We start from the raw sequence: 57,671 nt of genomic DNA on the forward strand, positions 1-57,671 counted from the left end.
CGCCGTGCATGTGGTCTATCGGATTCCTGGCGTAGCATCACCCCATGCGCGGTCGCCGCCCGTTGCCGGTTTGCGGCCGCGTTTGTCGCTTATGTCCGCTCGAGCATATCCATTCGCTTCGCGGGCTTACCTTTCCGGAACCCTGGAGCGCTCCCCATCATGACCATGACAGACACCGACGATCGCACGCGGCGCGTGATGCTATGGGTGGTAGCCGTCGGCTTCTTCATGCAGACGCTGGACTCGACGATCGTCAATACCGCGCTGCCCGCGATGGCGGCCAGCCTGGGCGAAAGCCCGCTGCGCATGCAGGCGGTCATCATCGCCTACTCGCTGACCATGGCGGTGGTGATTCCGGCTTCGGGCTGGCTGGCCGACCGCTTCGGCACCCGCCGCATCTTCCAGCTGGCCATCCTGCTGTTCGTGGCCGGTTCGCTGCTGTGCGCCGCGGCGCAGACGCTGCCGCTGCTGGTGGCGGCCCGCGTGCTGCAGGGCGTGGGCGGCGCGATGCTGCTGCCCGTGGGGCGCCTGTCCGTGCTGCGCACCTTTCCGCGCGAGCAATACCTGAAGGCGCTCAGTTTCGTCGCCATTCCCGGCATGGTCGGGCCGCTGGTCGGCCCCACGCTGGGCGGCTGGCTGACGCAGTCGCTGTCCTGGCACTGGATCTTCCTGATCAATGTGCCCGTCGGCCTTGCCGGGGCGCTGGCGACCATGCGCTATATGCCGGACAGCCGTCTGGCCGGGCTGGGACGCTTCGATCTCGGCGGCTATCTGCTGCTGGCCACCGCGATGGTGGCCATTTCCTTTGCGCTCGACGGGCTGGCCGACTTTGGCTTCGAGCACGCTGCCGTGCTGATGCTGCTGATCGGCAGTCTCGCGGCGCTGGCCGCTTACGGCCTGCACGCCGCGCGTTCCCCGCAGCCGTTGTTCGCCCTCGGCCTGTTCCGCATCCACAGCTTCGGCGTCGGGCTGCTGGGCAACCTGTTCGCCCGCATCGGCAATGGCGCCATGCCCTTCCTGATTCCGTTGACGCTGCAGGTGGGGCTGGGCTATTCGCCGCTCCAGGCCGGGCTGATGATGCTGCCGGTGACCGCCGCCGGCATGCTGTCCAAGCGCCTGGCCACCGGACTGATCGAGCGGCATGGTTATCGGCGCGTCCTGGTGACCAATACCTTTGCCGTGGGGCTGGTGATGGCGTCGTTCGCGTTCGTGTCCCCGGCACTGCCCCTGCCCGTGGTGCTGGTCCAGCTGGCCATCTTCGGCATGGTCAATTCGATCCAGTTCACGGCCATGAACACCGTGACGCTGAAGGACCTGGCCGGTGCGTCCGCCAGCAGCGGCAACAGTCTGCTGTCGATGGTGCAGATGCTGTCGATGAGCCTGGCTGTCACCTCCGCCGGCGCGTTGCTGTCGACGTTCAACCGGGTGCTCGACACGGCGAGCCACGCGTCCCCGTTGCCCGCTTTCCATGCCACGTTCGTCTGCGTGGGGCTGATTACGTCCGCGTCGGCCTGGATATTCCTTCAGTTATCCGCCAAGGGGGACCAGCCCGCTGAAACGGAGGTCCATGAGTCGGCCGAGGTATAACGAAAATGACCGGGATAATCCCTCGCAAAGAGGGGCAGCACGCCGTGGACGCGAAAATGGGACCGGCATATGCACTACAATATCCCGCGCTTCGGGTGGTCAATGCGGTGAATGCCCTCTTGCGGAACCGCGCCCGACAGCACGCAGTCGCGGTTCAGAAAATCTCTCCTCTGACAATCAGCAGTCAAACCAAAATCCAACATGCGCCTGGAAAACAAGATAATCAGCTCTCTGCTCAGCGAAAAAGAGGAATACCTCTGCCAGGAATGGATCCGCGAATATCAGAAGTATGCCGGTGGGCGCGCGTCGGGCAGTGAGCTGGCCAAGGACACCCGCGATCTGGCGCGCAGTTTCAACGACGCATTGCGCAGCGATGCCGATACGTCGGATTTCTCCCTGCCCGCGTGGGCGCCATTGCGCGAACGGCTGGCCGAGGTGTCCCGCGCGCGGGCGGCCCAGGGCGAGCCGGCCGCGGTGACCAGCGCGTTCGTGCTGGCTTTCAAGCGCCCCCTGTTCGAGGCGCTGCAGAGCAGCGCGCTCGGCGGCGACGAGAAGATCGCCGCGGTGTGGGCCGCCTCGACCCTCGTCGACGACATGGCGCAACTGACGCTCACCGTCTACCAGCAGACGCGCGAGGACATCATCGTGCGCCAGCAGGAGGAGCTGCTGGAGTTGTCCACGCCCGTCATCAAGCTGTGGGAAGGCGTGCTGGCGGTGCCCATCATCGGCACGCTCGACAGCAGCCGCTCGCAACTGATCATGGAAAACCTGCTGCAACGCCTGGTCGAGACCGGGTCGGCGGTAGCCATCATCGACATCACCGGCGTGCCGACCGTCGACACGCTGGTCGCGCAGCACTTGATCAAGACCATTACCGCCATCCGCCTGATGGGTGCCGAGAGTATCGTCAGCGGCATCCGGCCGCAGATCGCGCAGACCATCGTCCATCTGGGCATCGACCTGCAAGGCATTGCCACCAAGGCCACCCTGGCCGATGCGCTGATCGACGCCATGCGCATGACCGGGCATACCATCACCAGGATCAAGGCCTGAGCGGAACAGCAGCATGGAAAGAATTCCAATTCTTCAGATGGGCCGGCATCTGCTGGTGACCATCCAGATCGACATGCATGACCAGACCGCCCTGCGCCTGCAGGACGATCTGTCGGCCAAGATCGAAGCGACCGGCGCCAACGGCGTGCTGATCGATGTGTCCTCGCTGGAAATGGTGGACTCCTTCATCGGGCGGATGCTGGTCAGCATTTCGGATATCGCGCGCATTCTCGGCGCCACCACGGTGGTGGTGGGCATCCAGCCGGCGGTGGCGATCACGCTGGTCGAACTGGGCCTGTCGCTGGGCGGCGTCAAGACGGCGCTCAATGTCGAGCGCGGCATGGCCATGCTCAATGCGGTGAACGGCGGAGCGCACAATTGACCGCCGATCTGGCGGGTTCATCGGGCACGCTGCCGCTGGCCGACGAGCGCGACATCGTCCAGTGCCGCGCCGCGGTACGCAAGCTGGCCATCGACTTGAAGTTCTCGCTGGTGGAGCAGACCAAGATGATCACGGCGGCGAGCGAGCTGGCGCGCAACACGGTGGTGTACGGCGGCGGCGGCGAGATGCGCTGGGAGATCGTGGCGCAGGGCCTGCGCAAGGGCCTGCGCCTGCATTTCGTGGACCAGGGTCCCGGCATTCCGGACGTCGAACTGGCGTTGACGGATGGCTGGACTTCCGGTGGCGGACTGGGCATGGGGCTTTCCGGCAGCAAGCGGCTGGTTAACGAGTTCGAAATTCGGACCAAACCGGGCGAGGGCACCTGTGTCTCTGTCACACGGTGGAAGTAGCACGCCCTACATCCTCGTGCCGATGGGCGATCCCAGCCGCGTCGGCGAGGCCCGGCGCGCCGTTGCCGCGCTGACCGCGCGGGCCGGGTTCGACAGCGTCGCCGCGGGCAAGGTGGCGCTGGCGGTCAACGAGCTGGGCTCGAACCTGTTGAAGCACGCCCGCGAAGGCAAGCTGCTGGTGGGCGTGCGCCAGCGCGGCGCGGCACTGGCGGTGGAGGTCGTGTCGATCGATGCGGGACCCGGCATGTCCAATACGGCGGCGTGCCAGCGCGACGGCTATTCCAGCTCGGGAACGAGCGGCAATGGGCTCGGCGCGGTGCAGCGGCTCGCAGACGAGTTCGATATCCATTCCATGCCGGGCCGCGGTACCGCGATCCTGGCGCGTTTCCATGCGAGCCAGGCCGGCAGTGCGGGGGACAGCGCCGCCGCGCGGCATGGCGGCCTGGACTATGGCGGTATTTCGATTGCTGCGCCGGGCGAGGAAGTGTGCGGCGACGGCTGGGCCGTGGCGCTGGACGACGGCGTGGTGTCGGCGATGGTGGTGGACGGGCTGGGCCATGGCGCCGGCGCCGCCGAGGCGGCACAGGCCAGCCTGACCGTATTCGGCGCCGCGCGGCAGGCCGGCCCGGCGCGCTTCATCGAGAAGGCGCACGCGGCGCTGCGCGCCACCCGCGGGGCGGCCTGCGCGATGGCGACGCTGGACCCGGCGCACGGCCAGATCCGCTTCGCCGGCGCCGGCAATGTGGTGGCGCGCGTCGTCTCCGGCATCGCCGAGAAGACGCTGCTCACGCAGAACGGTACCGTGGGCATCCAGATCCGCTCCGTTCAGGAGCAGGCGATGGCGTGGCCGGAACATGCCCTCGTGGTGATGTTCACCGATGGTATTGTTTCGAGGTGGCAACTGGACGACCCGGGCCTGCTGACGAGGGACCCCTCTCTGATCGCGGCCTGGTTGATTGGCAATTTTTGTCGGGGACGCGACGATGCGACCGTGGTGGTGCTTCGTCGGACCAGGGAATGACGATGTCTTCGAACGAACAGCGGTCGGTGGCGCGGGCCCCGGACGAGGAACGCGCCGCGCTGGAGCAGGCGTTGAGCGCGAAGTCGCAGGAGTGCGATGCCCTGCGCGCGGAACTGGAAGAGACCAATCGCGGGGTACTGGCGCTGTATTCGGAGCTCGACATCCAGGCGGACCAGCTGCGCCAGGCCACCGAGCTCAAGAGCCGGTTCCTGGCCTACATGAGCCATGAATTCCGCACGCCCATCGTGGCGATCCAGAGCATTACGCGTCTGCTGATGGATCGCGTGGACGGCCCGCTGACGGTGGAGCAGGAAAAGCAGGTCAGCTTCATCCGCGACACGGCCGGCGAATTCTCCGACATGGTCGACGACCTGCTGGATTTGGCCAAGCTCGAGGCCGGCCGGGTCGACATCTCGCCGGCGTGGTTCGAGATGGTGGATCTGTTCGCCGCGCTGCGCGGCATGTTCAAGCCCGTGCTGACCAACCCCGAGGTGATGCTGGTCTTCGAGGAGCCGCGAGATTTTCCGCGGCTCTATGTCGACGACCGCAAGCTGTCGCAGATCCTGCGCAACTTCGTCTCCAACGCGCTGAAGTTCACACCCCGCGGCGAAGTGAGGGTAGCCGCTTACCGGGTCGACGACAGTTGGGTAAGGTTCGCCGTGCACGACACCGGCATCGGTATCGCGCGGGAATTCCACGATGCCGTGTTCCAGGATTTCATGCAGATCGATTCGCCGCTGCAGAAGCGCTTCCGCGGCACGGGACTCGGACTGGCGGTCTGCAAGCGGCTGACGGAATTGCTCGGCGGCACCATCGGCTTCGAGAGCGAGCAGGGCGTGGGATCGACGTTCTTCATCACCATCCCTATCGCGTTCCCCGGTGGCGGCGAGACGGCCACCGCATGGAGAGACTGATGTCCGAGTTTTCCACGCGGCAGCAGGACTGGTCGGCCGAGCAAACGGTGCTGGTGGTCGACGACAATCCGGTGACGCGCTACTCCACCAGCCGCCTGTTGCGGGCGGCCGGGTTTTCCACGGTCGAGGCCGAGACCGGGCACGAGGCGATCGCGCTGGCGATGACCGCGGTCGACGCGGTCGTGCTGGATGTGCATCTGCCCGACATGAATGGCTTCCAGGTCTGCGAGGCGATCCGCGCCAACGGCGCCACCGCGGCCCTGCCGGTGATCCACCTGTCCGCGGCCTATGTCCAGGAGCACGACAAGGTCAAGGGCCTGGACGCGGGGGCCAATGCCTACCTGACGCATCCGGTCGAGCCGCGGGTGCTGATCGCCACCGTCGCGGCGCTGCTGCGCGCGGCGCGCGCCGAGCAGGCCATGCGCCAGAGCGAGGCGAAATTCCGCGCGATCTACCAGCAGGCCATCAGCGGCATCTGCCTGCTGGACGGCGAGGGGCGCGTCGTGGACGCCAACCCCGCGATGCTAAGTACGCTGGGGCGCGATGCCGCCTCGCTCATCGGCCAGCCCGTCGCCGATTTCGCTCCGCAGGAATGGAAAGCCCGCGTTGCCGAGCTGGCCAGCGCGGGCGGCGAGGGCGGGTGGGAAGGCACCTTCCCGCTGCTCGACGGCGAGGGCGGCACGGTGCATCTCGAGTGGCATATTTCGGCGCCGCTGGAATCCGGCGTCAAGGTGGCCGTGGTCTCGAATATCACCGAGCGCATCGACTTCGAGGCGCGCATGGAACTGCTGGTGGAGCGCGAACAGGCGGCACGCAGCGCGCTGGAGCGGCTGAACCGGATGAAGGACGACTTCATCGCGATCCTGTCGCACGAGCTGCGCAACCCGCTCAACGCCATCAACCTGTGGACCCAGATCCTGCGCCGCCGCGCCAGCGGCGACGACGTGATGCGCGGCATCGAGGCCATCGAGCGCAGCGTGCGGATGCAGCAGCGGCTGGTGGCGGACCTGCTCGACGTGTCCATGCTGAACGTGGGCAAGCTCAAGCTGGAACGCGAGTTCGCCGATCCGGTCGCGCTGGCGCGCACCGCCATCGACATCCATGCCTCGGCCGCGCTGGAAAAGCAGATCGTGGTCCTGGCCGATCTGCCCGACGCCATTCCGGAGCCGATCTGGCTGGACCCGGGCCGCTTCCAGCAGATTCTGTGGAACCTGCTGTCCAACGCCATCAAGTTCTCCAAGCCGGGCGGCACGGTCAGTGTGCGCATGACCTACACCCGCGAGCAGCTGTACGTGCGCGTGCATGACGAGGGCATCGGCATCACGCCCGAATTCCTGCCCTATCTGTTCGATCGTTTCACCCAGAGCACGGCGACGCAGCGACGCAGCCACCACGGCCTGGGCCTTGGGCTGGCCATCGTCAAGCAGGTGGTCGAGATGCATGGCGGCACGATCACCGCGCACAGCGCGGGCGTCAATCGCGGCAGCGTGTTCGAGGTGACGCTGCCGGTGCTGCGCAAGCCGCTGGCCGAAGCTGCGGCCGGCGAGGCCGGCGTGCTGGGCGAGGCGGGGGCGGTGCGGCGCGGGGCGGCGCAACTGGTGTCGCTCGATGTGCTGGTGGTGGAGGACGATGCCGATGCGCTCGATGCACTGGCCACCATGCTGCGCGATAACGGCGCCAAGGTGCGCAAGGCGCGCGGCTTCGCCGATGCCATCGACTGCATTGCCGTCGCCATGCCGGCGCTGATCGTCAGCGATATCGGCCTGCCCGGCCGCGACGGCTATGACCTGATCGCCGAGATCAGGCGCATCGAGGCGGCGCGCGGCGTGCCGCGCACGCCCGCCATCGCGCTGACGGCGTTCAACCGCGACCAGGACCAGGCGATGGCGCTGGAGGCGGGTTTCGACGCCCACTGCGCCAAGCCGCTGCGCCTGCAGTCGCTGATGTACGCGTTCAATTCGATCGCGGAGCGGGCCGCGGACGCGGGCAAAAGCGCCGAAGCATGACGCGTCGGTCCGCGCGCCCGCCGCGGGCCTAGCGCGGCGCCATCCGGATGGCGCCGTCCAGCCGGATCGTCTCGCCGTTGAGCATCGGATTTTCGAGGATGTGCAGCGCCGTCGAGGCGAACTCGTCCGGCGTGCCCAGCCGAGCGGGATGCGGCACCGAGGCGCCCAGCGAAGCCCGGATCTCCTCCGGCAGCCCGGCCAGCAGGGGCGTATCGAACAGGCCGGGCGCGATGGTGCAGACGCGGATCAGCCGCGAGGCAAGATCGCGCGCCGCCACCAGCGTCATGCCCACGATGCCGGCCTTGGCCGAGGCATAGGGAATCTGGCCGATCTGTCCCTCGTAGGCGGCCACGGAAGCCGTCAGCACGCAGGCGCCGCGTTCACCGTCTATCGCTTCATTTTTCGCCATGCGCGCGGCGGCAAGCCTGAGCGTATTGAAGGTGCCGACGAGGTTCACCCGGACGATGGACTCGTACTTCTCCAGCGAACCGGGCGAGCCATCGCGTTCCACCAGCCTGACCGGACCGCCGATGCCGGCGCAATGCACCAGCGCGCGCAGCGTGCCGAGCGACTGGGCCGCGTCGAATACGGCCGTCATCTGCGACGTGTCGCAGACGTCGGCCACCACGAAGCGCGCTTCTGCGCCTCGTTCGCCCCGTAGTTCGCCCAGCTGCGCCATCGCCTGCTCGCCGCGCTCGGCCGAGCGGTCGGCGATGACGACCGCCACGCCGCGGTCGAGCAACTGGCGCGCGCTCGCCAGCCCCAGCCCGGATGCGCCGCCGGTGACGACGGCGCTCATATTGGCAAGGTTCATCTGTCTGTCTCCTCGTTTCCTTGTGCCGTGCTACAGGCGCTCGATGATGGTGGCGTTTGCCATGCCGCCCGCCTCGCACATCGACTGCAGGCCGTAGCGGCCGCCGCTGTCCTCCAGCGCATGCAGCATGGTGGTCATCAGCCGCGCGCCCGAGGCGCCCAGCGGGTGGCCCAACGCGATCGCGCCGCCGCGCGGATTGAGCCTCGCCATGTCCGCGCCGAGCTCCTCCCGCCAGGCGAGCGGCACCGAGGCGAACGCCTCGTTAATCTCGAAATGGTCGATGTCCCCCACGCGCAGCTCGGCCTTTTGCAGCGCGCGGCGCGATGCCGGGATGGGCGCCGTCAGCATCTCCAGCGGGCTGTCGCCGCACACGTCGAACGCCACGAAGCGCGCGCGCGGCCGCAAGCCCAGGCGGGTCGCCATGCGCTCGCTGACGATCAGCAGGGCGGCGGCGCCATCGCTGATCTGCGAAGAATTGCCGGCGGTGGTCTGCCAGCGGATCTGGGGAAAGCGCTGGGACAGGCGTTCGTCCTGGAATACCGGCCTCAGGGCCGCGAGCCCTTCCTCCGAGGTGTCCGGGCGGATGGTCTCGTCGCGCGCGACGGCCCCGGCGGGCGTGCGGATCGGCACGATCTCGCGGTCGAATGCGCCGGCCTCGCGCGCCGCGTGCGCGCGGCGGTGCGATTGCGCGGCGTAGCGGTCCAGCGCCGTGCGCGACAGGCCCCAGCGCGCCGCCACCAGATCCGCGGAGACGCCCTGCGAGACCAGCCCGGGCGCGTAGCGCGCCGTCATCAGCGGCCCGAACGGGTCCTGGCCGATGCGCGAGGAGCCCATCGGCACGCGGCTCATCGATTCCACACCGCAGGCGATCACGATGTCGTAGGCGCCCGCCATCACGCCCTGCGCGGCGAAGTGCACGGCCTGCTGGCTGGAACCGCATTTGCGGTCGATGGTGGTGGAGGGAACATGCTCGGGATACCCGGCCGCCAGCCACGCCACGCGGCCCGGTGTTCCCGCCTGTTCGCCCACCTGGCTGACGCAGCCGGTGATGACGTCGTCGACCATGCCGGGGTCCAGCCGATTGCGCTCGACCAGCGCGGTCAGCAACTGGGCCAGCAGTTCGGCGGGATGCACGTCCGCCAGCGCGCCGCCGGGTTTGCCGCGGCCAACGGGGGAACGGATGGCGTCGACGATCACGGCGTGCGGCATGGTGGGCTCCTGCGATGCGCTACATGGGTTGCCGGGCCGCACGCGGGGGCGGCGGCGATCGGTGCCACGGTAGTGCCGCGGCCGTACCCGTGTAAATGGCAGAAATGCTCAATCGCTTGGCGCAAACGGCCCGGCGCCTGCGCCGCGCATGCGCCGCGCATGTGCCTCGCTAGCGCAGCGGCTGGCCCAGCGTGCCGGCGAACTGATAGCGTCCTCCCGGATGCCACAACACCGCCAGCGAGGCCACCGCGTCCCGCGAGAAGGTGCGGCGGCGCAGCACCAGCGCCGGCTCGTCCGGCGCGATGGCCAGCATGCCGGCCACTTCCGCGGTGGGCAGCCGGGCTTCGATCTGGTATTCGACCCGCTGCAGCGGAGCCACCTTCATCAGGTGCTCGTTCGGCGTGACCGCGCCGAAATCGAGGTCCAGATAGGCCGGCACCAGTGCCGGATTCACCCAGCGGTCTTCGACCTGGATCGGCGTGTCGTTCTCGTAGTGCAGGATCAGCGAGTGGAACAGCATGCTGCGCGGGGCAAGGCCGAACTGCGCCGCCAGGGCCTTGGTGGCGCGCTGGCGCTCCAGCCGGTACAGCGCACTGCGATGGCGGTGTCCGCGCAGCCGGATCTCGTCCGCGATGCTGCGGATTTCCACCAGCGTGGCCTGGTACTTCTGCGGCGCGACATAGGTGCCCGCGCCCTTGCGGCGGGTCAGCACGCCTTCGGCCTCCAGCTCGTTGAGCGCGCGGTTGACCGTCATGCGCGAGACGCCGAACTGCTCGGCCAGCCGCATCTCCGGCGGAATGGCGTCGCCTTCGGTCCACGCGCCCTCGCCGATCTGCGCGAGCACATGGTCCTTGATGCGCTGGAACGCGGGCGTGGGCACTGGAGAGGCGGCGGCCGGCGGTTCGGTTGCGGCCGTACTGGCCGCTGTACGCGCACGGGTCATCGTGGCGTTCTCCTTTGTCGTTGTCGTTGTCGTAGCCTGCGTTGCGCCGGGGCGACCCCGGCATGGTGCATCCCGCCCACATCGCCCGGATTCGGGGAAACCCGCACCGCACGCGGTCGCACCGCCGCGAAGGCGGCACCATCGTCGTGCGGAATCGCGCCTTATGCGAAATCCGCTTTTCGATAGCCGGAAAGTTGTCTATACAGAAAGCGTATTGCTGTTTAGGATCAGTCTATACAAGGAACTCGGCCGGGCAAAGCGGCATGTCTGCCCCAGGCGCCTTTCGTTGTGATGTCATCCCATTCCAAGCCGGAGGAACCCGTGAAGCGATCCCTGCGTAGTGTTGCATTGTCCGTGCTGGCAGCGTTGCCATGCCTTGCCGCCAGCGGGGCGGCGTCCGCGCAGGGCGCTTCGCAGCCGACCACGCCGGGCGCCTACCCGAGCCGCGCGGTGCGCATCATCGTGCCGTTCGCCGCGGGCGGCGTGGCCGACGTCCTGCCGCGGCTGGTGGGCGCGAAGCTGGCGGAGAAATGGGGCCAGCCCGTGGTGGTGGACAACAAGCCCGGCGCGGCCGGCAACATCGGCATGGAGATGGTCGCGCGCGCCGCGCCCGACGGCTACACGCTCGGCCTCGCGCCGGCGGGCAACCTCACCGTCAATCCCATCCTCTTTCCGAAGCTGTCGTTCGACGTCCGCGATCTGGCGCCCGTGACGATGCTGGCCTCGTCGCCAAATGTGCTGGTGGTCCATCCCGAGGTGCCGGCGCGCTCGCTCAAGGAGCTGGTGTCGTATGCGAAGGCCAATCCCGGCAAGCTCAATTTCTCGTCGCCGGGCAATGGCAGCGGCGCCCATCTGGCCGGAGAGCTGTTCAACCTGGAAGCCGGCATCCGCTCCGTGCACGTGCCCTACAACGGCATGGCGCCGGCATTGAAGGACGTGCTGGCCGGCCAGGTGCAGATGATGTTCGGCGGCATCTCGGTGGTGCTGCCGCATGTGCAGGCTGGCAAGCTGGTGCCGCTGGCGATAGCGGGGCCCAGGCGCCTGCCGCAGTTGCCCAACGTGCCGACCGTTGCGGAGTCCGGCTATCCCGGCTTCGACGTGACCTCCTGGTACGGCCTGGTGGCCCCGAAGGGCACGCCGGAAGCAGTCGTGCGCAAATGGCAGGCGGAGGTCGCGCAGGTGCTGCGCGAGCCCGACGTGCGCGACAAGCTCGCCGGTCTCGGCCTGGAGCCCGTGGGCAACAGCCCGCAGGCGTTCGGCAGCACCATCGCCGCCGAGACGCTGAAGTGGCGGGCCATCGTCCACCGCGCCAATATTCCGCCGCTGCAGTAGGCGGACGAGCGAACTACCATCCGGGCACATTCGTCCCGGGGCAATATCTGGAGACATCGATGCAGACTGCGCAAGCCAAGGGCCACGAGATCCACCTGACCTACCTCAACGGCCCCGACGTGGCCGAACTGGCGCTGACCGACGCGGAAATCCTCGCGGCGGTGGAGGCCGCGCTCGCCGCGCAGGGCCGCCGCGAAACGGTGATCGAGCCCCGCGTGCACCTGGTGCCCGAATCCTCGGACAAGGGCCACTTCAACGTGCTGCGCGGCTACATCAAGCCGCTGCACGTGGCCGGGGTCAAGGTGGTGTCGGACTACGTCGACAACTACAAGCAGGGCCTGCCGTCCGAAATGGCGCTGCTGAACCTGTTCGATCCCGACAACGGCACGCCGCTGGCCGTGATCGACGCCACCGCGATCACCGACATGCGCACCGGCGCGGTGACCGCGCTCGGAGCCAAACATCTGGCGCGCAAGGACAGCAAGGTGCTCGGCCATATCGGCGCGCGCGGCACCTCCTACTGGAATGTGCGGCTGCTCGATTCGCTGTTCGACTTCGACGAGATCCGCGTGCATTCGCGTCGCCCCGAGAGCCGCGATGCCTTCGCGGCGCGGCTCACGCGCGACCTCGGCAAGCCGGTGATCGTGACCGAGGACTGGGAGTCGTGCGTCAGGGGCGCCGATATCGTGGTGGAGGCCTCGCGCCTGCCGCAGCCCGAGCCCATGCTCAGGACCGCATGGATCCGGCCCGGCGCGCTGGTGATTCCCTACGGCACGATGAGCGCGGTCGAGCTGTCGCTGACCGACATCATGGCCAAGATGGTGGTGGACGACTGGGGCCAATGCCGCAAGGGCCTGCCGTTCGGCGCGCTGCGCCAGCATGTCGATTCGGGCCGGCTCAACGAGGAGAACCTGCACGCCGAGCTGGGCCAGATCGTGGCGGGCATGAAGCCCGGCCGCGAGAACGACGAGGAGACCATCCTGTTCTGGCATCGGGGATTGTCCACCACCGATATTGCGCTGGGCCACGCCATGCTGGAGAAGGCGCGCGCGCTGGGCATCGGCCAGTCGCTGCGCTTCGCGTGAGAGAGACCGGCATGGCCACGCAGGCCCGCGTCGGCATCGCGTCGTTCCGCATGTACAACGCCACGGACGACGTCGCCCGCGCGTGGGCGGCGCTGTTCCGGCGTGTCTTCGCCGAGCTGGACCTGGCGGTGGAGGTCGTGCCGCACGCCTGGCCGGCGTCGCTGGTGGCGCTGTGGCAGCGCACCGACCTCGTGTGCGGCTTCATGTGCGGGCTGCCGTTCGTCGAAGGCGCGGCCGACGTGGTTCCCTTGGCGGTGCCGGTGCCATCGCCGCCGCGCTACGGCGACCAGCCGCGCTACCTGAGCGAGTTGCTGGTGCGCGAGGACAGCGGCTGGCTGACGTTGCCGGAGACGTTCGGCGCGCGCTTCGGCTGGATGGCGCGCCACTCGCAGTCCGGCTATCACGCGGCGCGCACGCTGCTGGCGGGCCATGCCGCCGCGGGGCAGCGGCTGTACGACATGTCCGTCGGACCGCTCGATACGCCGGCGCGCGCGCTGGACGCGCTGCGCGAGCGGCGGATCGACGTGACGGCGCTCGATGGCTATTACCTGGACTTGTTGCGCCGCCATGCGCCGCAGCGGCTGGAGGGGGTGCGCACCATCGCGACCACGCCGTGGACGCCGATGCCGCTGCTGGTCGCCTCGGCCGCGCAGCCGGCGGAGCGCGTCGCGGCCCTGCGCGACCGGCTCGGGCGCCTGCATCGCGATCCCGCCTATACGCATCTGCTGGCCGACGTCCTGGTGCGCCGCTTCGACGCGCCGCGCATCGCGTCCTATGCGGTGCTCCAGCAGATGGGGCGCGAGGGCGCCCACTATCCCGACATCGTGTGACGCAAGGCGCGAGCGCCGGCTCGCGCGTCAGGCGGGCTGCGGTTGTCGCTCGGCCGCGGGTTCGTGCTGGGTCGGCCTGAGAAGGCTGAGGTCGTAGCCCAGTTCGTGCACGCGGCTGGTCAGCATGTCCCAGGTCGCCACGTCGGGCCGGGGACTGCGATGCAGGATCCACAGGTACTTGCCCGAGGGCTCGCCGACGATCGACCAGCTGTAGTCGTCGGCGTGGTCGAGCACCCAGTAGTCGCCCACGTAGAACGGCCCGAAAAACGACACCTTCAACTTGGCCTTGCCCGCCTCGTCGACCACCTTGGCCTTGCCGTGCGAGGCGCGCGGCTTGCCGTCCTCGTCGCGGCCGCAGGTGTTGATCACCTCGATCAGGCCATCGTCGCGCAGCGCGTAGTCGGCCGTCACGGCATCGCAGCCGCGCTCGAAGCGATTGTCGTAGCGGGCCAGTTCGTACCAGCGTCCCAGGTAGCGTTCGAGTTCGACCGGCTTGGCGGGCTGCGGCACGTTGGGGTTGCCGACGGGCGCGCGGGCGTGCGCGTTGAACATGGCATAGGCACCGATGCCGGCGCCGAGCGCGGCCAGGGTGGCCAGCGCGGTGGTGGCAGGGGAAGCTTTCACGTTGCGGTTCCTTGCTGGGTAGCGTCGAGCCAGTCTAGGCGCCGCGAGCGCCGGGCGGCATCGGCCTGTGTCCTACGGGCGAGGCGGCGCTAATCCTTTGCGACTACCGCGCCGGCGGTAGCGCGGGCTGGCGTTTGCCGGCGGGTCAGCGCGGGCGCGGGGTGGGCGGCCGTCAACCCCTCCTAAGTCGGTGTGGGGTGGCGCGCGTGTCGCCGTGGCCGAGGTTGCGAGAATCGCGCGGCGCGCGCTATAAGACCTGCTCGCCACTTTTTCCTGCCCGCCGTGCGTCCTTCTCGGACGACATGTGCCTCGCATCGCCTTGCATCGACGGCAGGATCGACCGAGCCGCCCACCATGTCCCGACACCACCGTACCCCTCCGCGCCATGCCTCGACGCACCGCGCCACGTCCCCGCGTCCGCACCAGATCGCCGTCGCCGTGGCGCTGGCCATGTCGCTGCCGCAGGCCGCCCATGCCTACTCCAGCGGCGGCGCCGCGACGGGCGATGGCGCGTACGGCGGAGGCGGCAGCTGGTTCGTCACGGGCCAGGGCTCCAACGGCGGGCCGATCGACGCCGGCGGCGTGGGCGATACGGGTGGTGCCGGCGGCGGCAGCGGCGGCTTTCTCACGACCGGCGGCCCGGTAGTGGGGACCCTGACCGGCTTCGCCGGCGGCGCGGGCCTGTCCGCCGCCGCCGCGGTCGATGGCCGTGCCCAGGGCGGCGGCGGCGGCGGCGCGGGACTGCAGCTGGAGACGACCGCGGGCCCGCCACTGACAGCCGAGACGAGCGGCGCGATGACGGGGGGCAGGGGTGGTGACGGTGGTGCCAGCGCTGCCGTACAGGCGGGTGACACGGGGTATGGCACCGGGGGCGGCGGTGGTGGGGGCGATGGCGTCGGGCTGACCGACGTCTACCTGACAAACTACGGCAGGCTGCAAGGCGGAGAGGGCGGCGCCGGCGGCATGTCGCTCGTGAATGGCGGTGGCTACGGGGGGGCCGGCGGCCATGGCGGCAATGGCATCTGGTCGGCGTCCTACACCCGGATCTTCAACTACGGGCTCGTCGTTGGCGGGACCGGTGGCGCCGCGGGCCACGGTGGCTCGGGTGGGATGCCTGGCACCGCTGGCCGGGGCGGCGACGGGATCCGCATCGGCGCGGGATATGTCGCGAATCAAGGCACCATTGCCGGCGGCAGCGGCGGTACGGCGGATGGAATGATGTCGGGCGCCGGCGGCGACGGTGTCTCCATGTCTTCCGGCATGCTGCTCAACAGCGGCACCATCATCGGGGGCGCCGGCGGCGCGGTGGCTGGCGCGGGCGTCGTGATGAACGGCGGCACCGGCGCCGTGCAACTGATCAATGAGGGCTACATTGGCGGCGGCCTCGATAGCGCCAATGTGCGGCAGGACGCCGTGCGTCTGTCAGGCATCGCCGCCGAGCTCACGCTGCATGGCGGCTCGATGATCGTCGGCAACGTGGTCAATACCGCGGCGGCGGGCAGGCTGATCCTGGGCGGGACGGCGGCCGGCTCGTTCAACGTCTCCGGCATTGGCGCCACCAGGCAATACCGAGGCTTCCAGCAGTTCGCGAAGACCGGCACCGGCACATGGGGGCTCACGGGCACCACCGCCGAGCTGACGCCGTGGCGCCTGGAAGAAGGCGTGCTGTCGGTCTCTTCCGATGCCTCCCTGGGCGCCGCGGCGGGCGGCCTGACCTTCAATGGCGGCACGCTGCGCGTCACTGGCGATGGCATGACGTCGACGGCGCGCAACGTCATGCTCGAGTCGGGCGGCGGCACCATCGACGTCAGCCAGGCCGCGCCGCTTTCGCTCACCGGCGTGGTCTCCGGCACGGGCACGCTGACAAAAGCAGGCAATGGCACGCTGGAGCTCACTGGCGCCAATGCGTTCGGCGACCTCGTGGTCCTCGGCGGAAGCGTGCTCGGTGACGCGGCGTCCTTGCAGGGCAACATCGACCAGCGCGGCGCGTTCGTCGAATTCCGCCAGGACACCGACGCCTCCTACAGCGGCAACCTGTTCTCGAGCGCAGGCCAGGGCCTCATGCGCAAGAGCGGCGCCGGCACGCTGACGCTGACAGGCACCAATTCGCTGGCCTGGGTCATCACGGATGGAACGCTGGCCAGCACCGCGCAGAACTTCACCAACAACATCAGCACCACCACGGCCTTCGCGACGTTCCGGCTGCAGCAGCCGACCAACGGCACCTATACCGGCGTGGTGGGTGGTGTGGGCGTGTTCGAAAAGACCGGTGCGGGCACGCTGACGCTGACGCGCGACAGCAGCAGCTTCTCCGGCACCAGCCGCGTCACCGCCGGCACCCTGCGGGTCGACGGCAAACTGGGCAGCCCTTCGGGCGGACGCACCGACATACTGAGCGGTGGCACGCTGACGGGTTCCGGCACGGTGGGCAGCACCACCGTCGCGGCGGGCGGCACGCTGGCGGCCAGCAGCCTGAACGGCACGCTGACCGTCGACGGCAACCTCGACCTGCAAGCCGGGTCCGCTTTCCAGGCCGCGCTCGGTACGCCTAGCGCGACGCCGCTGGTCGATGTGCGCGGCAACCTGGCGATCGGCGGCACGCTGTCTTTCAGCGATGCCGGGGGGCTGAGCACCGGCGTCTATCGCCTGATGAACTACGGCGGCAGCCTTACCATCAGCAACCTCGGGTTCGGGACTTTCCCCTCGGGCTGGAATGCGTCCGACTTCGTGGTTCAGTTTCTGACGGGCGCCAAGCAGGTCAACCTGATCAATATCGGCAGCGCCACGCTGCAGTTCTGGGACGGCGGCGACACGGCGGGCTACAACAACGGCACCATCGACGGCGGTGCTGGCACCTGGAGCGCGGGCGGCAATGCCTGGACCGACAGCGCAGGCCGCTTCAACGGCGCGGCACGGCCCTCGCCGGGCTTCGCCATTTTCCAGGGCAATGGCGGCACGGTCGCAGTCGACAACAGCGCGGGCGCGGTATCCGCCACCGGCATGCAGTTCGCGGTGGACGGCTATCGCCTCGAAGGCGACGCGATCGCGCTGGCCGGCGCGGGCGGCGAATCGGTAGTGCGCGTGGGAGATGGCTCCGCGGCGGGCGCGTCCATGCGGGCCACCATCGCCGCCGAGCTGACTGGCGATACCGCGCTCGTCAAGCAGGACCGCGGCACGCTGGTGCTCGGCGGGGTCAACAGCTACCAGCGCGGCACCCGTGTTCTGGGCGGCACGCTGCAGATCTCGGCCGACCACAATCTCGGGCTCGCCGGCACCGGCGTCACGCTGGGCGGCGGTACGCTCGCGACGACCGCGGATATCGCCACCGCGCGCGGCATCACGCTGGACGGCGAAGGCGCCTTCGAGGTGGCCGGCGGCACCACGCTCGCGCTGTCGGGCAACGTGGCGGGCGGCACGCTGGACAAGCGCGGCGCGGGCACGCTGCGCCTGAGCGGCGCGAACGACTACGCGGCCACGCGCGTGTACGCCGGCACGCTCGCGGGCAACGCCGCGTCGCTGCGCGGCGACATCGCCAATGCGGGCACGGTGCTCTTCGAGCAGGACAGCGACGCCAGCTTCGGCGGCAATATCACCGCGCTCGACGGCACCCGTGGCGCCATGCTCAAGACCGGCGCCGGCGCGCTGCGGCTCGATGGCGCCAGTGCGCTGGACTGGACGATCGACGGTGGCCGCCTCGTCGCCAGCGCGGGCCGCTACAGCGGCAATACCACCATCGGGGGCAGCGGCACCCTGGTGCTGGACGAGAGCACCGATGCCGGATATGGCGGCGTGGTGTCCGGCACCGGCACGCTGCACAAGACGGGCGCGGGCGCGCTCACGCTCGGCGGCGACAGCAGCGCCTTCGCCGGCAACACTACGGTATCGGCCGGCACGCTCGTCGTAGGCACGCAGGGGCAGGGCGCGCTCGGCGGCAACGTGGCCGTGCAGCGGGGCGCCACGCTGTCGGGCTCGGGCTCGGTGGGCAGCGCCGTGATCGGCGCGGGCGGCACGCTCGCACCGGGCAATGGCGTCGGCACGCTCGCCGTGAAGGGCGACCTGACGTTCGAGGCCGGCTCGTCCTATCGCGTCGAGGCGGCGCCGGACGGCAGCAGCGATCTGGTGGACGTGGGGGGCATCGCGCGCCTGGGCGGCGGCTCGGTGGTGCACGTCGGCCCCGACGGCCAGTTCTCGCCGCTGATGCGCTATACGATCCTGCGCGCGGCGGCCGTGGAAGGCCGTTTCACGCAGGTGTCGTCCGACTATGCGTACCTGACGGCGGCGCTGGACTACAGCGACCCCAACGCGGTCGGCATGACGCTGGAGCGCCGCAGCGAAGGCGGCTCGCCGATCCGCTTCGCAGACCTCGCCACCACCGCGAACCAGCGCGCCGTGGCCAACGCGCTGGAAACGCTGCCGCGGACCAGCGGCCTGTACCAGGCCGTGCTGACGCTGCCGGACGGCGCGCCGGCGGCCGCGTTCAACGCCCTGTCCGGCGAAGCGCATGCGAGCGCGTCCTCGGCGCTGCAAGGCGCCAGCGCCGCGGTGCGCACCCTGCCGTTGAGCCGTTTGCGCGCCAATCTGTCGGCCGGTCTGCTGCCCGGCGTGCCGACCGCGCAGGCGCCGCTTGCGCAGACGGTCATGAGCGATGCCCCGTCCTATAGCGCGGCGATGCTGCCGCGCTCGGCAGCCATGCCGGCGTGGGCGCAGGTCGTCGGCAACTGGGAGCGCCTGGGCAGCGGCGAGGCCGCCACCGTGCGCCAGAACACCGGCGGCCTGTTCGTCGGTGCCGACCACGAGGTGGGCAACAGCGGCTGGCGCCTGGGCGCATTGCTGGGCTATACCGACGGCCGCGTGCGCGCCGACGGGCTGGGTTCCACGGCGGACGTTCGCAGCTACAACGCGGCGCTGTATGGCGGCCGCAGCTACGACGCGGGCGTGGGCAAGCTGAGCGTGATGCTGGGCGGCGCCTACACCTGGCACGATATCGAAACGCGCCGGCATATCGGCGTCGCGTCGCTGAATCAGACGCTGACCGCGGACTACAGTGCCGGCAACACGCAGTTGTTCACCGAGGTGGGGTACACGCTGCAAACCGGCGCGCGCGCGGCGCTCGAGCCGTTCGCGGGCGTAGCCTGGAGCGACCAGCGCACGCGTGGCTTCAGCGAGCAGGGCGGCGACGCCGCACTCTCCGGCCAGTCGCGCCGCGACACGCTGACCACTACGTCGCTCGGGCTGCGTGCGAGAACCGGGCTGACGCTGGGCACGCTGGACCTCGATGTCAGCGGCGCGCTCGGCTGGCGCCATGCGTTCGGCGACGTCACGCCCGGTACCACGCTGGCCTTCCAGGGCAGCCAGTCATTTACGGTGGCCGGCGCGCCGATCGCACGCGATGCGGCGCTGGTCGAGCTGGGCGTGAGCGCGCGCGTGAGCGAGGCGGTGGCGGTCGGCGTCGGCTATTCGGGCCAGTTCGGCGGAGGCAACCGCGCCAACGCCGGCAATATCAACGTGCGCTGGCGCTATTGAACGACGCGGCAAGACGCGCGCGCCCTGTCGTCAGGGGGCGCGTGAAGGGCGCGTTGCGGGCTCGGGCTGCCTGAGCGTCTTGGTCGGGCCAAAGGCCCGAGCGCGCTCGCGCAGCGGCGACGCCGGCAGATCCGGCGTCCTGCGATGCCATTCCTCGTCGATGTCCGGCACCACGTCGTACTCGCCGCGAACGATGCGTACGATGGTGTTGCACACGCCGATCGCACCCGGCGGTCCCGCGCATACCATGCTGCGCGGCTGCTGCGCATGGCGGGGAATCGCGTAGACCTCCATGCCGTCCCGATACAGCGGATGGGTGCGCAGCCGCGCATTGACCATCTCGACGAAATGCAGCGGTGAGATAACGGGCTTTTGCGGGATGGGCTTGTCGCCGGTCGGCATTTCCATGGCCGTCTCCATTGCCGAAGTGGAAAGAGTCGCTGGGTACGGATTGTTGGGGGACGGGCCCGCGGCCACGGTCGGGGCCGTGGCGGCGAATCGCGCGGGATGCGGTTCGGTCCCTTCAGGCCCGGCCGCCGCACTCCCCGGCGGTGCGAGGGCCATGGAGCAGGAGGTTGCCGGCGGCCCATGCGGCCGCTTCGGCCTGGATGCGGCTCGGGTAGCTCGCCTGGCCGTCGATGGTGCAGTCGCAATCGGCGCTGCCGCAGTGTTCCTCCAGCACCAGTTGCCAGGTGTAGTGGGCCGGCGCCAGTTCGATCACATGGAGCACCACGGTGCGATGCTGGTCCGACAGGGTAAGCGGCGTGGTGGACATGGCGAGCTCCCAGGCAACTTATTCATGCTAGCACTTGCGTTACGGCATGCCAGGGCTAATTACCCCCGGCGCGGGACCACATGACGGCAGCGTCGCGCCAGGGTACGGGCGGAGTCGACCCGGATACTCCTGTGCCCCGAAAACGTGCGCGCGCGTGGACCGGCAAGCCGCAATGGACGGGCCGCCGCCCGGACGGGCTTCCGCATCGAAGGCATTTCCAGTATCTTCGGCGCTTGCCCGCATGGGCGCAGGCCGTCATCCTCTTCGCCGCATGTCCGCTACTCCGACCTCCGCTTCCCTCGTCTCCGCCCTGATCCAGCATTACGACACCAGCGTCCTGCCGCTGTGGACGGGCGCCGGCTGGCACGCGGCGATGCGCCTGCCCTACGAGGCGCTGTCCGCCGCGGACGGCAAGCCGCTGCCAGTGTCGCGCTATCGGGCCATGGCCTGCGCGCGGCAGTTGTATGTGTTCTCGCGCGATGCGCGGGACGCGGCCCACGCGGAGGTGCTGTTCGACTCGCTGCGCCGCGTCTTCGCCGACCCGCGCGGGGGCTGGTACTACAGCGTGGATGCAACGGGCGCGCCGCTGGACGACAGCAAGGACCTCTACACCCACGCCTTCGTGGTGTTCGCCTGCGCCGCGTATTTCCGCCAGTCAGGCAACGCGGCCGCGCTGGGGGTGATGCGGGAGACCGTCGACCTGATCGAAGACCGCTTCGCCGTCGCCGATGGCGCGGGCGGCCTCTACCGCGCGAGCCTCGCGGCGGATCTGCGCGCCGGCGACGACACGGTGCTGCAGAACCCGATGATGCATCTGACCGAAGCCTACCTGGCCGCGCACGCGGCCACCGGCGACGATGCCTACGCCACGCGGCTCGCGCGGCTGGCCGACGCGATGCTGCGCACCTTTGTCGATACCGCCACCGGCTGCATTGCCGAGCTGCCGCTGGGCAGCGCGGACAACCGCATCGAGCCGGGCCATCAGTTCGAGTGGTATTCGCTGGTATCGATGGGGCGCCCGCTGTTCGGCGACTCGCCGCTCGTTGCCTCGCTCGATCGTGCCTACGCGTTCGCGTGCCGCCACGGCGTTGCCGCGCAGACGCAGGGCGTCCATGCCGCGCTGGACTTGCACGGGGATCGGACCTCGGTCAAGGACGGCACGCAGCGGATCTGGGCGCAGACCGAATACGCCCGCGCGCTGGCGTTGCGCGACGATGCCGCGGCGCGCGAGGCGCTGGGGCTGTGGCTGGTGCAGTTTCCCCGTCGTTTCCTGCACGCGCGGGGATGGATGGAGTGCCTCGCCGCGGATGGGTCGGTGCTGCGCGCCGAAATGCCATCGACCACGCCTTACCATCTCGCCACGGCCTACGAGGCGCTGCGCGAGCGCGTGTCGTAGCGACAGTCGCGCCGGCGGCGCGGGCGCGCCCGTTAGTCGGTGACGCCGTGCTCGTGCAGCAGCCGGGCGCACTCGTCCAGCATGTCGTGCGCGAACGCCGACTGATAGTTCGGATCGAGCGCTTCCATCATTTCATGGGCGGCATACAGCCCGGCCTCGCGCGACAGCGTATCGGCGAGCTGGCGCGCGAGCTGGTCGCTCAGCTCCGACAGCAGGCGCCGCTCGGACAGCGCCAGTTGCAGCTTCGAGCGCTGCAGCCATTGCGCCGCGAGCGTGGCGCCCTGGGCGTCGGTGATCCACTGGCCGTGCTCGTAGAAGGCGGACAGGCGCTCGGCGGCAAGCGCGAAGACCAGCGCCTTGCGCGTGTCGAAATTGAGGATGGGAACGACGGGTTTGTTCATCGATGGCAATGCGGGAAAAACGCGAAGGACGCGCGGGGCCGTCGCGGGACGGCGTGGCGAGTCCGGAGGAAAAGCGTTGAGGGAAGGGCTTACGCGCCGATCGCGCGCAGGCGCTCCGTGAGCCAGGCCCCGATGTCCGCTATCTCCTCCAGGCAGACCGAATGCGGCATCGGATAGCTGTGCCATGTCACGGGGCATTGCAGCCGGAGCAGCGTGTCGCGTGCGAGCATGCCCAGCTGCGGCGGGACTACGTCGTCCTGGGTGCCGTGCGCCGCAAAGACCGGCGTCGCGCGATTGGCCTCGCTGATCTCCGCCTCGACCATCGCCGGCAGCGGCAGGTAGGTGGACAGCGCGATGATGCCGCCCAGCGTCTGCGGATGCGTCAGCCCCGCGGTGTAGGCGATGGCGCCGCCCTGCGAGAAGCCGGCCAGCACGATGCGCTCGGTGGCGATGCCGCGCGCGTTCTCGCTGGCGATCAGCGCGCGGATGTCCTCGCACGTCGCCCGCACGCCTGCCTCGTCGGCATGGCGCCGCGCGTCGTCCAGCGTTTCGATGTCGTACCAGGCGCGCATGATGTAGCCACCGTTGCAGGTGACCGGGATCATTGGCGCATGGGGAAAGAGAAAGCGCACCGCCATGTTGTCCGGCAGGCCAAGCTCGGGCACGACGGGCACGAAGTCGTTGCCGTCTGCGCCCAGGCCGTGCAGCCAGATGACGGTGAATTGCGGATTCGGTGCGGTTTCGACTTCGAGGGCGGGCAGAAGCTGGGTCATGGCGGTCCGGTACGTGCCGATGGAAAACGGATGGCGCGCGGGCGGGCGGGGGCGTTGCCAGCCGCCCGCCGCAGGCCGCGCGCAGTATCGCACAGACCGGCGATGGCCCCGCTCAGGCGGCCGATGGCACGATGGGGACGGTGGTCAGACCCGGCGCGACGCGCGGGGCCGGCTGGCTCGGCTGCGGGGAGTGGTTCTCCTCGATGGCGGGGACCGCGTGGTGCGAGGCTTCGCGCCGCTTGTCCACCACGTTCTCGACGCCCGTCGTGGCGACGTCTTCGAGAAAGCCAACGAGACCGCGGTAATAATCGACCTGCATCTGTGCTTCCAGCAACCGCCGCTCCGCCTGGTACAAGGCCAGGCGCATGTTCTGCACCTCCCTGGCAGCGATTCTTTCCGGCGTGGGCGCGCTTATCAGATTGCCAAACATGGTGATTCCTCCCGTACTGTCGTCGGCTTCGTGGATCTAGGTTCGTCCCTTTCGGAGCAATATAGGTAAGAATATTTCGCCCAGGCATCGGCGTACGTCTGACGTCGCACCGAACCCACAACCATCGTTGTCACCGCGCCACGGCCGGGGTAGATTGGCTGGCGGCGCGCATCGCACCGCGCGTTTTCACGCCGCCCGCGGCTGCGGCTTCGCCCGTTCGGCCAGAAAACTGTGGATCTGCGCCACGACCGCCGCGCCTTCGCCCACCGCCGCGGCCACGCGCTTGGTCGATCCCGATCGGACATCGCCAATCGCGAACACGCCCGGCACGCTGGTTTCCAGCGGATATTGCGGCGTACTTCCCGCTTCGCCCGTGGTCTCTCCCGTCAGCACGAATCCCTTCGCATCGACCCGCACATTGCAGGTCCTGAGCCACTCCGTATTGGGATCGGCGCCAATAAACAGGAATACGTGGCGCACCGGCAGCGAGGCTGGCACGTGGCCGGGCGTTTCGCTGTGGCAGCGTACCGACTCCAGCCGCTCCTCGCCTTCGAGCGCCTCGATGCGCGTGCCGGTATAGAGCGAGATATTGGGCTGCGCGGCGATGCGGTCGATCAGATAGCGCGACATGCTGGCCTCAAGGCCGGACGCGCGCACCATCATATGCACGCGCGCCGCATGCGCGGCCAGATAGACCGCGGCCTGCCCGGCCGAATTGCCGCCGCCCACGAGGATGACTTCCTCGCCGTGGCACAGCTTGGCTTCGACGGGCGACGCCCAGTAGTAGATGCCCCGTCCCTCGTACTTGTCCAGCGCCTCGATGCCGGGCCGGCGATAGGCCGCGCCGCTGGCAATGACGACGGTGCGCGCGGACACGAAGCGGCCATCTTCCAGTTCGATGCGCGACGGATGATCGCCGCAGTGCAGCGCCTTCGCGCGCAGCGGAATGGCCAGATGGGCGCCGAACTTGACTGCCTGCACGAAGGCGCGGCCCGCGAGCGCCTGGCCCGAGATGCCGGTGGGAAAACCCAGATAGTTTTCGATGCGTGCGCTTGCCCCGGCCTGTCCGCCCGGGGCCAGGCAATCGATGACGGCCACCGACAGGCCCTCGGAGGCCGCATATACCGCGGTGGCCAAGCCGGCGGGTCCCCCGCCGACCACCACCACGTCGTAGACATGCTCCGGGTCGAAGTCGGGCAGCAGACCCAGATGCGTAGCCAGCGTGCCGGGATCCGGTGCGCGCAATACCGCGCCACCGGGGCACAGCACCAGCGGCAGGTCGGCGGGGCTGGCGGCTAGCGATTCGATCGTCGAGATGGCGTCGCAATCGGTCTTGGCATCGATCACCCGATGCGGATAGCCGTTGCGCCGCAAGAAGCCCTGCAATGCCAGCAGCCGCGGCTCGTTGCCGTGACCGAGCAGGGTCAGGCCCTTGCCCAGTTCGATCAGTCCGACCCGGCGCAGGATCAGCGCACGCATGATGCGCTCGCCGAGCTCGGCCTCGGCCACGAGCAGGGCGCGCAGCCGATCCGGGGGAATGACCAGCGCCTCCACGGGGTCCAGCGCGATGCCGTCCAGCAGCGCCGGTTCCCCGGACAGTTGGCCGACCTCGGCGAGAAACTGGCCGGGCGACTGCACGCTGAGCAGATGGGGCTGGCCCATGCCGTCCTGCTGCTGCACCTGCACGCGGCCGCGCAGCAGCACATACATGCCCAGCCCGCGCTGTCCCATGGTGAAAAGAGCCTGGCCGGCATCCCAGCGCTGGACCGTGCCGAAGCGGTACAGGCGTTCGACCTCGGCGCGGGTCAGGCGCGGGTGGCGCTGGTGGTCGCGCGTCTCGAGCGGGGTGAACGGGGCATCCGCCGGAATGTCGTTGGCGGGCAGCAGTGGGGTGTCGTCCGTGGCGAGTCCGGTTTCCGTCATGCCAGTTCTCCCGTGTGTGTACTGGATAGGTCCGATGGACGGTCGCGAGGCCGGCTGCGACGGCCGGGCGGCAGCCAGTGTGCGCGCGAACCGGCGCCGCGGCAACGGGGACTGTTTCGGATATCGGGGGGGCGAGGGCGGTGCACCAGCCGGGTTTGCCAAGACAACATGCAAGCCGGTGCGAAATTTTCCTTGACTATCTACCTACCGATAGATAAAGTGACATCCATGGCATCGCTGCAGCATTCCTCCAACGAGACGGCCGCAGCGTATCCCCGCAATACCCAAGCCCGCGTGGCCTTTTTTTAGAGCGGTATATCTATCTAGTAGTAGATAACCGCGGCCCGCGAAACCACCCGTTTCCCGTCCGTACGGCTGGCCTGACCCGGCTCCGGACCCGAAAGCCACGAAGGAGCAAGTCATGCAAGCCAATATCGCCAAGACCCTGGTTTCCGCCGCCGTTCTCGCCGCGGCCTTCGCCTCCGGCCAGGCGCTCGCCGCGGGTGTCGCGGGCGACCGGTACGGCTACGAATTCCGCAGCGGTGCGCTGGACACCTTTACCGAAGGCGCGCGCGGCGGCGTCCACGACCGCAATCCGTTCACCGACGGCGCCCGCAGCGCTACCCGTGAGCGCAACCCGTTCGTGGACGGTGCCCGCAAGGTCGACCCGTACACGGACGGCGCGCGCGGCGCGGCGGTGCAGCCGGCTGGAGCGGTAGTCGCCCGGGTGGGCAAGACCGATCCGTACACCGACAGCTTCCACACGGTCGATCCCTACACGAACGGCGGCCGCACGGTGGACCCGTACACCGACGGCGCACGCAACGTCGATCCGTTCACCGACGGCGCTCGTATCGCCGGGCTGGATCGCCGCGGCGTCTCGTCCGAGCCGGGCCGCACGGTGGACCCGTACGCGGACGGCGCCCGCAACGGCAGCTTCGACGTCTACAGCGAGGGCGCACGCGCCTGAGCGATTACCGCAGGCCGGCGTGGCAAAGCGCCGCCTCCATCACCATCCATGCCTGTCGGGCACCAAGGAGCCCGCCGGCTTCCTGGGAGCGCATCATGAGTCTTCGCGACAGTCTGCTGGTCGTGTCGGGTTGGGTCCTGCTCTGTGTGGGTAGTGGCTTTCTCCTCACCACGGTCGCACAGGCCTTGCCCGCATGACGCACACGGCCGCCGCGGCTGCCCGGCCCGGCGGCTTTTTCTTGCCCGCATGCAGGTAAACCCATAATTGATAATCTATCTGACGGTAGATACAGTAGCGCCATGAAAACGCAATCCGTACGCGATCAACTGATCGAACACACGCTGGTGCTGATCCGGCGACGGGGCTTCAACGGCTTCAGCTACCGCGATCTCGCCGCCCTGGTAGGGGTCAAGACCTCCAGCATCCACTATTACTTCCCGACCAAGGAAGATCTGGCGCTGGAAGCGGTGAAGCAGTACAGCGCCCGTATTGCCGAGGAGATGCGCGGCATCGACGAGAGCTGGCCGGCCGCGGAGCGGGCGCGGGCCTATCTGAAGGCCTGGCACGTGGGCTTCGGCTCCGACCAGATCTGCCTGTGCAATATGCTGGCGACCGAGACGGCCTGCCTGCCCGAGTCGATCCACGCGGTGCTCAAGGATTTCTACCGGTATCACGAGGGGTGGCTGACCACGCTGCTCGAACAGGCCAAGGCCGAGGGCGTATGCCAACTGCCGGTCGATGCCGACGTCTTCGCCAAGACGATCTTCGGTGCGCTGCAAAGCGGCGTGGTGGCCGCGCGCCTGTTCCAGGGACCGGAGCGCCTCGATGCGGCGTGCGCCACGCTGATGGCCGCGGTGTCCCGCTAGGCGATAGCCAGCCCATGCCGGGCCGTCTCTCGCGCCGCGGGTAGCGGCGGGCAAGAGACAACCGGCCCCAGGCGGCAAGGCCGTGCGAGCGGCCGCCAGGCCGCCGCATCCCCTCCCAGCCAACGGTTGCCGCAACCTCTAAAGCGTGCTGCAATCCGGGCCAATGGCTTCTTCCTACCTGATCATCTGCCTGGCCGGCGCCGCCTTTGCCTGCCTTGCCGTGGCTATGGCCGCCTGGCCGCGCCGCGACGATCCCACCATCGCGGCCTTCCTGCTGCTCGCCACGGGCGCGGGCATGTGGTGCGCGGGGCGGGTCATGGAGGTCAACGCCGCCGATCTGCCGTCCCGCATCCTGTGGGCCAAGCTCCAGTACCTCGGCATCATGGTGGTCCCGCTGGGCTGGCTGCTGGCGATGGTGCGGCTCGCGCGCCCGCAATGGGCCATCGCGCGCTGGTGGACCAGCCTGGCGCTGGCCTTCACCGTGACCACGCTGGCGCTGGTCTTCACCAATGAATCGCATGGCCTGATCTGGCGCAGCGTGCAACTGGTAGACAGCGGCATCGGCCCGGGCGGGCTGCGGGCGGTGTTCCGCCACGGCCCCGCCTACTGGGTCGCCTTTGCCTACTGCTACCTGCTGCTGCTGGCCAGCGTGCCCTTCCTGCTGACGGCGCGCAATCCCTATCTGACCGCGAACGCGCGCCGCCTGCTCGGCGCCGGCCTGTTGCTGCCGTTGTGCGCGCAACTGGCCTACCTGCGGGGCTGGACGGCCGCGCTGGGCGGCGACCTGACGCCGGCCACGTTTTCGGCGATGGCCGTGCTGGTCTGGTTCTGCGCGCTGCGCCCGCACCTGGACGACGTCGGCCACTATGCCCGGCTGCGCGTGTTCGACGCGCTGCGCGAGGGCTGCGTGATCGTGGGTGCCGACGGGCTCATCGTGGACGCCAACCCGGCCGCGCGCCGGCTGCTGCCGGAGATCGCGCGCGGCCAGCGCGCCCCCGACGGGTGGCTCGGCGCCACTCCCGCGGTGGCCGAAGGCGCGCACTACGAGCTGACGGTGGAGCCCGTGCGCAATCTCGACGCCAAGCCGATCGGGCAACTGGTCTTCCTGCGCGACGTCAGCGGCTACCGCACGCGCGAGCGCGCGCTGGTGCAGGAGAACTCCAGTCTCGCGGTGCGGCTGAACGAGACGGCAGAGAAGCTGACCCGCATCGAAGGCGACCTGTATCGCGATCCGCTGACGGGCCTGCTGAACCGGCGCTTCTTCCAGCGCGAGACCGCGGCCCTGGTCAACGAGGCGTTCGAGCGCCAGATGCGCATCGGGCTGGTGCTGGTCGATATCGACTACTTCAAGCAGTTCAACGACATCTACGGCCACGTGCTGGGGGACGAATGCCTGCGCCGCGTGGCTACCGCCATCGCGGAAACGGTGCAGGGTCCCCACGAGTTCGCGGCCCGCGTGGGCGGGGAGGAGTTCGCCATCGTGCTGCCCTCGGCCACGCCCGCGCACACGCGGGCCGCCGGCTTGCGCGTGGTGCGCGCCGTGCGCGATCTGGCGCTGGCGCATGCCGGCGCGTCTCCCGGCCATCCCTTCGTGACGGCCAGTGTCGGGGCGATCTGCGAGACGCCCGCCACGCCGATGTTCGAGCCGCTCGTGGCGATGGCCGATGCCGCCATGTACGCCGCCAAACGCGGCGGCCGCGACCGCTTCGTGATGGGCGGCCAGCATTCCCGCCTGGCAGCCGGCTCGGCGCCGTTCACGGTCGATTCGTAACGGCCTGCCGTCCGGCCACTGTCCGCCCCGGTCCCCTTCCTTCCTTCGCACTGCCGACGCCCGCCCATGCCACCCATCGACACGCTGATCGCCTTCTTCGGTATTTCGCTGCTGCTGGGCCTGACGCCCGGGCCGGACAACGTGTTCGTGCTGCTGCAATCGGCCATGCGCGGCCCGCGCGCGGGGATGGTGGTGGTGCTGGGCCTGTGCACGGGTTTGCTGGTGCACACCGCGGCCGTCGCGCTTGGCCTGGCGACGCTGTTCGCCGCCTCGGCCACCGCCTTCGTGGTGCTGAAGATCTGCGGCGCGCTCTACCTGGCGTGGCTGGCCTGGCAGGCGTTCCGCGCGCCCGCAGGCACCGCGGCCTCGAGCGGCACGGAGCCGGCCGGGGGCTGGCGCATGTATGTGCGCGGCGTGGTGATGAACCTGACCAACCCCAAGGTCGTCATCTTCTTTCTCGCTTTCCTGCCGCAGTTCGTCGCGCCGCAGCGCGGGCAGATCGCGCTGCAGATCGGCGTGCTGGGGCTGCTCTTCATCGTCGCCACGCTGCTGGTGTTCGGCGCCATCGCGCTCGGCTCGGGGCTGTTCGGCACGCTGCTGCTGCGCTCGCCGCGCGCGCAGCGCGCGTTGAACTGGTTTGCCGGCGCGGTGTTTCTCGGACTGGCGGTACGCCTGGCCACCTCGCAGCGCTAGTTCTTGCGGTCCAGTGCGGCGCACCAGCGCGCCACCGTGGCGGCGAGCCACGCCGGGTCGTCGTGCGGCAGGTCGTGGCCGGCCCAGGGATGTTCGCGGTGCTCGGTGTCCCAGGCGCGCGCCAGCGTGCGCGAGCACGCCGGATCGACCAGCGCGTCGGCGGCGGAGGACAGGACCAGCGTCGCACAGGCGGGCGGGCCGGCGTGGGCGCGATAGCGCGCGGCCGCGAACAGCTGCCGTAGCGCATTGGCCCGCGAGACCGGCGCGCTGGCGCGGATGGCCGTCCATGCCGCGATGTCGGCATCGGCGCGATCGATCCGGCGGCACGTCAGCCGGTGAATGCGGGCTTCGCAGCGCTGCGCATCGTGCCAGTCGCGCGCCAGCCGCAGCAGATCGGGCCACGTGTCGGCGCGCAGGCGCTGCGCGGCGGTGCTGAAGGGCCGCATGCTGGTATTGACCAGCACCAGCCGTTCGATTTCCGCGGGATATTGCTGCGCCCATGCGGTGGCGACCATGCCCCCCAGGGACATGGCCAGCACGCGGCAGGGCGTGGAGATGCCCGTCGCGCGCGCTTCGGCCCGCACGGATGCCAGCATGCCCGCCACCGTGGCCGGCGCGGCAGTGGCGGCGTGGCGGCCATTGCCGGGCAGATCGATCAGCGCGATGCGTTCTTGCGCCCGCACCACGCCGTGCTCGCGCAGCATCGCGGGCAGTTCGGCCCAGTGGCGCGCCTCGCGCGTGAGGCCGCGCAGCAGGATCCAGCCGCTCATCCGCCCGGCCCAGTCTGCCAGTGTTCGCTGGCCGCAAGCCACAGTTTCTGCCGCGCCTCGCCCGCCGGCAGCCAGCGCTCGGGTGCAAAGGCGGCGCGCGCCAGGAAATCGAACAGATTGACGTGCCGCCTGAGCACGCGCGCGGTGCGGTGCGCCTTGATGGGATTGAAGAAGCCATCGCGCGAGAACAGCTGGCGCGGATTCTTGCGTATCCACAGCCACGAGCCCAGTTCGAGCGTCATCGGCAGGAAGATATGCGGCGAAGGCGTGCGGTCGTAGGCGTAGTCCCACAGGTCGCCGTGCAGCAGGTATTGGTGGCTCTGCGGCTCGAACGCATAGCCGTGGTGCGGATGCGCCTGCTCGAACATGGTCTTGAGCACGTACATCTCCGGCAGATGCGGCATCGCGGCGCGGGTGCGCGCATAGGGAAACCAGATGCTGTCGCGCCAGCCGTAGCCGCTGTGGCAGTCCACCGCGAAGCTCAGCGGCCGGCTCAGCAGGTGGTCCTCGGCCACGCGCAGCAGCGCCGTGCTCTCGACCTCCATCGGCGCGCCCGGCTCGCCGCGATACCACGGCAGCCACGCACCCACGCGCTGACCGCCGGCAAGAAACGGCACGCGGCCCACCGCATCCTGGGGGGCATTGCGCATCAGGTCCACGCCGTTGGGATTCGCGCGCTGGCCGGCCCACATGCCGCCAGGGTTGACGATGGGCATGAACAGCAGGCGCACCGACTGCAATTGCAGATGCAGCAGCTCGTCCCACTCCAGCCGCTTGAGCAGCGCGCGCATATAGTCCAGCAGCAGCTGCGTGCCGATGCGCTCCAGCCCGTGGATGCCGCCGAACAGGCCGATCGCCGGTGCCAGCGGATTGGCCGAGCCGATGCTGGCCAGGTAGACCGGAAAGCGATGGCCGCCGGCCGTGGCCTCGCACGGCACGCTGATCTCGAAGCGGTCGCGCCCGGCCTCGAGGATGGAGCGCAGCAGGTCGAACTCGGCGAACGTGCCGGTGGCAAGCCTCGCCATTGTCAGGCGGCGGCCTCGGCGGGGGCTTCGCCGGCCAGCGCGCGCGGCACGAGGCAGTCGAGGAAGGCGCCCAGCAGGCGCGTGTGGCGGCGGCCTTCGAGGCAGTACAGGTATTCGTGCAGCACCGGCGCGCCGTGCCGGAAGGGCACCACGCGCAGCGCGGGATCGCGCGGCACTTCGCCCAGCGGCACCACGCTCGCGCCCAGCCCCTGGCGGATGGCCTCGTGGATGGCCTCGCGGCTGCCGATCACGGTGGTGCCGGGCATGCGCACGCCGGCCTCGCGCATCGCGTCCTCGGTGACCTTGCGCGTCATCGAGCCGTGCTCGCGCAACAGCAGGTGGCAGGCGCTCAGGTCGGCCAGCGCGATCCCGGCGCGACGCGCGAACGGATGGGCGGGATCGACCACCAGCACCATCGTGTCGGTGGCCAGCGTGACGCGCGCCAGCCGCTCGTCGCCGATATGGTGCGACGACACGGCCGCGTCGATGCGGTATTCGAGCAGGGCATCGAGCATCTGCTGCGAATTGCCGATGTCGATGCTCAGCGCGATGGAGGGATGGCGGCGGCGGAAGGCGGCGACGCTGGGCAGGATGTAGTACGGCCCCGTCGCGCCGATGCGCAGCCGCCCCACGCGCAGTTCGCCGGCGTTGCGCAGCAGGTAGTCGGCGCTGCTTTCCTGCTGCATCAGTTGCTCGGCCACCGGCATCAGCGCCACGCCTACGTCGCTCAGGTCGATGCGGCCCGCGCGCCGGTGGAACAGCTCCACGCCGTACATTTCTTCCAGTTGCCGGATGCGGCCGGTCACGGTGGGCTGGCTTACCCGCAGCTGCTTGGCCGCGCCGGTGATGCTGCCCTGGCGTGCCACTTCGAAAAAGGTCGTCAGCAGGTCGCCAAGCATGGATGCGCTTTGGATGGGAATAGACGACCCTGCAGTCTACGACCGCATTGTGACAAGGGATTGACGGGACCGGAACCCGCGCTGCCTGGCCCCGGTCACGCGTTTGCGTGCTGGCCGCCTACTCGATCACCGTCTCGCCGGCCACCGACGCGGCGATGGCAGGGTCCGAGACGCCATCGGCGCCGGTTTCCATCCGGCCCGCGAAGCGCCGGGCGAAGCCGCCCTGCGCCACGCTGGCGGTGAAGTCGTACCAGTGGCCGTGCCGTGCGATGGGCCAGGTCTGGTCCAGCTGCATGCCGGGCGGAATATCGAACTCGCGGCGTTCGCCGTCGCGATAGGCATTGGCCTGGACGGTGAAGCGGCACGGCGCGCTGCCCAGGTTCATCATGGTCAGCACGATGGCGCCGCGCTCCGGGTCGTAGCACACGCGCACCTCGGGGCTGCTGGCGCCCGCGGCATGGGAGGCTTCGACATTGCCCTGGAACGCGCGGTGAAAGCCGTTGGGCCCGAGCACCCACAGATCGTAGGCGCCCGCGTCGGCGGCGGTGTCCCATACGCCGAACAGCTCCTTGCCGGCCTCCACGGCGTAGCGTCGCGGCACGCGGTCCAGATGCAGGCGGTCGTAGACGTGGAACACCGCGGCCGCCTTGCCGGTATTGCGCAGGATCAGCGTGACCTTGCCCGGCGCCACGTTCTGCTTCGCGTCGGCGTTCTCGCGCGCGCTCACGTGCAGTTCGTAGGGCAGCGCCCGCGACGGGCGCACGCCGGGCTCCTGCCGCGCGGCCGCGGCGCGCTGGGCAGCTGCCGCGGGCAGTGGCACCTGCGGCAGCGCTTCCTGCGCGGTGCGTGCGGCATCCGCCTGCGTCTTGGTGCGGGCCGGCAGGCTCGGCAGCGTTTCGCCGTTCGGATTGACGAAGTTGAAGGCCGAGGTCAGGTCGCCGCATACCGCGCGGCGGTAGGGGCTGATATTGGTTTCGACGACGCCGAAGCGCGCCTCGAGAAAGCGCAGCACCGAGGTGTGGTCCGACACCTGCGAATTGACCCAGCCGCCGCGGCTCCAGGGCGATACCACGTACATCGGCACGCGCGGGCCGGGCCCGTAGGGATTGCGGTCGGTGTGGTATTCGCCGGTGGTCTCGACCGTGGAGCCGCCGGCCAGCGTGGCACCGTCATAGGCCGGCGCGCAGGGCGGCGGCACGTGGTCGAAGTAGCCGTCGTTCTCGTCGAAGTTGATGAAGAGCACCGTCTTGCTCCACACATCGGGATTGGCCGTCAGCGCGTTGAGCACTTCCTGCGTGTACCACGCGCCCTGCACGGGGCTGGACGGCCCGGGATGCTCCGAGTAGGTGGCCGGGGCCACGATCCACGACACCTGCGGCAGCGTGCCGGCCGCGATGTCGTCGCGCAGCGCCTGCAGGAAGCCGCTGTCCGGCATGGTGTTGCCAATGCCCTTGAACAGCGGATCGATGGCCTCGTCGGCCGGCGTGTAGGGCGGATAGGGGCTGCCGTTGGGACCGTTGCCGCGCGCCTCGTTGGCCTTGCGGTACTGCACGAAGCCCGCCAGCGGGTTGTCGGTGAAGTTGTCCGGCATGTTCTGGTAGACCTTCCACGACACGCCCGCGGCCTGCAGGCGTTCCGGGTATGTGGTCCAGCGATAGCCGCTGGTGGAGGCGCCCATCGAATCGCCGCTGTTGTCGATCACCGGCCCGCCCATGGTGCCCGCCGGATCGTTGGTGCCGGTCCAGTGGTACAGGCGGTTGGGATTGGTGCCGCCGTGGAAGGAGCAGTGGTAGGCGTCGCACAGCGTGAAGGCGTTGGCGAGCGCGAACTGGAAGTCGACTTCGGCCTGCTTGAAATAGCCCATCGACTGCGTCTGCTTGGAATCGGGCCAGCGGCTCATGCGGCCCAGATCCCAGGCGGCCTGCCCGTCAGGGTAGCTGTGCGGCGTGCCGGCGACGCGCTGTGCATTGCCCGCGGTGCTGTCCAGATGATAGGGCCACACCTCGCGCGCGGGGCTGGCCACCGTATAGCGCTGGCGCCAGACGTTCAGGCCCCCGGCGGTCGGGATCGGGAAGCGGTCGCCGAAGCCGCGCACGCCCTTGAGGGTGCCGAAGTAGTTGTCGAAGGAGCGGTTCTCCTGCATCAGGATCACGACGTGCTGCACGTCGCGGATGGAACCGGTGGCGTTGTGGGCGGGAATGGCCAGCGCGCGGCGGATGGCGGGCGGGAAGGCGGCCAGCGCGGCGGTGGCGGCGGCGCTGCTGCCGGCGAGCTTGAGGAACTGGCGTCGATTGTGGGTCGTCATGTCGCGGTCTTGGTATGCGTTGCGGTCGGCGGTGCGAGCGGTCAGCGCGGTCGGTGCGGGCGGTGCAGCGGCGGCGCGCGTTACGGCGCGCAGCGCAGGCCGGGCTTGTCCGCGGCGGGCTCGTCCGGGCGCACCGGCTTGAGTTCGGAAGTCGCCGGCGTGGCGCCGTCGCCGGCAGCCGGGCCGGCGTCATCGCCGCCGCACGCCGCGAGGCAGGCGCACAGCAGCAGGGCCAGCAGGGCGGGGCGCATCGTGGAGGGGATCGTCGGGATCATTGTCGGGGTTCTCCGCAAAGCATGCCTCAGGGGTTGAGCGAGGACAGCGGCTGGTGCGAGGCGTCGATGGTACGCAGTTCGTCGAGCGTCACCAGGCGCTGCCACATCGCCAGATCGTTGAAGGCCATCACGCCCTTGAGCGCGCCGGCATTATTGCCCACGTAGTTGTGGGTGGCGTCGTCGTTGACGCCCCACACCTTGGTGGCGAGGCCATTGAGCTTCGTGACGTCGGTATTGGCGATGGCCTTGTTCTCCACCTTCTGCACGCCGCGCACGGGGTCGATCACGTAGGCGCTGAAGCGCTTGTTCGCCGCGTCCACGGCCAGCGCTACATATGCCCATTGCCCGGCGCTCACGCGCAGGCCGTTGATGTCGTCGCGCTTGCCGCCGCCGCTGCCGATGTTGAAGCGCAGCTCGCAACTGCCGAACAGGCCGATGGCGATGCCCGCGTTGGCGCCGGAGGCGTAGTTCTTGTTCGACAGCACGGGCGCGCCGATGCTGTTGCCCTGCGTGCAGTCGGTCTTGAACCAGAAGCCGATGGTGAATTGCGGCTTGAGCGCGATGTCGTCGCCGTTCAGCGCGAGCCGGTAGCTGTCGATGCGCGAATCGACGGCGAGCGCGCGTGCCTGGAAGCTGTCGGCCGGCAGCGAGCCGCCGTCGGTGCCCGGCACCCATGGACCCAGGCTGGTGCCGGCCTTGATGTCGGCCACCGGCAGCGCGTCGAAGCTGTAGTAGGCCGCCAGATCGTTGCGCAAAGTGGCGGCGAGCGGCACCGGGCGTGCGTAGTTCAGCTGGGCCAGATAGGACACGGCCTCGCCATCGCGCACCAGCGTGTAGTTGAAGCGATGCAGCCCGTCGGGCAGGTCGCCGAACGCCGAATCCTTGTAGCCCTGCGCCTTGCCGTCGAGCGTGGCGATCTGCACGCCGTCGCGCAGCAGCGTCAGCGGGCCGGTGGCATGGGCCGGGTTCTGCCATGCCAGGGTCAGCGAGGCGTTGTAGTCGCCGGGCTTGGCGCCGATGCCGCGCAGGGCCGGCGCGCGCGTCAGGGCGGAGCCGTCCAGCGCGTTCGCCTGCGGCGCGATGCGCACGCCGGCATGCGAGAGCAGCGTGGGCACGATATCGGCGGTGGTCGCGAGCGCGGACAGGTCGGACTCCGAGCCGGGCGCGGCTGCGCCGGGCAGGCCGTATGCCGCGTCGGCGGGCCGGTTCAGCGCGACGAATGCGGTGCGGTTCTGCACGGTGGGCACCGAGGTGGTGGCGCCGGTACGGTCCAGACCGTGGCTGGTCGTCACCAGCACCAGCCACTCCTCGCCGGCGTTGGCGCGCTTGCGCGCGGCGACCGCGTTCAGCAGTTCGCCCAGGGCGGTGTCGAAGGCGGTCAGCGCCGCCACGTAGCGGCCGGATGCGTTGCCGTTGCCGAAGCCGTCCTCGGCTGCCGCCACGCCCGGTGCGCTGAACTGCGCGAACACCGCGTCGTAGCCGGACTGCACCATCCTCACGCCGTTCTGCGTCACGCAGCTGTCCACGCCGGCGCAGTCGACGTGGGAATCCAGATGGCCGGCGGCCACATCGCCTTGCAGCAGGCGCGGCAGCAGCGGCGCGCTGGTGGCGCTGCCCAGCTTGCGCGCCAGGGCGCCGTCGGCGCGCAGGTAGTGGAACAGCGTGGGCGCCTGCAGGCCCGTGGTGTCGCCGCCCGGCTCGCTGTCGTCCGCGATGCCGTGCCGATTCGCCCATGCGCCTGTCAGCACGGTGGCCCAGCTCGGCGCGTCCAGCGGCGGCTGCGCGGTGATCGTGCCCACCGCGCCGCCGGTGGCCGCGGGCAGGATGGACAGTTGCGCGAGGTTCGGCATGGCCTTGCGCAGCAGCGCCGCCTGAACCTGCGGATAGGCGGCGCCGTCGACCCCGATCAGCAGGATCTTGCGGCTGGCGCTGCTGGGGGGCGGGTCTGCCGGCGTGGGCGGCTGATTGTCGTCGTCATCGCCGCCGCATGCGGCGAGCGCAAGCGCGAGCGCGAGCCCGCCCGCCGCCCGTAGGTGCTGTTGCCATGCCATCCTGGTTTTCCTCTCCGATCGTGATGCGTGGACGCGGCCACGCCGGGCCGCGGTGCGATCGCAGAGTAAGGAGCGGACAGGTCAGGGTGGTGACAGAGCGGCAAGGAATTCCGATGCGGACATTCGCAATCTTGGGCGCGCGGCGGAATCGATCATGCCGCGACGTTTTCTTCCGCACTCGCGGGCGCGGAAGACGACGAACCGCAGGATTGCGCGGCGTTGCGCCCGCGCGACGTTTTCTCTCCCTCTACCGCTGGCGGGGAGAGCGGAGGATAAGCGCGACCGGTCGCAAGCCTCAACCGTTCACCGCCACCCCAGGCCTGTCTCCCGCTGGCGGGAGAGGGGAGGAAACGCGGTCCCTGCGCGACGGTTGCGCGGCCAGCGCCAGCAGCGCCGCGACCAGGCAGGCGGCACCGGCCACGTACAGTGCCGGCGTGTACGTCAGCAGCAGCGTGCGCGTGAGCCCGGCGCCGAAGGCGGCCACGGCCGCGCCGAGCTGGTGCGCGGCGAAGATCCAGCCGAACACCATGGCGGCGCGCTCCTTGCCGAAGGTGGATGCGGCAAGCTTGACCGTGGGCGGCACGGTGGCGATCCAGTCCAGCCCATAGAACATGGCGAAGACCGACAGGCCGTACAGCGTAAAAGTGGAATGCGGCAGCCAGAACAACGACAGCCCCCGCAGCGCGTAGTACCAGAACAGCAGCTTGCGGTTGTCGTAGCGGTCCGACAGCCAGCCCGACAGGATGGTGCCGACGAAGTCGAAGGCGCCCATCATTGCCAGCACCGAGGCCGCGGGCACGGCGCCCATGCCGAAGTCCCCGCACAGCGCGATGAAGTGGGTCTGGATCAGTCCGTTGGTGCTGAGCCCGCAGATAAAGAACGTGCCCGCCAGCACCCAGAACACGCGGTTGCGCGCGGCCTCGCGCAGCACCACGAAGGGGCCGCGCAACGTGAAGGGCGCGGGCGCGCGCGCCGGCTGCGCGTCGACATGGCGCGCCGCTTCGCCATACGGCGCGAGGCCGACGTCGGCCGGGCGGTCGCGCATGAAGCACCACACCAGCACCGCCAGCACGGCGCACGCGAGCAGAACGGGCACCACGGCCACGCGCCAGCCCATGGTCTGGATCAGCCAGGCGGCGAAGGGGAGGAAAGCCAGCTGCCCGGTGGCGGCGCTCGCGGTCAGGATGCCGATCACCAGCCCGCGCCGCGCGCTGAACCAGCGGTTGGCCACCACCGCCGCGAGCACGAGTGCGGTGAGGCCGGAGCCGACGCCGAGCATCAGCCCCCACGCGACGAAGAGCTGCCAGAGTTCTGTGACCACGGTGGCCAGTCCCATGCCCGCGGCGATCAGCGCCAGCGCGGCGGCCACCACGTTGCGCACGCCGAACCGCTCGATCAGCATCGCGGAGAACGGGGCCATCAGGCCGAACAGCGCAAAGCGCACGGCCAGGATCGAGGAGATCTGGTCGGTGTTCCAGCCGTGCTCGTTGCTGAGCGGATTCAGGAACGCGCCGGGCAGGCCGAGCGCGGCCGCGGTGGTCAGCATGACAAGAAACGACAGCGCGGCCACCAGCCACGCGTAGTGGATGCCGTGCCGGTCGAGCCGGCGGGATAACGGTTGGGCGAACATGGGCAGTCCGAAAAGGGCCGGCCTGGGCCGGAGAAGGGTCGATGACGGAACGTCGGGACGCAGGCATCCCGCCCCGGCGCGGCGGCAGGGGGAAACAAGCTGCAACAAGGAAAAACGGCCCGCGCAGTGCGGGTCGGCAATCAGTCGGGCGGCGGCGGGGCGCTCGTCAGAAACGCCCGGGCCGCGTCAAGCAACTGTGCGGAAAGCGGGTCGCCCTCGGTGGCGCGGGCCAGCATCACGGCGCCCATCATGGCCGACAGTTCTACCAGCGCGCGCTCGTGCCGCGCTGCGGGCGGGACGGTGTCGTCGAACGTCTTCATCCAGTTGGCGACCATGCCCTTGATGCCCTCCGCGTACGCCTGGCGCACCGGCTTGTCCGGCGCCTCGCGCGCGATATCGTTGGCGAGCGCCGCGCCCGCGCAGCCCAGGCCGGGATGGTCGCGATGCCGTGTGGACAGGTAGGACGTGGCGATGGCATCGCGCATGGCCACCCGGTCGCCGTCGGCCGCCTCGATCTTCCGCGCCCAGCGCTGCGCCGATTCGCCGAACGCCCGCTGGCAGGCAACGGCCGCGAGTTCGTCCTTCGAGGCGAAATGGCCGTAGAAGCCGCCATGGGTCAGGCCGGCGGCGCCCATCAGGTCGGACACGCTGATGCCGTTGAGCCCGCGCTCGCGAAACAGGCGGGCGGACACCTCTTCGATGGCCGCGCGGTTCTGCGTGGCCTGTTGCCGTGAGGATCGTGGCATGCCACTGCTCCGTAGATTCCAGTCCGGGCAGTTTAGATGATGATCCTCATTTATTCAATAGATGTTGGCCATCATTTAAAGACGGATTTCAGGAGGCTGGCGCCGGCAGCACCCGCGTGCGGCGCGCCGCGTTGCCGACGGGCAACTCGATTGCCACGCCCCCGGCGCTGTCGGCGCCCAGGCCGGTGAGCGCCGTGATAACGAACTGGTGGGTGACCATCAGGTAGGGCCCGCCGCGCGGATCGAGGCGGTCGATGAAGCGGTTCAACGCGGCGGCCTGCGCCTCGCGCGAGCGCCCGGCGTCGGAGCGGGAATTGAGTTCCGGCAGTACGGTGAAAGGACCGAGGTCCATCAGCCGGGCCGTGTCCTGGCATCGGCACCAGGCGCTGCTCCAGATCCGCGTGGGCCGGAAGCCGGCCGCCTTCCAGGCGGCGCCGAGCTCGGCGGCCTGGCGCCGGCCGGCGGCATCGAGATTGCGCTGCGTCTCGCAGGCGTCGAGCCGGAAGCCCGGCGGATCGTAGACGCCGGGCGCATTCGCATGGCGCAGGATGACCACCACATTGGGCCGGGCCAGTTCCGCCACGGCGATATCCCGCGGCGCGCCCGTGGCGGCCGGCGCCGCGGGCGGCCCTGCGGACTGGGCCAGCGCGCCGGCGGCCGGGGCCATCAGCGCGACGAAAAGCAGGCAGGCGAACAGGGCGGGCCAACGATGTGCGGACATGGCATGTCCTCCGACAACAACGGCGCGGCGCGTCCCTGCCATCGCCGGCTAGCGGCTATGCCCGCGCGCCGATACGGGCCACAGGCATTCCACCACGCCGGCGCGGATGCCCACAAGTTCGTCGTACAGATTCAGGGTCGGATCGCAGTGGCCGGGCACGAGCATCACGCGGGCGCCCAGCGGCGGCAGCGCGTCGACGGCGCCGCCGAGCGGCTGCACCAGCCCGTGCTCGTCGTTGGCGGCGACATAGGCAAGCCGTGTCGAGCGCGCGCCGTCCTGCCAGATCCACGGCAGGCCGGAATCGACCGCCATCGACTTCAGGCCGGCGTCGAGCACGGCCTGCTCCGCCACGGCCCGGCTCATCACCGTGGTGGCGATCAGCAGGCTGTGCTCGAAGCCCAGGCCACTGCCCTCGCCGCGCACCGCACCGTCGCCGTCCAGGCTGCCGTAGTCCGCGTCCATGAAGACATAGGAGCCGGGCTGGATCTCGGTATAGACGCCGCTCGCGAGGTCGAACGCGACGCTCCCCGTGCCGCCGCCCGTCACGATGTCGCAGGCCACCCCGGCCGCCGCCAGCCGCGCCACCGCGGCGCCGGCGCATTCGGCGGCATGCGCCGCAGCCTCGCGGCGGCTGGCGAACTGGCGTACGTGCTGGATGCCGCCGTGGTAGGCCTGCAGCCCGCGAAAGGTCAGGGTGTCGCGGCGCCCCAGGCGCTCGACCAGCCGCAGCACCCCGTCGGCATCCGGCACGCCGCAGCGGTGCTGGCCCACGTCCAGCTCCACCAGTACGTCCAGCCGCGTGCCCGCCGCCTGCGTCGCGGCCGCCAGGGTATCGATCTGCGCGGCATCGTCGACACAGACGCTCAGGCGTGCATGCCGCGCCAGTTCAGCGAGCATGGCCGCCTTGGCCGGTCCGGCGACCTGGTTGCTGATGTGAATGTCGGTGATCCCGGCCCGCACGAACGGCAGCGCCTCGCTGACCTTCTGGCAGCACACGCCAACGGCACCGCGCGCGACCTGCGCCCGCGACACGTCCGGGCATTTGTGCGCCTTGGCGTGCGGCCGCAGCGCCACGCCGGCCTTGTCCGCAACCTGCTGCATGCGGTCCAGATTGCGCTCGAAGGCGTCGAGGTCGAGCACGAGCGACGGCGTGTCGATGCTGGCCGCCGGCTCGCCGATCCGCGCCGGGGCGGGCAGCGACAACGTCGGGAGGGCGGGCTGGATGATGGGGCGTTGATCCGTGGCTGACATGAAGCGAGGTCCAGGAGGGTGCAGGAAAAGGGCGATCGTGCGGCCGGCGGTCCGCGGCGGCCCGGCGATGATGTGGCGGATTGCCGTCCGGTGTCAAACCGCGGCGGTGCGCGGGTTCGTCGCGCCCGCCCGAAGGACCCGCGCTTGTCCTACACAGGCAGCGGATGCCGTCCGACTGCGCCCGCGCGCCGGATGGCTAAGCTGAGGAAAAGGCAGCGAACCCGGGCACGCAGATGGCCGGGCCGCGTCGTTTGACCGCCTGTACCTTCGAGCCGCGATGACTTCTTCCCCTTCCGAAACCGTACCGCCCCTGGTGGCGTCGGACGCGGCCGCCCCCGTCACGGCGCCGGACGTGGCGCCCCCGCCGCAGGACCTGCCAGAGGACGAACCCGCCACCGTCGCCATTTCCGTCGATGCCGAAGCGCCGCAGGCCATCCATCGCGGCAGCATCGCCCTGGTGGTGCTGGCCACGCTCGCCACGCTCTACGCCATGCAGGTGGCCAAGCCGTTCATCATCCCCGTGGTGCTGGCCGTGCTGGTGACCTATCTGCTGGACCCGATGGTGTCGGCGCTGCACCGGCGCCGCGTGCCGCGCAGCATCGGCGCGACCTTCGTGCTGCTGCTGCTGGTGGCCGCGCTGGCGAGCCTGGCGTATCTGGTGCAGGGCCAGGTCGAATCCATCGTCGACCGCCTGCCCGAGATCGCCCGCAAGATGTCGCGCACCCTCAGCGAGCTGCTGACCGGCGACGATTCGATGTGGACCAAGATTCGCCGGGCCGCCTCGGTGCTCGGCGGTGCCGCGCAGCACCAGCTCGGCACTGGGCCGGGCGTGCTGCCGCAATCGACCGAGTCGCTGAGCAGCATGGTGCTGGCCGGCTCGGTGAGCGTATTCGCGCTCGCCGGACAGGCCGCCGTGGTGTTCCTGCTGTCGTTCTTCCTGCTCGTCTCGGGCGACATGTTCAAGCGCAAGTTCGTCAAGATGGCCGGGCGCACGCTCACGCAGAAGAAGATCAACGTGCATATGCTGGGCGAGATCAATCGGGCCATCCAGCGCTATATGGTGATGCTGCTGGTGACCAACGTGGCGCTTGGGCTATGCCACTGGCTGCTGCTGACCGCGCTCGGCGTCAACAACGCGGGCACGTGGGCCATCGCGGCGGGCGCGTTGCACCTGGTGCCGTACTTCGGCTCGGGGCTGACCGCGATCTGCGTGGGCGTTGCGGCATTCATGCAGTTCGGTACGGTCGGCGTGGTGGCCACGGCTGCCGGCGGCTCGATCCTGATCGCCACGCTGATTGGCTCGGTCGTGACCACCTGGATGACGGGCCGCATGGCAAAGATGAATCCGGTGGCCGTGTTCGTCGCGCTGCTGCTGTTCACCTGGCTGTGGGGCGCCTGGGGCATGCTGCTGGCGATCCCCATCGCCGTGATCACCAAGGTCGTGGCCGACCATATCGAGGGGTTGGAGGTGCTGGCCGAATTCCTGGGCGAGTAGCGGGGCGGGGGGAGGCTCAGGCAGGGCGGTGGCAAGTTTTCCTTGACCTTGGCCTATCGCATGTATATCGTAAGATATGTTTTACGACATATCGGAGGTAAACATGCGTCTGCATTCGTTGCTCCACGCCCTCGCCCATCACGGCAGGCGTTCCGGCTACACCCATGCCCATCCGCATTTCCATGCTCACCCGCACGCCCATCCGCACGGTCCGCATCGCGCCATGCCTTGGGACGGCGCCGATTCGCGGTTCGCCGGCCGCGGTCACGGCCATGGTCACCACGGCGGCCATGATGGCCACGGGGGCGGCTGGGACCGGCCCGGCGGCGGTGGCGGCTTCGGTGGCGACGACGGCGAAGGCTGGCGCCGCGGCCGCAAGTTCAGTTCGGAAGACCTCCAGCTGATGCTCCTCGGCCTGCTGGAGGAGCAGCCCAGCCACGGCTACGAACTGATCAAGGCGCTGGATACGCGTACCAACGGGTTCTACAAGCCCAGCCCCGGCATGGTCTATCCCGCCTTGACCTATCTGGAGGAAGTGGGCCACGCGAGCGTCGACAACGAAGGCAACAAGAAGCGCTATCGGCTTGCCGAACCCGGCCAGCGTTTCCTGGACGAGAACCGCGAGCGGCTCGACTTCATCTTCAACAAGCTGCAGCACGCGGCCCGCAAGATGGCCTGGCTGCGGCGCGCCATGGCAGGCGAGGCGCCCGAGGACGAGGCCGGCGGCTGGATCCCCGAGTTCGTCGCGGCGCGCGTGGCGCTCAAGCGCGCGCTGGTCGCGCGCGTCGATGCGCCGGTCACCGAGCAGCGCCGCATTGCCGCGATCCTGGCGCAGGCCACCGCCCAGATCGAGTCCGGAGCCGGCGGCGCCGACGCCTAGCCGGCACGAGCCGGCCTCCACGGCGGCGCCCCGGTGCCGCCCCTCGACCCTCTTCCATCGATCGATTCCGGCGCGTGCCCGTTCCCGCGCCGCACCGCCCATCCGCACATGAACGCATCCGACCTTACCGTACAGCGCGTCCGTCACGCGCTGAAGATCCGCCTGCTGCAAGTGGTCCGCACGCAGCAGGTCTCGCCCGAACTGCTGCGCGTCACGCTGACCGGAGACGACCTCGACGATTTCGTTTCCGCCTCGTTCGACGACCACGTCAAGGTCTTCCTGCCAGAGCCCGGCGCCGCGCAGCCGCGGCTGCCGACGCTCGGGCCCAATGGCCCGGTCTTTCCCGAGGGCGAGCCGCGTCCCGCCGCGCGCGACTACACTCCGCGCCGCTACGACCGCGCCGCGCGGGAGCTCGATATCGAGTTCGTGCTGCATGGCGACGGTCCCGCGACCACGTGGGCCGCGCAGACCGCACCGGGGCAGTGGCTGGGCGTGGCCGGACCGCGCGGTTCCTTCGTCATCCCCACGGGCTTCGACTGGCATCTGCTGATCGGCGATGAAAGCGCGCTGCCGGCGATCGGGCGTCGGCTCGAAGAGCTGCCCGCGAGCGCTCAGGCCATCGTGGTGGTGCAGGTCGGCGGCGCCGGCGCGCAGGTGCCGTTGCCCAGCGCAGCCCGCGTGACACTGCAATGGGTCCATCGCCGCGGCGACGCCGCGCAGGACCAGGCGGCGTTGCTGGAGGCGGTCCGCGCGCTGGCGCTGCCGCCGGGCGAGGGCTATGCCTGGGCCGCGGCGGAGTCCGCCACGGTGCGCGCCGTGCGCGATCATCTGGTGGGCGAGCGCGGTATCGACAAGCGCCGCATCCGCGCATCCAGCTACTGGAAGCGCGGCGCGCAGGCGGTGCACGAAACGCTGGAAGACTGAGCGCGCGTGGGCGTTTGCGCGATGCGTGCGTGTCGCGGTTCTGCCGCAGGCGCACACATTGCGCGCCATCGCCATGGACGCGCGCCGGCAAGCCCGCTAAACTCGGTCCCCGGCAGCCGCAAACAACGGCTGCCAACGTCGCTCGGACGGTTCCGGGCGCTTACGTTCAAGGACCCTCATGCCTGCCTCTTCCGGTCAGCGCCGCTTTGCGCGCATCGATCGCCTTCCCCCCTACGTCTTCAATATCACCGCCGAGCTCAAGATGGCCGCCCGCCGCCGTGGCGAGGACATCATCGACATGAGCATGGGCAACCCCGACGGCGCCACGCCGCCCCATATCGTCGCCAAGCTCACCGAGGCCGCGCAGCGTCCCGATACCCACGGCTACTCGACCTCGCGCGGCATTCCGCGGCTGCGTCGCGCCATTTCGCACTGGTATCGCGACCGCTACGACGTCGCCATCGATCCGGACACGGAAGCCATCGTCACCATCGGCTCCAAGGAAGGGCTGGCGCATCTGATGCTCGCCACGCTCGATCGCGGCGATACGGTGCTGGTGCCCGATCCGAGCTACCCGATCCATATCTACGGCGCGGTGATCGCCGGGGCCGATATCCGCTCGGTGCCGCTCACGCCCGGCGTCGATTTCTTCGCCGAGCTCGAAGGGGCGATCCGCGGCAGCTATCCCAAGCCGAAGATGATCGTGCTGGGGTTTCCGTCCAACCCGACCGCGCAGTGCGTGGAGCTGGAGTTCTTCGAGCGCGTGATCGCGCTGGCGCGCAAGCACGATATCTTCGTGGTGCACGACCTGGCCTATGCCGACATCGTCTTCGATGGCTGGAAGGCGCCCTCGATCCTGCAGGTGCCGGGCGCCAAGGACATCGCGGTGGAGTTCTTCACGCTGTCCAAGAGCTACAACATGGCGGGCTGGCGCATCGGCTTCATGGCGGGCAACCCGGATCTCGTGGCCGCGCTCGCGCGCATCAAGAGCTATCACGACTACGGCACGTTCACGCCGCTGCAGGTGGCAGCCATCGCCGCGCTCGAGGGCGACCAGTCATGTGTCAGGGACATCGCCGCGCAATACCAGTCGCGGCGCGACGTGCTGGCGCGCGGACTGATCGAAGCCGGCTGGCCGGTCGAACTGCCGAAGGCCTCGATGTATATCTGGGCGCGGATTCCGGAGCCCTATCGCGCGCTGGGCTCGCTGGAGTTCTCCAAGCAGCTGCTCGCCAAGGCCAAGGTATCGGTATCGCCGGGCATCGGCTTCGGCGACTTTGGCGACGAGTACGTCCGCTTCGCGCTGATCGAGAACGAGTCCCGCATCCGGCAGGCCGTGCGCGGGATCAAGGGAATGTTCCGGGCGGATGGGTTGATCGGGCCGGCGGGGTGATGGGGATGTGAACGGCGGCGGCATTGCGGGCGTTCACCCTCACCCCCGCCTCTCTCCCGCTGGCGGGCGAGGGGAGGGAGACCGCTGGCCGGTGCCCCTGCGTCCCTCGGCCTGACAATCCTCAACGCAAAGGCGGCACCGCGCCCTCCCGCTCGCGCGCCTGGTCCTCGCGGATCGTGTCCACGACGTGGCGGATCATGTTGGAGGCGAGTTCCTCCTCGCCCAGGAACACGCGGTCGATCTTCTCGCCGGCCAGCAGCCGCGCCTCTTCCTCGCTGTGCGTGCGGACCACCGTGCGTACGCCGGGGTTCAGCGTCCTGGCGATCTCCACCATGCGGCGTACACCCACCGAGTCCGAAGTCGCGATCACCAGCATGCCCGCGTGCGCGATATGGGCCTGGATCAGCACGCCCGGCTCCGTGGCATCGCCAGACACCGCCGGAATGCCGCGTTCGCGCAGCGCCTCGACGATGTCGCGGTTCTGGTCCGCCACCACATAGGGAATGCCGTCCGCCGACAACGCGCGCGCGATGCGGCGGCCAACGCGGCCGAAGCCCACCAGCACCACCTGCCGGCGCAACAGCGACTGGTCCACGCTTGCCGGCAGTTCGGACAGCGGGTCGTCGCTGCGCTCGAACTTGCGGGTCAGCGCGGGGGAAGTGTGTATCCAGCCCTGCATGGCCTGCGCGGCGCGGAAAACCAGCGAATTGAGCGCGATCGAGATCAGCGCGCCGGCCAGCACCAGGCTCTGCCCCTGGGCCGGCAGGACGTTCAGCGCCACGCCGAGGCTGGCCAGGATGAACGAGAACTCGCCGATCTGCGCGAGGCTGGCGGACACCGTGAGCGCGGTGTTGAGCGGGTAGCGCATGGCGAGCACGAGGGCAAAGGCCGCCACCGACTTGACCACGATGATGATGGCGATGGTGGCGGCCACATGCAGCGGCGCTTCGACCAGCACGCGGGGATCGAACAGCATGCCGACCGAGACGAAGAAGAGCACGGCAAAGGCATCGCGCAGCGGCAGCGATTCCTGCGCGGCGCGATGGCTCAGCGCGGAGCCGCGCAGCACCATGCCCGAGAAGAAGGCGCCCAGCGCGAACGACACGCCGAACGCCTCCGCCGAGCCATAGGCGATGCCCACCGCCGCGGCAACGACGCACAGCGTGAACAGTTCTTGGGATCCGGTACGGGCGACCTGCCACAGCACCCAGGGGAACACCCGCCGGCCCACCACCAGCATCAACGCGATAAACAGCGCCACGCGCCCGAGCGTGCTGACCAGCGTGAGCCAGACCGGCTCGGACGGCGTGGCCGCCGCCTCGGTCTGCCCCAGCGTGGCGGCAATGGGCGGCAGCAGCACCAGCACGAGCACCATCACGAGGTCCTCGACCACCAGCCAGCCCACCGCGATACGGCCGTTGACGGACTCCAGCAGCCCGCGCCGCTCCAGCGCCCGCAGCAGCACCACCGTGCTCGCCACCGACAGGCACAGGCCGAACACCACGGCACTCGCCAGCGGCCAGCCCCACAGCAGCGCGAGCCCCGCCCCGGCTGCGGTGGCGAAGGCGATCTGCACGATGGCACCAGGCAATGCGATGCGCCGCACCGATAGCAGATCGTCGAGGGAGAAATGCAGGCCGACGCCGAACATCAGCAGCATCACGCCGATCTCGGCCAGCTGCTGTGCGAGCGCAATGTCGCCGACGAAGCCCGGCGTGGCGGGGCCGATGGCGATGCCCGCGAGCAGATAGCCCACCAGGGCCGGCATCTTCAGGCGCGCGCACAGGAAACCGAAGATCAGGGCCAGCCCGAGAGCGGTGGCGATGGTGGTGATGAGGCTGATGCTATGGGGCACGGGCTCGACTCGCTCGGTGCGACCACGCCGCCCTCGTCGCCGGGGTCGGGGTGGTCGTCTCGGTGGCAGGGTGCAAGCATGATAGCAAGGCAGCCGTGACGCGAACCCTGGCGCTTGCGGCGGCCTTGCGGTTCACGGCGCTGCCCGGCCCTCGGGCGCGGCGCGCAATCTGCCGGGAAACGTGCCCGCGGGGGCGATCCGCCGCAGGGCCTGCGGTATGATTCGGCCCGGCGATGCGCAGCCGTTTGCCAGGGCGCTGAGCGATACCACCATTCGAAAAACACGTATGACAGAATCATTCCAGCCGCACGTCGCGGTGGTCGTGCCCTGCTACAACGAGGCCGCCACCATTGCGCAGGTCGTCGGGGATTTCCGGCGCGTCCTGCCCGGCGCGGAAATCTTCGTGTTCGACAACAGCTCGTCCGACGATACGGCCCGCATCGCCGCCGGGGCGGGCGCCCATGTCATCAAGGTGCCGCTGCAAGGCAAGGGCAATGTCGTGCGCCGCATGTTCGCCGACGTCGACGCCGACATCTACGTGATGGTCGATGGCGATGCCACCTACGACGCCGAAGCGGCGCCCCGCCTGATCGGCCGCCTGGTGGCGGAAGGGCTGGACATGGTGGTGGGCACGCGCGCCAGCGAAAAGGCGGAAGAGGAGGGGCAGGCCTACCGCTTCGGCCACCGCTTCGGCAACCGCATGCTTACACGCTGCGTCTCGATGCTGTTCCGCAACACCTTCACCGACATGCTGTCGGGCTACCGCGTGTTCTCGCGCCGCTATGCCAAGTCCTTCCCCGGCCATTCCGCCGGCTTCGAGATCGAGACCGAGCTGACGGTGCATGCGCTGGAGCTGCGGATGCCGGTGGGCGAGGAAGACACCGCCTACGGCGCCCGGCCGAGCGGCTCCGAAAGCAAGCTGCGCACCTATCGCGACGGCACGCGCATCCTGCTGACCATCCTGAAGCTGTTCAACGCGGAGAAGCCGCTGGCGTTCTTCTCGATCGGCTTTGCGCTCGCGATGTCGCTGTCGGTGGGACTGGCCATGCCGCTGTTCAAGACCTATCTGGAGACGGGACTAGTGCCGCGACTGCCGACGGCCATGCTTTGCGTCGCGCTGGCGCTGCTCGGCGGCATCCTGCTCGTATGCGGACTGGTGCTGCATACGGTGACGCGCGGCCGGCGCGAGGCGAAGTGGCTGGCCTATCTGTCGGTGCCGGGCATCGGGGCCGTCAAGCGCTCGCGGTCGCGATGATCCGGCGGCAGATCGCCTGGTTCGCGGTCGCCGGTGTCGCGGGCTTCATTGCCGATGCCGCGGTCCTGTACCTGGCGCTGGGCGCGGGGCTGGGGCCCTACGGCGGGCGGGTGCTGTCGTTCCTTGCAGCGGTGGCAGTGACCTGGGCCATCAATCGCCGCCACACGTTCGAGGTCACGCCGGGCGAGCCGCTGTGGCGCGAGGGCTTGCGCTACCTCGCCGCGATGGCCTTCGGCGGGGCGGTCAACTTCACCGGCTACGGCACCGTCATCGCGCTGGCGCCCGCCACCCGCTGGACGCCGCTTGCGGCGCTGGTGGTGGGAACGGGGCTGGGCATGGTCTGCAATTTCCTGTCGGCACGCTACTGGGTCTACCGGCAGGGAGCACGCACAGGCGGCGACGCCACCCCCGCGCGCCCGCGCCCCAAGCTACGGACCCGCATCGCGGGCGCGCTCGCCCATCCCGCGGCGCCGCTGCGGGCGGCCTGGCTTGCCCCGCTGGTTGCCGGCCTGGTGTCGCTGTGGCTCGGGCAGGACAGCAACTGGGACCTGCTGAACTACCACCTCTACAACGCCTACGCCCTGCTGGGCGGGCGCGTGGGCGGCGATCTCGCGCCGGCACAGTTCCAGAGCTATTTCAATCCGCTGCTGGACGTGCCGTATTTCGCGATGGTCACGCACTGGCCCGCGCCGCTGGCCGGCTTCACGATGGGCGCGTTCCATGGCCTGAGCTTCGCGCTGGTGCTGTTCATCGCGCGCCGCACGCTCGGATCGGCGGGCGGACGCAGCGGCGCCGTTGCAATCCTGCTGGCGCTGGCCGGCTGCCTCGGCCCCGCCTTCCTCTCCGAGCTGGGCAACACGATGGGGGACAACTCCACGGCGCCGCTGGTGCTGGCCGCGCTCGCCCTGCTGGTGTGGCGCTGGTCCGGCATCACGGCCGGCGCCGCCGGCGCGGCGTTGCCGGTGGCCTTGGCCGCGGGCCTGCTGATGGGTGCCAGCGTGGGGCTGAAACTGACCAATGCCGTCTACGCGGTCGCCCTGTGCCTGGCCTTGCTGACGCTGCCCGGGGCATGGTGGCGGCGCTTCGGTGTGGCGTTCGTGTTCGGCCTCGGTGTGCTCGCCGGTATCGCCGCCACGTCGGGCTACTGGTTCGCCACGATGTGGCAGGTCTTCGGCAACCCGCTGTTTCCGCAATTCAACGCATGGTTCGGCGCGCCGCTGGCCGCGCCGATCTCGATCGTCGACCTGCGCTGGCTGCCCAAGGGCATCGGCGAGGCGCTGCTGTTCCCCTTCGCGATGGTGGCCGACGCGCGACGGGTCAATGAAGTGCCGATGCGCCCGCTGATCTGGCCGGTGCTGTGGCTGCTGGTGGTCGCTTGGGCGGCCACCGTGCTGCTGCGCCGCTCGCGCGCATGGTCGTCGCCCGCGGCCCGCTTCGTGGTCGTGTTCGTCGGGCTGGCCTTTGTCACGTGGATGGCGATCTTCAGCATCTACCGCTATGCCGTCGCGATGGAGCTGCTGGCGCCGCTGTGCGCCTGGCTGCTGATGCATCGCGTCGTCGCGGCGGACGCGGCGCGCCGTGTCGCCACCGTGGTGCTCGTGGTCGTGGCCGCCTCCGCCGTGGTGGGCGCCCGTTCATGGGGCCGGGAGGGCTGGGATGCCCAGGCCTTCCGTGTCGAGGTGCCACCGTTGCCCGCCACCGGCACCATCCTGCTGATCGGCAGCGAGGAGCCGCTGGGCTGGATGGCGCCGTACCTGCCGGCGGCACTGCCCGTCGCGGGCGTGGCCACCAACTTCCCCGAGTCGCCCGCCTTCGTGGAGCGCGTGCGCGACATGGTGAGGGAGGGCGGAGGACAGGCCTGGGGCGTGATGCCCGCCGCGGTCAACCGCAGGGCCAAGCTGGTCGCCACGCTCGATGGCGTGCTGGCGCGGCTCGCGCTGCCGGCGAGCGGCGGCGGTTGCCGCGCGGTGTCCGGCCTGCTCGAGCGCACGCGCGTCCACGCCCGCGTCGAGAAGACCGCGGGCGACGGGCGGTGCACGGTCGTGCTGCCGCCCGAGGACATCGTCGATCTCGACCAGGCCGACCGCGCGCTGGTGGTCAGATGGAGCCAGGCCGTCGCGCGCTATGGCCTGGCCGTGGATGCCGCGTCGTGCCGGCGCTACCGGGCATGGGTCGGTGCCACGCCGCGGCCGTATCAACTCTGCAAGGTCGCGTTGACGCAGGGCTAGCCGCCCTGCGCGGCGGACGTCGGGATGAACCTATGTCGCCCGCGTCCAGGCCGCACCGGGCGTCGCCGTACCGGCCTTGCCCGGATGACCGTGCACGCGGTTGCGCCCGGCCAGCTTCGCCGTATACAGCGCCGCGTCGGCACGCGCGCACAACTCTTCCAGCGACTCGCCGTGCTGCCACGTCGCGTAGCCCCCGCTCACGGTGTAATGGATGGAGCCGAAGGCGCCGGTGACCGCCTTGCACCCGGCTTCGGCGCGCAGGCGTTCGGCCACGCGGCCGGCGGCCTCCCAGCCCGTCCCGGGTAGCAGGATCACGAACTCCTCGCCGCCGAGCCGGCCGATATGGTCGGCCGCGCGCAGCGATTCGCTGGCGCAGCGGGCGAACTGCGCCAGCACGATGTCGCCGGCGGCGTGACCGTGGCAGTCGTTGACCGACTTGAAGCGGTCGATGTCCACGATCAGGATCGAGGGGCCGTGTCCCGCGCGCGGGGCGCGTTGCAATTCGCTGCGGGCGATATCCTCGAATGCCTTGCGCGACAGCACGCCGGTCAGGAAGTCGGTATTGGCGATGGTTTCGAGCCGGCGGATCATTGCGTCGTGGATCATCAGCACGGCGCCCATCCCCATGGCGGGCATGACGAGCGCGCCCAGCGCGATAAAAGCAACATTGAGCCCCGGCGGCGCGGTGCCCGCAATCGAATCGACGCTGGCAAGGAGCGACCAGATGCCCCGTATGGCGTGGCCCACGGCGAAGAACACGGCGAACGCCGCGGTCACCAGGTGATACGGCGCGGCGCGGCCCGTCGGCCGGAAACGCCACAGCACGACCGCCGTCCAGCCGCACAGCAGGCTGTGGAAGCCGGACACCACGAACACGCGCATGTTGAAGTCGTCGTACACATAGCGCCAGAAGACGATGCCGGCGAGCACGGCCAGGGTGCCGGCGACCAGCGTGCGCCACGGCGCCGGCCGGCCGCAGAACTGCATGGTGCCGGCGTGAAACAGGGCCATGCCCCAGGCCAGCATGGGGTTCGCGACGACCACGGACAACAGGTCCGGGATGACTCCGCGCAGCGCGACCAGCACCAGCCCCAGCGTCACCGTCATGTTCGACAGCCACCACTGATGCACGCCCGGCAGACCGCAGCGCCGCAGCGACCAGATGATGGCCAGCATCATCGCGCTCAGGGCGGCGGTGATTGCGATCAGCGGTAACGCGTTGGTCATCGGGTGCGGTCCTTCGGCGGCGGTCTGAAACTGCCGCACCGCCAGGATCCACCGGAGTCCAGGACGGCGGCATGGGAACGCGAGGGTTCAGGGCCATGCCGGGCAGGGGCGAGAGGATAGCGCGGCCTGCACGGTCCTCCGGGAGGATATCGGCACGCCGCGCCAAAGCCTTAAGGCAAGGGATCGGGGACGGTCGCGGCGTGGTGGCCCGCTTCTGCAGGCGCCGGGGGTTGGGTCAATTCGGCAATCCTGCGCTGTACCGTGGCGTTGCGCAGCTCGGCGGCATAGGCCGAGGCCGTCTTGTGCAGAGGTGGCAGCGGGAAGTCGATCCAGGCGTCTTTCCCACGGAACAGGGATATGAAAAACCGCACGATGCGATTCCGCCCTTGCCATGCCGCGTGCAGCGTTTCCACCAGCGCGACGGCGGCCTCGGTGGCGGCCTGCTGGCCGCTCGCGCCGATGCCGCTGTTCGTCAGCGCGTCGCCCAGAAGGTAGCCATACTCCCGATCGTCCAGCGGGCGCACCCCTTCCCGCAGCAACGCGGTTACCGCCGGCCAATCGTGCCGTTGCTTCGCGCGGAGAAACGCATCGCAGCGCGTTCCCCGCAGCGGTAAACCGCAAGCCCCGAGCCTGCGCATCAGGGCGGCGCCCTCGTCCTTGTCCTCGCGCGTCACGCGGGCCGCCAGGTAGAGCACCTGTCCCAGGTGGGGCGCGATCGCTTCGGGTGCCGGCGCATAGTCCAGGAGCCGCGACAGGATACGCGCCCGCTGCACTGGGCGGTCGGTCGTTGACGACAGGGCCTCGGTGAGGATGACGTTGCCCTGGCTCTTTCGGCCGGTGCCGACGAGCAGGCGCAGCCGTGCCGCCCTTTCCCTGGGTTGCATGCCGTCCGGCAACGTCGCTTTCAGCAGCGTGGCGACGTTTTCGTCGTTGCCCGCGCGTGCCGCGATACGGATCAGCTCCCTTGCCCGGAATACGTCGGTGCAGGGTGCCGAGGGATGGGCCAGGCATTGGGCCAGCAAGTCGCCCGGGCCATTCTTTGCTACCGCGTGGAGCAGGTCCTTCATCATCGAGACAGGGGAACGCGGGTCCAGTCCGTTCTCCACCATGGTCGCGACGATGTCGGGCGCGTGGCGCAGCAGCGTCTTGAGCGAAGCCGCTCTCGGCTTCCCTGTGTCCTCGAGCCGGCCCGCGAGTCGCCTGGCCCAGTCCAGTTTCTGGGCCTCGGCAATCGCGGCGACGTCGTCCGCGGTAAACCGGACGTTGGCGCGCACCAAGGCCTCCGCCACGGCGCCTTGCCCGGCGCGAATTGCCCGCACCAGCAGGTCGCCGGGACACCGCTGGCCACAGCCGAGTTCGGCGATCAGGTCGGCCACGAACGCCGATGCATCGGATTTCGTCTTGAGTGCCTGCTCCAGCAGATCGGGCAGCCGGTGGTCGCGCGGGAGCGTGTCGCGTGCCGCCGTGACGTGGTCCTCCATGATGATGGCCACGCGGGCAGAGACCATGTGCCCATGGCCGACGAGGGCGGCGAGCACGACGATGGCCGGCGCACCCCGGCAAAGCGCCAGCACCATCGACCGCTGGCCGCCCCGCATGGCGCCCCGCAGGGCGGCCGACAACATGCCTTCCCGGTGGTGCGGCCACGGGCCATGGTCGGTCAGATGCCGAACGGTGTCCTCGTGACCGTTGCTTGCCGCCGCCTCCACGATGCGCTCGGCGGCATCCGCCGGAACATACGGATTGCCCCGGTCCAGCAGCAGTTGCAGCAGAGCGTTGTTGCCGTGCGCGGCAGCAAGCTCCAGCGCCCGTACCGCGCGCCGGCCCTCCAGGCGACACCCGCCCTCCAGCATCCGGCCAACCAGTTGCAGCGCAGCGTCGGGATCGGGGTGGTTCACCACGGCTTCGAGCATGCGGGAACTGTGTGCGTGCTCGCCCAACGTCTCCGGTGTCAGATCGCCGTGGCGTATCGCCTCGGTCACGATGGCGGTGCAGAAGGCCTCCGACAGCTGCCAGAACGGCGCGAGCGGGCGCAGCAACATGACGTCGAGCAGCATCTGCCGATCCGCCGGGCTCGCGGTGTGGGCGTACATCATGCCGGCAAGCCTGGCCTGCTCCGGGCCAGCGTTGTACATCAGCCAGCCAAAGAGATGGGCCTTTGGCTTGTCCTCGACGACGGTGCGGGCGCCCGCTTCCAGCAGCGCCGTGATCGTCGCGACGTGGCGGGATTCCAGCGCCAGTTCCAGCGGCGTCCGGCCGCCGGCCGCGGCGGGGGCGTTGACGTCCGCGCCCTGTGCGACCAATAGCGCCGCGCATGCGAAGGACTTCTTTTCGATGGCGGCATGCAGCGGCTTCTGGCCATGGCGGTTCCCCAGATCGATGTCTGCGCCCGCGTTCAGCGCCAGCACGACGCCCTCGGCGTCGTCCCGGGCGATGCTGTCGAAGAGATATTGGGCCGGCGCCGTGCGCACGGCCAGCATCTCGTATGCCCTGCGCTGCCGCGGAGCCATCCCGACGAGGCCGATGTCGAACTGCAACTCCCGGGCCGTGTCACCGGGGTCGACGCCAAGGCCGAGCAGGGCCTGCACGGCCCCGGCATTGCCCTTGAGCACGGCGCGGCGCAGCAAGGCCTGCCCGTCGGCCGGGGCGCCGGCAGGCGCGCCCGCGGTAGACGGCGGGTCCAGGTCCAGTTCTATCGCCCACGCCAGCCGCGTCAGGATGGACACCCGCGGGTTGTCGATGACCGCGCGTTGGTAGTCCGCCCTGACCCGCAGGCAAGCCATCAGACCGGGCAGCCGGTCCGCGTCCTTCGGCCCCAGGGATGCCAGCCGCGGCTCCAGGCCCGGAAAGCGGCTTTCCCGCAGCTGCCCGGCGCTCATGCCCTCCATGATGCGGCTGGCGACGGCCAGAAAATCCTCGTCGGATACCTCGGCGCCCTGCAGGCGGTCGAGGTGGCCCAGCTCGACGGGGCCGCCCGGGGCCTGGCCGCAGGCCAGCCAGCGTGCCTTGCCGGAGGCGTACAGGGTGACGGTGGCGGTCTTGCCGCCATAGGTCGCCTCCTGCCACGAGGCGACGGGGCGGGCCGCCAGTTCGGCAAGGACGCCGCTGTCTTGCAGATTCCTGGCCAGCGCCACATGCAGCAGGGAAGTATCGCGGTTCAGGCAATAGGTACCGTCGTCGTTGTCGCGCAGCAGGTCCTTTGCCTCCAGCGGCCCGTAGGCGCCCGCCAGGGCGGTGGACTGGAGCGATCCGTGCGCGGCGAGCGCGTCCGCGGTCTTGTCCACGTCCTGCTGCAGCAGCGGCATGACCTGCTTGGCGACGCAATCGCCGTCGATGCTGCCGCCGTGGCGCAGGGCGTTGCCTTCCGGCAGCGATGCCACGAAGCGGCCCTGGCATTCGTCCGCGAGCGCGTCCAGCGCCATGTCGGTGAGCCTTGCCATGCCTTGCGGCGTGCGCAGCGTGTCGATGAGCGCGCGGTAGGTCGGATGCAGCGGGGTCAGGTACGGGTCGTGGACGGGATCGAACCCGAACGTGGGCGCCAGTTCGTTCAATGCGGACTGCACCGCGTGGGTGGACTGGCTGCGCCCCATCTCGGCGGGCACGCCGTCCAGCAGAACCGATTCCAGAACGCGGTGAAACGCCCTGCGGAAGGCACCGGGCAACCTGCCGTCGCGCGCCAGTTCCAGTTGCAGTGCCGTGCGCGCGATGCCGTTCATCACGCCGCCGGAACAGCTGCCGAGGGCCTGCGTGGCCTCGCGCAATCGCGCGATGCGGGTGTCGAGCGGAATGCGCTCGTCGTACAGGCAGGCGCGCATGCGTTCCAGGCCGGGCTTGCCGTCCGTGTAGAGCTGCGTGCGGTGGCTGCCGAGTCCCACGTCACCCGACGTCCCGGTGGGAAACAGGCCGCGCTTGAGGCGTTGCAGGTCGTGCACCAGTTCTGCCGCGACCACGTCGCCCATCTGCGGATGCGGCGCCGCCGCCATCGCGAAGGCGACGATGTGGTCGATGTCGTCCTCGCATTCCTGCCGGAACGCTTCGAAGCGGGCGGATTGCTGGAACGTTTCGAGGTCGCCGTCCTGGTCGGGACGGTAGTAGGTGCGACTGGCGATTGGCTCGCCCGCCTCGGGGCGGGCATGCCCCGGGCCGGAGCCGGAGGCCGGAGAAGCGAGCAGGGTGGCGGGGCTGGCCAGCACGAAGGAGAGTGGGGCGGAGATGGGCACGGATACGTTCCGGTAGGCGGAGGTTTGGCTCAGCAGGAAAGAAGGCGCGCAACACGGCGGCGCCGGGCCGCCGCAGCGCCGGCGTGCTGCGAGCACCGACGGGGCCGTCGGCGCGCAGAGCTTAGTGTCACCACCGCTGCTGCTTCTGCCGGATCGGTGTCCGGGTCTTTAACATTTGACGATCGCGCCGGTGCGCAGCGGCGGGCGGGCCGATGCAACTGCCATCGGCGGCCGCGATGGCGGTGTATGCTCGCCCCGTACGCATGAGGAGCTTGCATGTCACGGTCTTTGCTTCCCCTGGCTTCGATGATGGAACCGCTGCGCGGCTTCGTCGCCGTCGGCCGGCGCATGAGCATCACCCTGGCGGCCGCCGACCTGTGCCTGACGCAGTCGGCGCTGAGCCGCCAGGTGCAGGCGCTCGAGTCGCGCCTCGGCGTGCGGCTGCTGGTGCGCGGCCATCGCGCGATCGCGTTCACCGCGGAAGGCGAGCGGCTGTTCCGCAGTGCCGACGCCGCCCTGCAGCAATTGCAGGACGCCTTTGCCGCGCTGGGGGCCGGGGCCCGTCGTCCGCCGGTCACGCTGAGCGCCAGCATTGGGGTGACCGGCCTGTGGGTGCTGCCGCGGCTCGGGCGGTTCCAGCAGCGCCATCCGGACATCGAGGTGCGCGTTGCCGCCAGCAACCGCGTGCAGGACCTGGCCGGCGAGGGCATCGACCTCGCGATCCGCTACGGCAGCCGGGCCGCGGCCGGAGAAGGGGCCGTCCGGCTGTTCGACGAGACGGTCGTCCCGG

The 57,671-nt window shown here is 69.7% G+C and carries 46 protein-coding genes (1 of these 46 only partly in view); 23 read left to right on the top strand and 23 right to left on the bottom strand.

All coding sequences use genetic code 11. The features are described from left to right. The first annotated feature begins 159 nt into the window (after positions 1-159). The 7 genes from mdtD (at position 160) to LDO27_RS00215 (ending at position 7,373) form a co-directional block, all read left to right on the top strand. Positions 160-1,587, top strand: coding sequence for a multidrug transporter subunit MdtD (gene mdtD, locus LDO27_RS00185; protein ID WP_224038908.1), 1,428 nt, complete (start codon positions 160-162; stop codon positions 1,585-1,587). Between the two features lie 201 nt (positions 1,588-1,788). Further along, a complete protein-coding gene (locus tag LDO27_RS00190) occupies positions 1,789-2,640 on the top strand; it encodes an STAS domain-containing protein (RefSeq protein ID WP_224038910.1) in 852 nt (283 codons plus the stop codon). Positions 2,641-2,653: 13 nt separating this feature from the next. Continuing rightward, the gene (locus LDO27_RS00195; RefSeq protein WP_224038912.1) at positions 2,654-3,022 is read left to right on the top strand and encodes an STAS domain-containing protein; all 369 of its coding nucleotides are present in this window, start codon (positions 2,654-2,656) and stop codon (positions 3,020-3,022) included. Beyond that, positions 3,019-3,432: an anti-sigma regulatory factor gene (locus LDO27_RS00200; RefSeq protein ID WP_224038914.1), complete on the top strand. Its 414-nt coding sequence runs from the start codon at positions 3,019-3,021 to the stop codon at positions 3,430-3,432. The genes LDO27_RS00195 and LDO27_RS00200 overlap by 4 nt, the downstream gene beginning before the upstream one ends. Further along, entirely contained in the window at positions 3,407-4,453 is a 1,047-nt protein-coding gene (locus LDO27_RS00205; RefSeq protein ID WP_224038916.1) for an ATP-binding SpoIIE family protein phosphatase, read from the top strand. The genes LDO27_RS00200 and LDO27_RS00205 overlap by 26 nt, the downstream gene beginning before the upstream one ends. Before the next feature lie 2 nt (positions 4,454-4,455). Further along, entirely contained in the window at positions 4,456-5,367 is a 912-nt protein-coding gene (locus LDO27_RS00210) for a sensor histidine kinase (RefSeq protein WP_377747433.1), read from the top strand. Next, positions 5,367-7,373, top strand: coding sequence for a hybrid sensor histidine kinase/response regulator (locus LDO27_RS00215; protein WP_224038920.1), 2,007 nt, complete (start codon positions 5,367-5,369; stop codon positions 7,371-7,373). The genes LDO27_RS00210 and LDO27_RS00215 overlap by 1 nt, the downstream gene beginning before the upstream one ends. Positions 7,374-7,401: 28 nt before the next feature. Here LDO27_RS00215 and LDO27_RS00220 read toward each other — a convergent pair whose 3' ends face one another. The 3 genes from LDO27_RS00220 to hutC all read right to left on the bottom strand — a co-directional run bounded on the left by LDO27_RS00220 (position 7,402) and on the right by hutC (position 10,339). After that, positions 7,402-8,187, bottom strand: coding sequence for an SDR family NAD(P)-dependent oxidoreductase (locus tag LDO27_RS00220; protein WP_224038922.1), 786 nt, complete (start codon positions 8,185-8,187; stop codon positions 7,402-7,404). A gap of 30 nt (positions 8,188-8,217) precedes the next feature. After that, positions 8,218-9,396 (bottom strand): thiolase family protein, encoded by a 1,179-nt coding sequence (locus LDO27_RS00225; protein ID WP_222209292.1) that lies wholly within the window; start codon positions 9,394-9,396, stop codon positions 8,218-8,220. Positions 9,397-9,565: 169 nt separating this feature from the next. Beyond that, positions 9,566-10,339 (bottom strand): histidine utilization repressor, encoded by a 774-nt coding sequence (gene hutC, locus LDO27_RS00230; RefSeq protein ID WP_222209290.1) that lies wholly within the window; start codon positions 10,337-10,339, stop codon positions 9,566-9,568. A 321-nt stretch (positions 10,340-10,660) separates the two neighbouring features. Here hutC and LDO27_RS00235 point away from each other — a divergent pair, with 321 nt between their 5' ends. The 3 genes from LDO27_RS00235 to LDO27_RS00245 are packed head-to-tail and all read left to right on the top strand — an operon-like array spanning position 10,661 to position 13,586. Then, complete coding sequence (locus LDO27_RS00235) at positions 10,661-11,671, top strand: Bug family tripartite tricarboxylate transporter substrate binding protein (RefSeq protein WP_224038923.1); 1,011 nt, start codon at positions 10,661-10,663, stop codon at positions 11,669-11,671. Between the two features lie 59 nt (positions 11,672-11,730). Further along, positions 11,731-12,756, top strand: coding sequence for an ornithine cyclodeaminase family protein (locus tag LDO27_RS00240; protein WP_224038924.1), 1,026 nt, complete (start codon positions 11,731-11,733; stop codon positions 12,754-12,756). An 11-nt stretch (positions 12,757-12,767) separates the two neighbouring features. Beyond that, entirely contained in the window at positions 12,768-13,586 is an 819-nt protein-coding gene (locus tag LDO27_RS00245; protein ID WP_224038925.1) for a phosphate/phosphite/phosphonate ABC transporter substrate-binding protein, read from the top strand. A 27-nt stretch (positions 13,587-13,613) separates the two neighbouring features. Here LDO27_RS00245 and LDO27_RS00250 read toward each other — a convergent pair whose 3' ends face one another. Beyond that, positions 13,614-14,138: a lipocalin family protein gene (locus tag LDO27_RS00250; protein ID WP_224040740.1), complete on the bottom strand. Its 525-nt coding sequence runs from the start codon at positions 14,136-14,138 to the stop codon at positions 13,614-13,616. A 426-nt stretch (positions 14,139-14,564) separates the two neighbouring features. On the opposite strand from LDO27_RS00250, the gene LDO27_RS00255 reads away from it, so the two are divergent. Then, entirely contained in the window at positions 14,565-19,733 is a 5,169-nt protein-coding gene (locus LDO27_RS00255) for an autotransporter domain-containing protein (RefSeq protein ID WP_290368784.1), read from the top strand. 30 nt (positions 19,734-19,763) lie between these two features. On the opposite strand, the gene LDO27_RS00260 is transcribed toward LDO27_RS00255, so the two are convergent. Beyond that, positions 19,764-20,141: a hypothetical protein gene (locus tag LDO27_RS00260; RefSeq protein WP_224038926.1), complete on the bottom strand. Its 378-nt coding sequence runs from the start codon at positions 20,139-20,141 to the stop codon at positions 19,764-19,766. Between the two features lie 115 nt (positions 20,142-20,256). After that, the gene (locus tag LDO27_RS00265) at positions 20,257-20,508 is read right to left on the bottom strand and encodes a hypothetical protein (RefSeq protein ID WP_224038928.1); all 252 of its coding nucleotides are present in this window, start codon (positions 20,506-20,508) and stop codon (positions 20,257-20,259) included. Positions 20,509-20,779: 271 nt separating this feature from the next. Here LDO27_RS00265 and LDO27_RS00270 point away from each other — a divergent pair, with 271 nt between their 5' ends. Next, positions 20,780-21,904, top strand: a complete 1,125-nt coding sequence (locus LDO27_RS00270; protein WP_224038930.1) for an AGE family epimerase/isomerase — start codon at positions 20,780-20,782, stop codon at positions 21,902-21,904. 32 nt (positions 21,905-21,936) lie between these two features. Here LDO27_RS00270 and LDO27_RS00275 read toward each other — a convergent pair whose 3' ends face one another. The 4 genes from LDO27_RS00275 to LDO27_RS00290 form a co-directional block, all read right to left on the bottom strand. Continuing rightward, the gene (locus tag LDO27_RS00275) at positions 21,937-22,305 is read right to left on the bottom strand and encodes a hypothetical protein (protein WP_222209276.1); all 369 of its coding nucleotides are present in this window, start codon (positions 22,303-22,305) and stop codon (positions 21,937-21,939) included. A gap of 89 nt (positions 22,306-22,394) precedes the next feature. Continuing rightward, positions 22,395-23,078 (bottom strand): alpha/beta hydrolase, encoded by a 684-nt coding sequence (locus LDO27_RS00280; RefSeq protein WP_224038932.1) that lies wholly within the window; start codon positions 23,076-23,078, stop codon positions 22,395-22,397. Between the two features lie 112 nt (positions 23,079-23,190). Further along, positions 23,191-23,514 (bottom strand): hypothetical protein, encoded by a 324-nt coding sequence (locus LDO27_RS00285; protein WP_377747435.1) that lies wholly within the window; start codon positions 23,512-23,514, stop codon positions 23,191-23,193. A gap of 180 nt (positions 23,515-23,694) precedes the next feature. Next, positions 23,695-25,431 (bottom strand): FAD-dependent oxidoreductase, encoded by a 1,737-nt coding sequence (locus LDO27_RS00290; protein WP_224038935.1) that lies wholly within the window; start codon positions 25,429-25,431, stop codon positions 23,695-23,697. 421 nt (positions 25,432-25,852) lie between these two features. Between LDO27_RS00290 and LDO27_RS00295 the strand changes: the two genes are divergently transcribed. From LDO27_RS00295 to LDO27_RS00310, 4 genes are all read left to right on the top strand, one after another. After that, positions 25,853-26,401 (top strand): copper resistance protein CopQ, encoded by a 549-nt coding sequence (locus LDO27_RS00295; protein WP_224038937.1) that lies wholly within the window; start codon positions 25,853-25,855, stop codon positions 26,399-26,401. Positions 26,402-26,700: 299 nt separating this feature from the next. Continuing rightward, positions 26,701-27,267, top strand: coding sequence for a TetR/AcrR family transcriptional regulator (locus LDO27_RS00300; protein ID WP_224038939.1), 567 nt, complete (start codon positions 26,701-26,703; stop codon positions 27,265-27,267). Positions 27,268-27,430: 163 nt separating this feature from the next. Beyond that, the gene (locus LDO27_RS00305; RefSeq protein ID WP_224038941.1) at positions 27,431-29,038 is read left to right on the top strand and encodes a histidine kinase N-terminal 7TM domain-containing protein; all 1,608 of its coding nucleotides are present in this window, start codon (positions 27,431-27,433) and stop codon (positions 29,036-29,038) included. 66 nt (positions 29,039-29,104) lie between these two features. After that, positions 29,105-29,731 carry a LysE family translocator gene (locus tag LDO27_RS00310; RefSeq protein ID WP_222209261.1) on the top strand — a complete coding sequence of 209 codons (627 nt, stop codon included), beginning with the start codon at positions 29,105-29,107 and terminating at the stop codon, positions 29,729-29,731. Here LDO27_RS00310 and LDO27_RS00315 read toward each other — a convergent pair. The 10 genes from LDO27_RS00315 to LDO27_RS00360 form a co-directional block, all read right to left on the bottom strand. Then, on the bottom strand, positions 29,728-30,501 hold the full coding sequence (locus LDO27_RS00315; protein WP_224038943.1) for an alpha/beta fold hydrolase: 774 nt from the start codon (positions 30,499-30,501) through the stop codon (positions 29,728-29,730). The genes LDO27_RS00310 and LDO27_RS00315 overlap by 4 nt on opposite strands. Continuing rightward, on the bottom strand, positions 30,498-31,526 hold the full coding sequence (locus LDO27_RS00320) for a M14 family zinc carboxypeptidase (protein ID WP_224038945.1): 1,029 nt from the start codon (positions 31,524-31,526) through the stop codon (positions 30,498-30,500). Before LDO27_RS00320 ends, LDO27_RS00315 begins: the two co-directional genes overlap by 4 nt. A 2-nt stretch (positions 31,527-31,528) precedes the next feature. Beyond that, positions 31,529-32,425 (bottom strand): LysR substrate-binding domain-containing protein, encoded by an 897-nt coding sequence (locus LDO27_RS00325; RefSeq protein WP_224038946.1) that lies wholly within the window; start codon positions 32,423-32,425, stop codon positions 31,529-31,531. A gap of 118 nt (positions 32,426-32,543) precedes the next feature. Beyond that, entirely contained in the window at positions 32,544-34,730 is a 2,187-nt protein-coding gene (locus tag LDO27_RS00330; protein ID WP_224038947.1) for a phosphocholine-specific phospholipase C, read from the bottom strand. Positions 34,731-34,810: 80 nt separating this feature from the next. Beyond that, the gene (locus LDO27_RS00335; protein WP_222209251.1) at positions 34,811-35,005 is read right to left on the bottom strand and encodes a hypothetical protein; all 195 of its coding nucleotides are present in this window, start codon (positions 35,003-35,005) and stop codon (positions 34,811-34,813) included. Between the two features lie 26 nt (positions 35,006-35,031). Next, positions 35,032-37,056, bottom strand: coding sequence for a LamG-like jellyroll fold domain-containing protein (locus LDO27_RS00340; protein WP_224038949.1), 2,025 nt, complete (start codon positions 37,054-37,056; stop codon positions 35,032-35,034). Positions 37,057-37,351: 295 nt separating this feature from the next. Beyond that, entirely contained in the window at positions 37,352-38,686 is a 1,335-nt protein-coding gene (locus LDO27_RS00345; RefSeq protein ID WP_224038951.1) for an MFS transporter, read from the bottom strand. Positions 38,687-38,826: 140 nt separating this feature from the next. Continuing rightward, on the bottom strand, positions 38,827-39,432 hold the full coding sequence (locus LDO27_RS00350) for a TetR/AcrR family transcriptional regulator (RefSeq protein ID WP_224038952.1): 606 nt from the start codon (positions 39,430-39,432) through the stop codon (positions 38,827-38,829). An 88-nt stretch (positions 39,433-39,520) separates the two neighbouring features. Then, positions 39,521-40,153, bottom strand: a complete 633-nt coding sequence (locus tag LDO27_RS00355) for a histidine phosphatase family protein (protein ID WP_224038954.1) — start codon at positions 40,151-40,153, stop codon at positions 39,521-39,523. A 48-nt stretch (positions 40,154-40,201) separates the two neighbouring features. Further along, positions 40,202-41,404: a DSD1 family PLP-dependent enzyme gene (locus LDO27_RS00360; protein WP_224038956.1), complete on the bottom strand. Its 1,203-nt coding sequence runs from the start codon at positions 41,402-41,404 to the stop codon at positions 40,202-40,204. Positions 41,405-41,681: 277 nt separating this feature from the next. Between LDO27_RS00360 and LDO27_RS00365 the strand changes: the two genes are divergently transcribed. From LDO27_RS00365 to alaC, 4 genes are all read left to right on the top strand, one after another. Beyond that, positions 41,682-42,899: an AI-2E family transporter gene (locus LDO27_RS00365; RefSeq protein ID WP_222209241.1), complete on the top strand. Its 1,218-nt coding sequence runs from the start codon at positions 41,682-41,684 to the stop codon at positions 42,897-42,899. A 103-nt stretch (positions 42,900-43,002) separates the two neighbouring features. Then, positions 43,003-43,779 (top strand): PadR family transcriptional regulator, encoded by a 777-nt coding sequence (locus LDO27_RS00370; RefSeq protein ID WP_224038958.1) that lies wholly within the window; start codon positions 43,003-43,005, stop codon positions 43,777-43,779. Between the two features lie 108 nt (positions 43,780-43,887). After that, positions 43,888-44,703, top strand: a complete 816-nt coding sequence (locus tag LDO27_RS00375) for a siderophore-interacting protein (RefSeq protein WP_224038960.1) — start codon at positions 43,888-43,890, stop codon at positions 44,701-44,703. Positions 44,704-44,881: 178 nt separating this feature from the next. Further along, the gene (gene alaC / locus LDO27_RS00380) at positions 44,882-46,096 is read left to right on the top strand and encodes an alanine transaminase (protein WP_224038962.1); all 1,215 of its coding nucleotides are present in this window, start codon (positions 44,882-44,884) and stop codon (positions 46,094-46,096) included. A gap of 121 nt (positions 46,097-46,217) precedes the next feature. Here the strand turns inward: alaC and ybaL are convergent, their stop codons facing one another. After that, positions 46,218-47,951, bottom strand: coding sequence for a YbaL family putative K(+) efflux transporter (gene ybaL, locus LDO27_RS00385; RefSeq protein WP_222209233.1), 1,734 nt, complete (start codon positions 47,949-47,951; stop codon positions 46,218-46,220). Between the two features lie 286 nt (positions 47,952-48,237). On the opposite strand from ybaL, the gene LDO27_RS00390 reads away from it, so the two are divergent. Together LDO27_RS00390 and LDO27_RS00395 are read left to right on the top strand one after the other, a co-directional pair. Next, complete coding sequence (locus LDO27_RS00390) at positions 48,238-49,206, top strand: glycosyltransferase family 2 protein (RefSeq protein WP_222209231.1); 969 nt, start codon at positions 48,238-48,240, stop codon at positions 49,204-49,206. Then, the gene (locus LDO27_RS00395; RefSeq protein ID WP_224038964.1) at positions 49,203-51,434 is read left to right on the top strand and encodes a GtrA family protein; all 2,232 of its coding nucleotides are present in this window, start codon (positions 49,203-49,205) and stop codon (positions 51,432-51,434) included. The genes LDO27_RS00390 and LDO27_RS00395 overlap by 4 nt, the downstream gene beginning before the upstream one ends. 30 nt (positions 51,435-51,464) lie before the next feature. Here the strand turns inward: LDO27_RS00395 and LDO27_RS00400 are convergent, their stop codons facing one another. After that, positions 51,465-52,661: a GGDEF domain-containing protein gene (locus tag LDO27_RS00400; RefSeq protein ID WP_224038965.1), complete on the bottom strand. Its 1,197-nt coding sequence runs from the start codon at positions 52,659-52,661 to the stop codon at positions 51,465-51,467. A gap of 170 nt (positions 52,662-52,831) precedes the next feature. Then, positions 52,832-56,881, bottom strand: coding sequence for an ankyrin repeat domain-containing protein (locus LDO27_RS00405; RefSeq protein WP_224038967.1), 4,050 nt, complete (start codon positions 56,879-56,881; stop codon positions 52,832-52,834). A gap of 276 nt (positions 56,882-57,157) precedes the next feature. Between LDO27_RS00405 and LDO27_RS00410 the strand changes: the two genes are divergently transcribed. Further along, a protein-coding gene (locus LDO27_RS00410; protein WP_224038969.1) for a LysR substrate-binding domain-containing protein crosses the window boundary here: on the top strand, positions 57,158-57,671 show its 5' portion. It continues 398 nt past the right edge of the window; 514 of the gene's 912 nt are visible here — the first part of the coding sequence; its start codon is at positions 57,158-57,160; its stop codon lies off the right edge, out of view.

The organism is Cupriavidus respiraculi, assembly GCF_914271545.1.
GTDB lineage: Bacteria > Pseudomonadota > Gammaproteobacteria > Burkholderiales > Burkholderiaceae > Cupriavidus > Cupriavidus respiraculi.

Coding starts and splice junctions, on each gene's coding strand:
- mdtD (WP_224038908.1), top strand. CDS start 160: ATGACCATGACAGACACCGACGATCGCACGCGGCGCGTGATGCTATGG.
- LDO27_RS00190 (WP_224038910.1), top strand. CDS start 1,789: ATGCGCCTGGAAAACAAGATAATCAGCTCTCTGCTCAGCGAAAAAGAG.
- LDO27_RS00195 (WP_224038912.1), top strand. CDS start 2,654: ATGGAAAGAATTCCAATTCTTCAGATGGGCCGGCATCTGCTGGTGACC.
- LDO27_RS00210 (WP_377747433.1), top strand. CDS start 4,456: ATGTCTTCGAACGAACAGCGGTCGGTGGCGCGGGCCCCGGACGAGGAA.
- LDO27_RS00215 (WP_224038920.1), top strand. CDS start 5,367: ATGTCCGAGTTTTCCACGCGGCAGCAGGACTGGTCGGCCGAGCAAACG.
- LDO27_RS00220 (WP_224038922.1), bottom strand. CDS start 8,187: ATGAACCTTGCCAATATGAGCGCCGTCGTCACCGGCGGCGCATCCGGG.
- LDO27_RS00225 (WP_222209292.1), bottom strand. CDS start 9,396: ATGCCGCACGCCGTGATCGTCGACGCCATCCGTTCCCCCGTTGGCCGC.
- hutC (WP_222209290.1), bottom strand. CDS start 10,339: ATGACCCGTGCGCGTACAGCGGCCAGTACGGCCGCAACCGAACCGCCG.
- LDO27_RS00240 (WP_224038924.1), top strand. CDS start 11,731: ATGCAGACTGCGCAAGCCAAGGGCCACGAGATCCACCTGACCTACCTC.
- LDO27_RS00245 (WP_224038925.1), top strand. CDS start 12,768: ATGGCCACGCAGGCCCGCGTCGGCATCGCGTCGTTCCGCATGTACAAC.
- LDO27_RS00250 (WP_224040740.1), bottom strand. CDS start 14,138: ATGTTCAACGCGCACGCCCGCGCGCCCGTCGGCAACCCCAACGTGCCG.
- LDO27_RS00255 (WP_290368784.1), top strand. CDS start 14,565: ATGTCCCGACACCACCGTACCCCTCCGCGCCATGCCTCGACGCACCGC.
- LDO27_RS00260 (WP_224038926.1), bottom strand. CDS start 20,141: ATGGAAATGCCGACCGGCGACAAGCCCATCCCGCAAAAGCCCGTTATC.
- LDO27_RS00265 (WP_224038928.1), bottom strand. CDS start 20,508: ATGTCCACCACGCCGCTTACCCTGTCGGACCAGCATCGCACCGTGGTG.
- LDO27_RS00270 (WP_224038930.1), top strand. CDS start 20,780: ATGTCCGCTACTCCGACCTCCGCTTCCCTCGTCTCCGCCCTGATCCAG.
- LDO27_RS00275 (WP_222209276.1), bottom strand. CDS start 22,305: ATGAACAAACCCGTCGTTCCCATCCTCAATTTCGACACGCGCAAGGCG.
- LDO27_RS00280 (WP_224038932.1), bottom strand. CDS start 23,078: ATGACCCAGCTTCTGCCCGCCCTCGAAGTCGAAACCGCACCGAATCCG.
- LDO27_RS00290 (WP_224038935.1), bottom strand. CDS start 25,431: ATGACGGAAACCGGACTCGCCACGGACGACACCCCACTGCTGCCCGCC.
- LDO27_RS00295 (WP_224038937.1), top strand. CDS start 25,853: ATGCAAGCCAATATCGCCAAGACCCTGGTTTCCGCCGCCGTTCTCGCC.
- LDO27_RS00300 (WP_224038939.1), top strand. CDS start 26,701: ATGAAAACGCAATCCGTACGCGATCAACTGATCGAACACACGCTGGTG.
- LDO27_RS00305 (WP_224038941.1), top strand. CDS start 27,431: ATGGCTTCTTCCTACCTGATCATCTGCCTGGCCGGCGCCGCCTTTGCC.
- LDO27_RS00310 (WP_222209261.1), top strand. CDS start 29,105: ATGCCACCCATCGACACGCTGATCGCCTTCTTCGGTATTTCGCTGCTG.
- LDO27_RS00315 (WP_224038943.1), bottom strand. CDS start 30,501: ATGAGCGGCTGGATCCTGCTGCGCGGCCTCACGCGCGAGGCGCGCCAC.
- LDO27_RS00320 (WP_224038945.1), bottom strand. CDS start 31,526: ATGGCGAGGCTTGCCACCGGCACGTTCGCCGAGTTCGACCTGCTGCGC.
- LDO27_RS00325 (WP_224038946.1), bottom strand. CDS start 32,425: ATGCTTGGCGACCTGCTGACGACCTTTTTCGAAGTGGCACGCCAGGGC.
- LDO27_RS00330 (WP_224038947.1), bottom strand. CDS start 34,730: ATGACGACCCACAATCGACGCCAGTTCCTCAAGCTCGCCGGCAGCAGC.
- LDO27_RS00335 (WP_222209251.1), bottom strand. CDS start 35,005: ATGATCCCGACGATCCCCTCCACGATGCGCCCCGCCCTGCTGGCCCTG.
- LDO27_RS00340 (WP_224038949.1), bottom strand. CDS start 37,056: ATGGCATGGCAACAGCACCTACGGGCGGCGGGCGGGCTCGCGCTCGCG.
- LDO27_RS00345 (WP_224038951.1), bottom strand. CDS start 38,686: ATGTTCGCCCAACCGTTATCCCGCCGGCTCGACCGGCACGGCATCCAC.
- LDO27_RS00350 (WP_224038952.1), bottom strand. CDS start 39,432: ATGCCACGATCCTCACGGCAACAGGCCACGCAGAACCGCGCGGCCATC.
- LDO27_RS00355 (WP_224038954.1), bottom strand. CDS start 40,153: ATGTCCGCACATCGTTGGCCCGCCCTGTTCGCCTGCCTGCTTTTCGTC.
- LDO27_RS00360 (WP_224038956.1), bottom strand. CDS start 41,404: ATGTCAGCCACGGATCAACGCCCCATCATCCAGCCCGCCCTCCCGACG.
- LDO27_RS00365 (WP_222209241.1), top strand. CDS start 41,682: ATGACTTCTTCCCCTTCCGAAACCGTACCGCCCCTGGTGGCGTCGGAC.
- LDO27_RS00370 (WP_224038958.1), top strand. CDS start 43,003: ATGCGTCTGCATTCGTTGCTCCACGCCCTCGCCCATCACGGCAGGCGT.
- LDO27_RS00375 (WP_224038960.1), top strand. CDS start 43,888: ATGAACGCATCCGACCTTACCGTACAGCGCGTCCGTCACGCGCTGAAG.
- alaC (WP_224038962.1), top strand. CDS start 44,882: ATGCCTGCCTCTTCCGGTCAGCGCCGCTTTGCGCGCATCGATCGCCTT.
- LDO27_RS00390 (WP_222209231.1), top strand. CDS start 48,238: ATGACAGAATCATTCCAGCCGCACGTCGCGGTGGTCGTGCCCTGCTAC.
- LDO27_RS00395 (WP_224038964.1), top strand. CDS start 49,203: ATGATCCGGCGGCAGATCGCCTGGTTCGCGGTCGCCGGTGTCGCGGGC.
- LDO27_RS00400 (WP_224038965.1), bottom strand. CDS start 52,661: ATGACCAACGCGTTACCGCTGATCGCAATCACCGCCGCCCTGAGCGCG.